At 60.4% G+C, this 57,671-nt stretch carries 45 protein-coding genes and 1 tRNA gene (2 of these 46 cut by a window edge); 16 read left to right on the top strand and 30 right to left on the bottom strand.

Annotated features, from left to right (window positions below; genetic code table 11):
* The 9 genes from DW195_RS02065 to DW195_RS02035 all read right to left on the bottom strand — a co-directional run.
* Nucleotides 1–1,236, bottom strand: partial view of a reverse transcriptase domain-containing protein gene (locus tag DW195_RS02065; protein WP_158567880.1) — the 5' portion only. The gene continues 390 nt to the left of window position 1, outside the view; 1,236 of the gene's 1,626 nt are visible here — the first part of the coding sequence; it begins with the start codon at nucleotides 1,234–1,236; its stop codon lies beyond the left edge, outside the window.
* 1,191 nt (nucleotides 1,237–2,427) lie between these two features.
* Nucleotides 2,428–2,553 (bottom strand): hypothetical protein, encoded by a 126-nt coding sequence (locus tag DW195_RS10645; protein ID WP_255413535.1) that lies wholly within the window; start codon nucleotides 2,551–2,553, stop codon nucleotides 2,428–2,430.
* 309 nt (nucleotides 2,554–2,862) lie between these two features.
* The gene (locus tag DW195_RS02060; RefSeq protein WP_118205672.1) at nucleotides 2,863–3,639 is read right to left on the bottom strand and encodes a DUF1828 domain-containing protein; all 777 of its coding nucleotides are present in this window, start codon (nucleotides 3,637–3,639) and stop codon (nucleotides 2,863–2,865) included.
* 1 nt (nucleotide 3,640) lies between these two features.
* On the bottom strand, nucleotides 3,641–4,144 hold the full coding sequence (locus DW195_RS10315; protein ID WP_147356474.1) for a hypothetical protein: 504 nt from the start codon (nucleotides 4,142–4,144) through the stop codon (nucleotides 3,641–3,643).
* Nucleotides 4,145–4,701: 557 nt separating this feature from the next.
* On the bottom strand, nucleotides 4,702–5,820 hold the full coding sequence (locus DW195_RS02055; protein WP_118205671.1) for a hypothetical protein: 1,119 nt from the start codon (nucleotides 5,818–5,820) through the stop codon (nucleotides 4,702–4,704).
* Nucleotides 5,821–6,019: 199 nt separating this feature from the next.
* Nucleotides 6,020–6,625 (bottom strand): hypothetical protein, encoded by a 606-nt coding sequence (locus DW195_RS02050; RefSeq protein ID WP_158567879.1) that lies wholly within the window; start codon nucleotides 6,623–6,625, stop codon nucleotides 6,020–6,022.
* Nucleotides 6,626–6,820: 195 nt separating this feature from the next.
* Entirely contained in the window at nucleotides 6,821–7,909 is a 1,089-nt protein-coding gene (locus tag DW195_RS02045) for a DUF4238 domain-containing protein (protein ID WP_118205669.1), read from the bottom strand.
* Nucleotides 7,910–7,954: 45 nt separating this feature from the next.
* A complete protein-coding gene (locus DW195_RS02040; RefSeq protein WP_118205668.1) occupies nucleotides 7,955–9,859 on the bottom strand; it encodes a hypothetical protein in 1,905 nt (634 codons plus the stop codon).
* Between the two features lie 331 nt (nucleotides 9,860–10,190).
* Nucleotides 10,191–10,862 (bottom strand): UDP binding domain-containing protein, encoded by a 672-nt coding sequence (locus DW195_RS02035; RefSeq protein ID WP_233540787.1) that lies wholly within the window; start codon nucleotides 10,860–10,862, stop codon nucleotides 10,191–10,193.
* Between the two features lie 197 nt (nucleotides 10,863–11,059).
* Between DW195_RS02035 and DW195_RS02030 the strand changes: the two genes are divergently transcribed.
* Nucleotides 11,060–11,983 (top strand): GIY-YIG nuclease family protein, encoded by a 924-nt coding sequence (locus tag DW195_RS02030; RefSeq protein ID WP_199576290.1) that lies wholly within the window; start codon nucleotides 11,060–11,062, stop codon nucleotides 11,981–11,983.
* Nucleotides 11,984–11,992: 9 nt separating this feature from the next.
* On the top strand, nucleotides 11,993–12,139 hold the full coding sequence (locus DW195_RS10725) for an ADP-ribosylglycohydrolase family protein (RefSeq protein ID WP_271758371.1): 147 nt from the start codon (nucleotides 11,993–11,995) through the stop codon (nucleotides 12,137–12,139).
* Between the two features lie 53 nt (nucleotides 12,140–12,192).
* On the opposite strand, the gene DW195_RS02020 is transcribed toward DW195_RS10725, so the two are convergent.
* The 3 genes from DW195_RS02020 to DW195_RS02010 form a co-directional block, all read right to left on the bottom strand.
* A tRNA-Ala gene (locus DW195_RS02020) sits at nucleotides 12,193–12,268 on the bottom strand.
* Nucleotides 12,269–12,390: 122 nt separating this feature from the next.
* Nucleotides 12,391–13,032 (bottom strand): thiamine diphosphokinase, encoded by a 642-nt coding sequence (locus DW195_RS02015; protein ID WP_118205665.1) that lies wholly within the window; start codon nucleotides 13,030–13,032, stop codon nucleotides 12,391–12,393.
* A gap of 9 nt (nucleotides 13,033–13,041) precedes the next feature.
* A complete protein-coding gene (locus DW195_RS02010) occupies nucleotides 13,042–13,731 on the bottom strand; it encodes an HAD family phosphatase (RefSeq protein ID WP_118205664.1) in 690 nt (229 codons plus the stop codon).
* Between the two features lie 331 nt (nucleotides 13,732–14,062).
* Between DW195_RS02010 and glgB the strand changes: the two genes are divergently transcribed.
* The 8 genes from glgB to DW195_RS01970 all read left to right on the top strand — a co-directional run bounded on the left by glgB (nucleotide 14,063) and on the right by DW195_RS01970 (nucleotide 28,821).
* On the top strand, nucleotides 14,063–16,330 hold the full coding sequence (gene glgB / locus DW195_RS02005) for a 1,4-alpha-glucan branching protein GlgB (protein ID WP_118205663.1): 2,268 nt from the start codon (nucleotides 14,063–14,065) through the stop codon (nucleotides 16,328–16,330).
* 94 nt (nucleotides 16,331–16,424) lie between these two features.
* Entirely contained in the window at nucleotides 16,425–18,851 is a 2,427-nt protein-coding gene (locus DW195_RS02000) for a glycogen/starch/alpha-glucan phosphorylase (protein WP_118205662.1), read from the top strand.
* Between the two features lie 108 nt (nucleotides 18,852–18,959).
* Nucleotides 18,960–20,108: a glucose-1-phosphate adenylyltransferase gene (locus DW195_RS01995; protein ID WP_118205661.1), complete on the top strand. Its 1,149-nt coding sequence runs from the start codon at nucleotides 18,960–18,962 to the stop codon at nucleotides 20,106–20,108.
* 4 nt (nucleotides 20,109–20,112) lie between these two features.
* The gene (gene glgD / locus DW195_RS01990; protein ID WP_118205660.1) at nucleotides 20,113–21,240 is read left to right on the top strand and encodes a glucose-1-phosphate adenylyltransferase subunit GlgD; all 1,128 of its coding nucleotides are present in this window, start codon (nucleotides 20,113–20,115) and stop codon (nucleotides 21,238–21,240) included.
* Nucleotides 21,241–21,330: 90 nt separating this feature from the next.
* The gene (glgA, locus tag DW195_RS01985; RefSeq protein WP_199576286.1) at nucleotides 21,331–23,649 is read left to right on the top strand and encodes a glycogen synthase GlgA; all 2,319 of its coding nucleotides are present in this window, start codon (nucleotides 21,331–21,333) and stop codon (nucleotides 23,647–23,649) included.
* 218 nt (nucleotides 23,650–23,867) lie between these two features.
* Nucleotides 23,868–27,164: a 4-alpha-glucanotransferase gene (locus tag DW195_RS01980; protein WP_118205659.1), complete on the top strand. Its 3,297-nt coding sequence runs from the start codon at nucleotides 23,868–23,870 to the stop codon at nucleotides 27,162–27,164.
* Nucleotides 27,165–27,252: 88 nt separating this feature from the next.
* Complete coding sequence (locus DW195_RS01975) at nucleotides 27,253–27,489, top strand: FmdB family zinc ribbon protein (protein ID WP_117803239.1); 237 nt, start codon at nucleotides 27,253–27,255, stop codon at nucleotides 27,487–27,489.
* Between the two features lie 114 nt (nucleotides 27,490–27,603).
* Nucleotides 27,604–28,821: an IS3 family transposase gene (locus DW195_RS01970; protein WP_118205658.1), complete on the top strand. Its 1,218-nt coding sequence runs from the start codon at nucleotides 27,604–27,606 to the stop codon at nucleotides 28,819–28,821.
* A gap of 413 nt (nucleotides 28,822–29,234) precedes the next feature.
* Here DW195_RS01970 and DW195_RS01965 read toward each other — a convergent pair whose 3' ends face one another.
* The 5 genes from DW195_RS01965 to gltX all read right to left on the bottom strand — a co-directional run bounded on the left by DW195_RS01965 (nucleotide 29,235) and on the right by gltX (nucleotide 36,450).
* Nucleotides 29,235–30,635, bottom strand: coding sequence for an RsmB/NOP family class I SAM-dependent RNA methyltransferase (locus DW195_RS01965; protein ID WP_118205657.1), 1,401 nt, complete (start codon nucleotides 30,633–30,635; stop codon nucleotides 29,235–29,237).
* Nucleotides 30,632–31,552 carry a methionyl-tRNA formyltransferase gene (fmt, locus tag DW195_RS01960; RefSeq protein WP_118205656.1) on the bottom strand — a complete coding sequence of 307 codons (921 nt, stop codon included), beginning with the start codon at nucleotides 31,550–31,552 and terminating at the stop codon, nucleotides 30,632–30,634. The genes DW195_RS01965 and fmt overlap by 4 nt, the downstream gene beginning before the upstream one ends.
* A 325-nt stretch (nucleotides 31,553–31,877) precedes the next feature.
* The gene (def, locus tag DW195_RS01955) at nucleotides 31,878–32,414 is read right to left on the bottom strand and encodes a peptide deformylase (protein ID WP_117635192.1); all 537 of its coding nucleotides are present in this window, start codon (nucleotides 32,412–32,414) and stop codon (nucleotides 31,878–31,880) included.
* Nucleotides 32,415–32,432: 18 nt separating this feature from the next.
* Entirely contained in the window at nucleotides 32,433–34,904 is a 2,472-nt protein-coding gene (gene priA, locus DW195_RS01950) for a primosomal protein N' (RefSeq protein WP_118205655.1), read from the bottom strand.
* 70 nt (nucleotides 34,905–34,974) lie between these two features.
* A complete protein-coding gene (gltX, locus tag DW195_RS01945; protein ID WP_118205654.1) occupies nucleotides 34,975–36,450 on the bottom strand; it encodes a glutamate--tRNA ligase in 1,476 nt (491 codons plus the stop codon).
* A gap of 278 nt (nucleotides 36,451–36,728) precedes the next feature.
* Here gltX and metK point away from each other — a divergent pair, with 278 nt between their 5' ends.
* The 6 genes from metK to DW195_RS01915 all read left to right on the top strand — a co-directional run bounded on the left by metK (nucleotide 36,729) and on the right by DW195_RS01915 (nucleotide 45,346).
* On the top strand, nucleotides 36,729–38,009 hold the full coding sequence (gene metK / locus DW195_RS01940; RefSeq protein WP_118205653.1) for a methionine adenosyltransferase: 1,281 nt from the start codon (nucleotides 36,729–36,731) through the stop codon (nucleotides 38,007–38,009).
* A gap of 311 nt (nucleotides 38,010–38,320) precedes the next feature.
* The gene (gene sdaAA / locus DW195_RS01935; RefSeq protein ID WP_118205652.1) at nucleotides 38,321–39,928 is read left to right on the top strand and encodes an L-serine ammonia-lyase, iron-sulfur-dependent, subunit alpha; all 1,608 of its coding nucleotides are present in this window, start codon (nucleotides 38,321–38,323) and stop codon (nucleotides 39,926–39,928) included.
* A 149-nt stretch (nucleotides 39,929–40,077) separates the two neighbouring features.
* Nucleotides 40,078–41,802: a L,D-transpeptidase gene (locus DW195_RS01930; RefSeq protein WP_158567878.1), complete on the top strand. Its 1,725-nt coding sequence runs from the start codon at nucleotides 40,078–40,080 to the stop codon at nucleotides 41,800–41,802.
* Nucleotides 41,803–41,934: 132 nt separating this feature from the next.
* Complete coding sequence (locus DW195_RS01925) at nucleotides 41,935–43,362, top strand: efflux RND transporter periplasmic adaptor subunit (protein ID WP_158567877.1); 1,428 nt, start codon at nucleotides 41,935–41,937, stop codon at nucleotides 43,360–43,362.
* Complete coding sequence (locus tag DW195_RS01920) at nucleotides 43,362–44,135, top strand: ABC transporter ATP-binding protein (protein ID WP_118205649.1); 774 nt, start codon at nucleotides 43,362–43,364, stop codon at nucleotides 44,133–44,135. The genes DW195_RS01925 and DW195_RS01920 overlap by 1 nt, the downstream gene beginning before the upstream one ends.
* Nucleotides 44,132–45,346: an ABC transporter permease gene (locus DW195_RS01915; RefSeq protein WP_118205648.1), complete on the top strand. Its 1,215-nt coding sequence runs from the start codon at nucleotides 44,132–44,134 to the stop codon at nucleotides 45,344–45,346. The genes DW195_RS01920 and DW195_RS01915 overlap by 4 nt, the downstream gene beginning before the upstream one ends.
* 211 nt (nucleotides 45,347–45,557) lie before the next feature.
* On the opposite strand, the gene cobK is transcribed toward DW195_RS01915, so the two are convergent.
* The 13 genes in view from cobK to cobJ are tightly spaced (at most 29 nt apart) and all read right to left on the bottom strand, a layout consistent with a single transcriptional unit that may run on beyond the window.
* Nucleotides 45,558–46,331: a precorrin-6A reductase gene (gene cobK, locus DW195_RS01910; RefSeq protein ID WP_118205647.1), complete on the bottom strand. Its 774-nt coding sequence runs from the start codon at nucleotides 46,329–46,331 to the stop codon at nucleotides 45,558–45,560.
* Nucleotides 46,328–46,969 (bottom strand): precorrin-8X methylmutase, encoded by a 642-nt coding sequence (locus DW195_RS01905; RefSeq protein ID WP_118205646.1) that lies wholly within the window; start codon nucleotides 46,967–46,969, stop codon nucleotides 46,328–46,330. The genes cobK and DW195_RS01905 overlap by 4 nt, the downstream gene beginning before the upstream one ends.
* On the bottom strand, nucleotides 46,970–47,485 hold the full coding sequence (locus tag DW195_RS01900; protein ID WP_118205645.1) for a cob(I)yrinic acid a,c-diamide adenosyltransferase: 516 nt from the start codon (nucleotides 47,483–47,485) through the stop codon (nucleotides 46,970–46,972).
* Nucleotides 47,482–48,981 (bottom strand): cobyric acid synthase, encoded by a 1,500-nt coding sequence (locus DW195_RS01895; RefSeq protein WP_233540786.1) that lies wholly within the window; start codon nucleotides 48,979–48,981, stop codon nucleotides 47,482–47,484. Before DW195_RS01895 ends, DW195_RS01900 begins: the two co-directional genes overlap by 4 nt.
* Nucleotides 48,974–50,197 carry a histidinol-phosphate transaminase gene (locus DW195_RS01890; protein WP_158567876.1) on the bottom strand — a complete coding sequence of 408 codons (1,224 nt, stop codon included), beginning with the start codon at nucleotides 50,195–50,197 and terminating at the stop codon, nucleotides 48,974–48,976. Before DW195_RS01890 ends, DW195_RS01895 begins: the two co-directional genes overlap by 8 nt.
* Nucleotides 50,194–51,168 carry an adenosylcobinamide-phosphate synthase CbiB gene (gene cbiB / locus DW195_RS01885; RefSeq protein WP_118205642.1) on the bottom strand — a complete coding sequence of 325 codons (975 nt, stop codon included), beginning with the start codon at nucleotides 51,166–51,168 and terminating at the stop codon, nucleotides 50,194–50,196. The genes DW195_RS01890 and cbiB overlap by 4 nt, the downstream gene beginning before the upstream one ends.
* A complete protein-coding gene (locus DW195_RS01880) occupies nucleotides 51,168–52,124 on the bottom strand; it encodes a histidine phosphatase family protein (RefSeq protein WP_233540785.1) in 957 nt (318 codons plus the stop codon). Before DW195_RS01880 ends, cbiB begins: the two co-directional genes overlap by 1 nt.
* A 29-nt stretch (nucleotides 52,125–52,153) precedes the next feature.
* Nucleotides 52,154–52,933 (bottom strand): adenosylcobinamide-GDP ribazoletransferase, encoded by a 780-nt coding sequence (cobS, locus tag DW195_RS01875; protein ID WP_118205640.1) that lies wholly within the window; start codon nucleotides 52,931–52,933, stop codon nucleotides 52,154–52,156.
* Nucleotides 52,930–53,478, bottom strand: coding sequence for a bifunctional adenosylcobinamide kinase/adenosylcobinamide-phosphate guanylyltransferase (locus DW195_RS01870; protein ID WP_118205639.1), 549 nt, complete (start codon nucleotides 53,476–53,478; stop codon nucleotides 52,930–52,932). Before DW195_RS01870 ends, cobS begins: the two co-directional genes overlap by 4 nt.
* The gene (locus tag DW195_RS01865) at nucleotides 53,475–54,617 is read right to left on the bottom strand and encodes a nicotinate-nucleotide--dimethylbenzimidazole phosphoribosyltransferase (protein WP_118205638.1); all 1,143 of its coding nucleotides are present in this window, start codon (nucleotides 54,615–54,617) and stop codon (nucleotides 53,475–53,477) included. Before DW195_RS01865 ends, DW195_RS01870 begins: the two co-directional genes overlap by 4 nt.
* A complete protein-coding gene (locus tag DW195_RS01860; protein ID WP_233540784.1) occupies nucleotides 54,610–55,992 on the bottom strand; it encodes a cobyrinate a,c-diamide synthase in 1,383 nt (460 codons plus the stop codon). Before DW195_RS01860 ends, DW195_RS01865 begins: the two co-directional genes overlap by 8 nt.
* Nucleotides 55,989–57,461: a precorrin-6y C5,15-methyltransferase (decarboxylating) subunit CbiE gene (gene cbiE / locus DW195_RS01855; protein WP_118205637.1), complete on the bottom strand. Its 1,473-nt coding sequence runs from the start codon at nucleotides 57,459–57,461 to the stop codon at nucleotides 55,989–55,991. The genes DW195_RS01860 and cbiE overlap by 4 nt, the downstream gene beginning before the upstream one ends.
* Nucleotides 57,449–57,671, bottom strand: partial view of a precorrin-3B C(17)-methyltransferase gene (gene cobJ, locus DW195_RS01850; protein WP_118205636.1) — the end only. It continues 521 nt past the right edge of the window; the window shows 223 of its 744 coding nt (coding positions 522–744); its start codon lies beyond the right edge, outside the window — the gene reads right to left on this strand; the stop codon is at nucleotides 57,449–57,451. The genes cbiE and cobJ overlap by 13 nt, the downstream gene beginning before the upstream one ends.

Raw genomic sequence — 57,671 nt, 5'->3', positions numbered from 1 at the left:
GATCGATTTGCTAAATTTAAATTTAGCAAGCGGGGTCTTATCTGAGCTGGATACTTTTATTTCCCTTCTTTCCATGTCATGAGAAACGGCATCGCATATCACGTGCCACGCCGTCACAAGGCCGTAGCCGATTAGGTAAAACCCTAAACCCTCAAACGGGGTTTCTTTGTCATCCTCTCCTTCTAGATACAAAAGCGAGTCTTGCTGAAGTGCGACTGGGAAAACAGGCGTATCTTCTGGTTTCGTTTTATTGTAGAGGCTGCCTAAACGCAGGAGCGGCCCCGATGTCCAGGGATTCTTAATAAGAGACTTATAAAAATTTAGACTTCCTCGAAGAGCTTCTTGAAACATCCCTCTCTCTGCGTCGGTGAGTTTAGCGATGGATTTACCGTAATAGCAGCCCATCGCGCCTTCAATGTCGCTAATGCTTAGTCGGTGGAGCGTTGAGCGGAGTCGCCGATATTGCTCGCGCTTTATATTTGTCTTTTGGTTACAGACAACGCCCGTGACTAGTTGTCTTGAGAAACTGCAACTGTAAAACGATTTATCTTCGTTGATCTCAAATGACTCGGTTCCATGGAAGTCAGTGATCGCGTTTCGTACTTTGTTGGGCAACCTGAGCTTTTCCTCTGAGCAAAAGTGTCGATAGAAATAGAAAGAGCTTTTAAAAGAGAACGTTAGGTCATCGGCATATCGCGTGTATTGATAATGATACTCATGCGATAGATGCATAAGCTGTTTGTCCATGCCAAGGCAAATCATGTTCGAAATTAAAGGGGATGAGGGAGCTCCCTGAGGGAGCCCTTTTGGTGTGGCGACAAGTCTAGAAATGCAGAATGCGACTTCAGGGGTGAGACCTAACTTCTTCGAAACAAGAAGGCCATATACCCGTTTAGATGAGATTGAAGGGAAGAAATCCTTAATATCAACGCCAGCAATTACTTGTGAGCCAATATGGGTCTCAGCATTTGTTTGTATTGACCGACCCTTTACAAAACCGTGCACACAAGGCAAAGGGTTGTAGCTTTTTTCTAGCTCTTTAGCGATAATTCGTTGAACCTTTTTTAAATCAGATCTTGGGATTAATAGCTCTCGATAGCCGCCATTTCTTTTTGGAATCACTTTATTTCTGTATAGGTCATACATGGAGGATGGATTGACAAAGAAATCAAGCTTTTCTATAGACAGGCCAAGAAACAATGCCAGATCGGTCTTCGACTGCAGCTCGTAGAGCATCAGATTTTCCTTAAAGTTGATAGCCGGTTCCTCCGTAGAGTCGTACTTGATAGACACGTAGCAGAATATAATGTGCAAACAACACATATCCGATTGCGATGCGCAAACGCTAATTCGAACCGGCTATGAAGGGTATTTTACCAGTCATCCATTTGATGCAAATTCAAAATTAGGCAACTGTGTCAAATCAGGAACCCTGAATACAGGAATGACCCCTAAGACCGAAGGTGCCTTCAGCATTGATAATTGAACATCATTCGCAACTATTAGACGGTAAATGCTTTTTGAGCTAATGAAGCCGAGGTGAGGCATCTCTTCATCGGTCTTTTACAGATAGTTAAAAAAGAGGGAGTGGAACTCAAGACCCGGCGGCGGAATCAATACGTATGCAATCATGGGCGGGATCGCGCTCAACGCGGTCAAGGTCGACATATGCAAGGTCGACATACGGCGGCTCCGTGGGGCGGATCGCAGGTAAAATAATTCACCGGGGACTAAGCGCAATTTTGGCGGTACCATTACACGGTCTTGTTGGTGCCTAAGCGAGAAAATTCAGAAAAGTGTTTCAGCAATAATATGCTGCACCTAGAAACACTATTCCCAGAAAAGCAGTGTAAAGGTAGCAGTAATCCAGTTGTTGTCGCTGGTTTTGAGAAGAGCTGAAGTGGTCCCGGTGGCAGTCTTGGGCATGGACGACGTGGCCACCGTGGGGCTGGTCGTTGTGATTGTCTTGGGCGCTGCGGTCGTGGGCTTCGCTACGAGGTCCGTCGACTACCCAGCACCGGGTTGCCCTGCAACATGACCGGCACCGCCAGCAGGCTAGCCCGCCCTGCCACCCACGCGTCGCATCCATCGGTCTCCACACAGCCGGTGGCGTGGCCACAACGGGCCCAATCACCACATGCGCGGCCACGGCCCCGGCAGCATCCACCCACCTCAGCACCAAAGACCCCGCCGGAAGGCGCCACAAACCGCGCAGACACAAGCGAGCCGCCCGTGCACGCAACGCTGCCATCGGCACCGGTCGTATCCAGCCACGAGGCATCGACGGTGCAACGTCCAACGCGAACGCCTGCGAAACGTTATCATGCACTGGGGGCTCGTTGCCGTCAGGGCCCCGGTACCGTGAAGTACTTGGTTGCCCCACACTTCCATGTCGCATAGCAAGATGACCGCATCGGTCGCATGCGACTATTTCACGGAGTTTTGCCCGGTAAACGTCAGCACCATGTCGCCATCTGCGCCGATGACCTCACCTGTGTAGCCGTGAAACACCAGGTGGTCGGCATCGGTCCAGGCCCATCCGGGGCCCGACACGCCCGGCACGTAGTATGCTTCCGGCAGGAAAAACGCGAATTAACCTCAGCTGCGCAGGTTAAGTCGATGTCACTTGTAAATCGATACGCCTTCAACCTAAGCAGTTGAAGGCGTCATCTTCGCGAGCATTATTTAAATTGCATTGGTCGTGCTCTGCGACCAAGATCTTCACGGTAGTCTTTCTTTTGATTTCATTGGTCGCGCCTTACGACAAAAAACTGAGTAAAGCATACAGACGAATGGAAAGAGCAGAAAGGCGTGCCTAAATGCCAATCATCAGCGTGCATGAGCATTTCAAAATCAAACCGCCTATGCAGCGAGCATGGGAACATAGGAGTCTTGATCGACGCCCCAAATGATTGGAGTAAGTCCGTAGTTTTTGCAAGCTTCGATAGACTCGGGTGAGACAACGCCATCTTTAGTGTTGGTGGAGTTGAGAAAAACGACTCCTTCGCAATCGTTGCGTGCCGACTTAATGTCTGCCCATCCAAATAATGCATTTTGAATGCCTTGCTTACCAGGATTATTTACCGTTTTAATAAGGCGCATGGGTCTTCTCTTGTTTTTACCAATTGCATAGTCAAATTTAAACGAAAGTCCGGATCGGCCCTGGAAAGACGGGCCAGGAACATAAGGGATTTCATTATCAAGCAGCCAATTGCCGACATCTTCAGTGAAGAGGTTTCTCACACTGCTTTGAGATAACAAAAACATATCATCAACAGAGGCCATAGCCTGAAGAAGCATATTCATCTTCATAGGAAGGTCAGATCCGGAAGCCGTTATACACAGTTCGCCTTTTTCTTCCTTTACCGAAAAGCCAGAAAGAATCGAATTGAGCTTATCGATTCGCTGTCCTTTCATGGAGAATCCAGACAATTCAAGATCATTGATGGTTTCACCAAGATCAGAAATGACATAGCCGCCTGCTGGGTCATCACCCAGATAAACCCGCATGCAATCGTTGTTTCGATTGAGCATGGGGGTGGAGATGCAGACGCCATTACCTTGCTGGACCGGGACCATATTTGCCTCTACGAACTTGGCGTATGCGCAGATAAAGCCTCGAGCCTGATCTACATTCATCTCACACCCCCAGAGATAGCTCTACTTTAAGCTTGTCTGTAATATTACAAGTTTCCTGAAATGACCAAAAGAGTGATGCAAAATCGTCGTTCAGAGGTTTCGAAATATTTTGACCTGGAATGCCACAAGCCCATTTGGCGCCGTATCCGTCTATATCAAAATGGACATGAGTACCAAGGATCAGCGATCCGTCTGGATTTCTGTGACGAAGGACCTCGGGATTATCACTATAATCAAGACGAATTAATGGACGATCTGATACGCGTGTCTGCATGGTGCTTTTTCTGTCAGCGGAAAGTCCAAGAATTAAGGATGAACTTCTTTTATTCTCTGTAAGATCAAGATAAAACTTAAGGGCTTTATTCTCGTTAGCAACGAGTTCGATTAGCGTTTTACCTCCAGGCGTAGGCCATTGTTTGCGATATTGCATATCACGCACATCTTTGGCCATCAAGATGTATTCGCGAGCAGTTGGATTCAAGTCGTTCCAGCTGAAGATAGTCACAACAGTTCCAATCCTTATGGCTATTGCCCAGTAATCTCATCCTATGATAGATGCTCGCTGGGACAGATATTCGAAAATGTAGCGGAAGCGTTTCCTGCAGGGGCTTTCTTCGTTATGTGTGTATCACTTTGGCATAACAAAAGGTATCGATGCGCCGGCAGTTGCAAGGCTTGAACCCAGGAGTAAATATTTCTCGGTCCCAAGAGCCTGCCCTCATTCGGGAACTGAACTAAATCCATCCCAAGCCAAACGATGCTTTGGTCGAAACTATATCATCATGAGCCTCGCGAATATCGTAGCGAGGTAGCACGCGTGAGATGGTGAATGATATGTCGGCAAGCGCAATCATGGCCAATTTTAACTAACTGACTGCATGAGATACAATCGCCGACTGTTGGTTGGCCTCTAATGGAGACAATTCCGGAAGTGCGGGATAAAACCTAGATCTGCCGACCAGCCCACGGTTTTACGCTTTCGCGACCTGTGGTTTTGTTGATAAATAGCGGGTTACGGTCGACAGGTTCTGCTTTTCCCCGCACTTCCGAAAAATTAGTGTTTCAGCAGCGGCGTACGGTGACGAGGAGCACTGTCCCAAGTAGAAAAAGGGCCGCGGAGGCGACGATCAAGCAGTTGTCGCCGGTCTTGGGGAGCGAGGCGGTTGTCGTGGAAGCGGCCTTAGGCTTAGCGGCCTTAGGCTTAGCGGCCTTAGGCTTAGCGGTCTTGGTAACCGAAGTCTTAGTCACCGTAGTGGTCGTTGTTGTCGCAGCCGCAGGCTTCACCTCTGGGCGCGCTACCGTTCCCGAATCAGACTCTCCCGCAGCAGGATCGGCGCTGGAGGCAGGCTCGCGGCCATCACTCGGCACATCGCGCGCGTCGGTCTCCCCTGCCGGGCCAGCAGCACCCTCGGGCTCGATCACCACATGCGTGGCCACAGCCCCGCCGGCATCCAACACGCCTCTGGCCCCAAAGGCCCCACCGGCGGGCGCCACAAAGCGCGCGGACGTAAGCGATCCGGCCAGGCAGCCAACACCGCCATCGGCGCCGGTCGCATCTAGCCACGAGGCATCGACGGCAAGCGTCCCGAAGGGCACGCCATCGCCGGGATCCTCGTCTAGTAGGTACGCGCCGTAAGCGCGCACGCCCGCTCCGGAGCCCGCGCCCGCGGCAACAACGCGCCCGCCGCCGCGAACGACAAGACGCCCCGCGACCAGGCCGGCCACGACCTCGTCCTCAAGGCCGGCACCGTCGGCCTGGGCATTGACGGTGCAGCCGTCCACCACCAATGCCTGAAACGCGTGAATCCCGCACTGCGATCCCGTGGCCGTCAGCGACCCGGTGCCGCGGAGCGTCAGGTTGCCCCACACCTCCAGACCGCACTGCGAAATGTCCACGATGGACGTTTGCATCTCCTTTACGGAATTTTGCCCGGTCAGGGTCACCACCAGGTCGCCATCGGCGCCGATGGCCTCGCCAGAAAAGCCGCTGAGCTCCAGGTGGTCGGCATCGGTCCAAGCCCAACCGGGGCCTGAGACGCCCGGCTCGTAGTACGTCGCGCCCGCAATGATGAGGCTCTCCGCACCCGCGGCATAAGAAGGCCCGCCCAGCAAAACGCATAGGCAGGCCATGGCGGTAAACAGGATGTAGTGACGGCTAGTGTGGAACGCGACAGTAAACATAACAGCTCCGATCTTCGCAGGAGCCAATAGAATATGCACCAGAAAATGCCCTGGTAGCAGCAGTTATTAGTTTAGCGAGATCGGACTACGGGCAAGGTTAAACCCTGCGATCGATTCCCAAAATTAGGTGTAAATCGTTTTGCCAGTCGGTGAAAGGAGGGGTCGAATGATGCTGAGTCAGATTGCAAGTTGAGCCGCCTCACGCATCGAGGCTTTCTGGAGTCATATCGTTTAGATCGGCAGCGCTGTCAGGACGAGCAGATTCCTCCGTAGCCATGCGCGTTAGGTTTTTGCGAATGGCATCAAGGATATCCGGGCTGAGACCTTTGGATTTAAGACGGCTCAGAGTGGCATCTATATCTATTAAATCGCTTGCGGCGAGCTTTACGGTTATGCATTTCCCCGTCTTCGGATCCTTATGTATCAGAGCATAAATAACGTCATCATCCGCTACGGCTTCTACCACGCTTGACCACTCCTTCAGGCTGCAATAGCACAATCGCTTTTCATAGTCGTTATCGGATACAACAAAAAAGCCAAGCGCACGATTTGCATTATCGTATGAAAACGCCACAACAACAGCGGAATGAATGAGCTGGTTCGTGAGCCGTCGTAAAGAAATGGACGAGGACGTGGGGCTAGCTAAGTCGAAGTATCGTTCGTCGATAAAGCGTTTATCCAAGGGTGAAACATTTTTCTGAGCTTCTATCTTTGCAGGATAAAAGTCGACTTTTAAGTTAAGCGAGCCAATACGGTCGCTTAACTTATTTGCATCCAAGAGCAAGCGAACGGTAAAGGCGGACAATAGAAGAGCCTTTTCCAGTCGATAATCACGGTACTCGTCTTCCAGAGTAGTGCATGTGGAAAAGTCACTTAACTCTTTTGCGTATGACCTTAAGTCATCTTTCCAATAACATGATTCGTAGACCATTTGATGAAACTCGCTCTTTTCCCGTGTGCTTGACGCAATGGAATGAAGCACACGCTTGATTGACTGTTGCTATTCAGATCCTTGCGTCCCATTTCTAGCAGCAAGCCATGCTTCGTGTTGTTCCTCTGCGGCGGCTTGAGACGATGCCCAGTTTTCTCTCAGTTTTCGATCTTCCTCTACAATGGCTCTGCTAATGACCCGTGGATAATTGCTCTTGATATTAGGTATCTTCTTTTTAGAAAAGATATGTCTATAAGCGCCCCTATATATTGCTTGGTTAATTAGTTCGCATTGCCTGACGCTGAGCTGCTCCGGAATATCAAACGGAAGAGCTCCAACTTCAGTAAATAGAGCAGCATCAGGGGTTAGAGGGAGAACCAACGTTACATTCCTTCGACCAAGCCCAATTCCATCTACTTCTATTTTGTTGTCTTTATATGCCCCAAAAGCGATGGCGGGATTGTCAGATGTGAGAAAGAAATGCTCCCTTGGCGGCCTAACTATTGTCCAATTAAAGTTTCTAACTCTGTTGCCGACGCTCCCGTTAACAAAAGAAGCAATCGAGGAAAGGAAACTAGCTCGCCCCAATACAATCGAAGACGTAATGGTGCCCGTCTCAAAATCGATATCGGCTTCAATTGGTTGAACGGGAAATGGATAAAATTGCTCGGGCTTATGAGCAACCGGGTGTGCAATCCCCAGCTCTTTTTCATAAAAATATTTCGACACGATATCTGGTATTTGATTAGTGATTTCCTCAAATACCTCTTCGGTCAGTTTGGCGTTCTTTATCAAATAAGCAGGCGTTCGAAAATGCTGAATCAGCCAGAAGTCAACCAGACAATTAATGTCATTCTTTGAGAGCGCCGCCCCAGAGCTGATCTTTCTTAGGATCGCGGATGCCGGTGCCTCGTATTCATCGCAAAAATAATTTTCGATATCGTCGACATCGGACCCTGCGGTTCGTTGTGTGTATAGGTCATTCCAAGTGCACGCCGTCTTTAATGATGTCGTACGCCAAGTCTTCTCCCTATCATCTTCTACAACCAACTTATAATCCCATAGCGAATTGCCGTTAGAAGACCAATTACGTAAGTAAAACTGTGGTACAAAATGGTTATGATGCGTAACTTGCTTATTATTGGTATTCGGGCTCATTAAAACCTCCTTTAAGCTTCACAGAGAATCTTTTGAGGGGCAGCGTTACCGTTTGCGGCAACCAGCAAGGTGCTTCCCATACATCGGCCAATCAATTAACTCTAAGTCTCCTCCATTCCCGGTGTAACGGATAAGCTCTTCGCTGATCTTTAAAGTGATTTCGATAAGCAGCGTGAGAAACAAATAGTAGTCTCTTGCGAACTGGCTGGAATTGGGGTCGTCAACAGGTGAGTTGCCATGGTCGTAAGAGTTTCGAAGGGCTAAAGCATTTGAATGGATCGCATTATTGAACATATAGTTCAAGTAAGATGCTTCGTCTGGTGAAAATAAGGCGTCGCTATATTTCAGATATCCTTGCTTTACCAGCTCGTGAGCTCCATCAATAGTTGCTTTCGAACAACGCCAAAGTGGGTATGCGCTCGAATCCCAAATCTTCTTTAAATAATGGGCTTTTTTGGAAGGCAATAAACGCCCGTCTTTATCAGATTCAGCTAAAAAGCCCTTGTTGATTAGCGATTCTATTGCCGATCGGTAATCTCCGTCGTAATCGTCGACATGGACCACATGCTTATGCAGCAGGTCCCAAAGGTTGTCTTCTGGGCTTTTGATGCGGGATGCGAAGGCAAGCAATGATTGATCCCAAAACAAGGGTTTCGCTGCTTCGTCATAGCGATCACCCCTAATTACGTATTTATTTGCATAGAATGATTTAAATTCAGAGAAGAGCTTGAAGTTTTCAAATCGAAAATAATCAGGATCGATTACATGCATTTTTGAATATAGCGAGTACGCCTTTAGTGCACGTTCAAGCTCCGGGCCCATGGCCTTGCATTTATCAAGCCACGAGCATCCGGTTGCTGGTAAAGAGATCGAGAAACCCCCAATCCCGAGTTCTTTAGCAAAATAGACGTTATATGTCCATTCAATTGCATCTTCCAAGCGTCTACCATTTCTTTCAAGAAGCTTTGCATATAGGGCCGTTTCTTCTAGTAGAAGATCCTGACGCATTTTAAAGAATATGTTGTTGTCGTATTCGTCCTTGGCACGCATACCAAAGGTTTTCATCAGGGTAGATTCATCGTGTTCGTGGGCGGGGCAAGTCAGAAGCCCCCGCTCGTCTAAATAATCAAAGACGTACGCGCAGTTGTTCATTATGGTTGGATGATCAAGGTAGCGACTTAGCCATTCTTCACCGAAGAAAGTCTTTAGAGTATTTCCATCCACATAGGAATCTTTGCATGCAATTTGGTTACCGCTAATCGAAGCTTCAATACCGTATTCAATACTCCCAGTCTCATCAAATAGCTGTTTACTTAATTCCTCATAGCGCCTTTTGGCCTTTATGCGAACTTCGATTGACGGACTATAGTCTTTTGCTGCTGCACTGGGCCAGTTCATGAGAACCTGGACATAATTAAGATTTGGATTAGTCTCTGAAAGATATCTTAGAACAATTTCATCGATATCACTTCCGGTCAATGACGGCGGTAGATATATCATCTCTTTAGAGCGTACCTCTGCGCCAAAGTTCCCGACAATTATGCTCACTGCAGCGTCAATATTTTTTGATAGGACAGCTCTGATATGTTGGTCAAACTTCTGTACTAATCCATAGTGGGACATTACATTTGAGATGCAGAGCGAGTGCCGACTCAGTAATTCTTCAAGTTCATCGGAATTTATTTTTTCATATGCTTTAGTTGAGGAGGCCAGATTCCAAAACCTGTCGATATATTGCCATTCGACACTTTCATAAACATCTAAAAGTGCATTATTTGTTAATGCTGAATGTGCAAAGGAAGAAGCTTTGCCATATAGCCTTTTTAGAATATGGTTAATTTCGAGACTCATATCATCGAAGGCCTCGGGTACGCATCCAATTACCTCCTTAATTTCACCGATCTCAATGGCATCGTTAATTGTTTCAATTGGATGGCTTTCGCCATCCATTAATATCTCTTTGCATCTTTCGATTGAGCGATACGTTCCATAGTCATTGGGTCCATAACAGGAGACTCGAGAGTGATTAATTTCTTCCAAAATGATCCCCACCTTGCTTTAGTAGAATCCGCTCTCTAGTCTATCCATTCACGCGGACATAATGATCGAAGTAAAAATGCGATGAACAGTGCTGCTATATAGCCCGTTGCTAGTTGTTCAAATTCTGTCTACCGCTTCTCCCTTGGCATATGTAATTCGAAATAGGGGGTGGTATCGACAAGCGTCGATACCACCCCAGCGCTCAATGATTTCCCGGCTACAGGCAGGCAACCGCTCTCCCCTAATCCCGCTTAAACAGATCCCTTGTGTACACCTTGTCCGCCACGTCCGCGAGCTCGTCGCTCCAGCGGTTGGCGACGATCACGTCGCAGTCGGCCTTGAAGGCCTCCAGCTCGTGGGTCACCTCGGACCCGAAGAACTCCGGCGCGTCCAGCGTGGGCTCGTAGACCACCACGGGCACGCCCTTGGCCTTCACGCGCTTCATGACGCCCTGGATGGAGCTCGCGCGGAAGTTATCAGAGTTGGACTTCATCGTCAGGCGGTAGACGCCCACGACCGGCTTCGGCTTGCCCTCGTACACGCGGTCCCACACCATCTGCAGCACCTCGTCGGCGACGAAGTCCTTGCGGGTGCGGTTGGCCTCCACGATGGCCTCGATCAGGTTATACGGCACGTCCCTGTAGTTGGCCAGCAGCTGCTTGGTGTCCTTGGGCAGGCAGTAGCCGCCGTAGCCGAAGCTGGGGTTGTTGTAGCGACTGCCGATGCGCGGCTCCAGGCACACGCCGTCGATGACGTCGCGCGTGTTGAGGCCTCGAACCTCGCAGTAGGTGTCGAGCTCGTTGAAGTAGGCCACGCGCAGCGCCAGGTAGGTGTTGGCGAAGAGCTTGACGGCCTCGGCCTCGGTGGTGCCCAGCGCGAGCTCGGGGATGCCCTTGGAGCCGTCGGCGTTCACGCGCTCGAGCTCAGCGGGGTCGGCGCTCTGCGGCCGCGACGGCGTAGGCGTCCTCCTTCGGTGCGCCCACCAATGGGCATCCCCGATCGAGAGGAAAGCATCAGGAACAGGATGGTTAGCTGAGCGCTAATATTCGCCTGGAAAGCGAGTGATATGATTCGATCTACAAGCTTTCGAATCGAAAAGGCGGAATAAGCATGGGAAATCCCGTGATAACACTCAGGGACTTGATGCCGGTGGTACACCCCGAGAAGACCAAGGTTAAGTTCAACATGAACGCTGGCGACGTGAGCCTACGCGCGTACGACCTGCTGCTAAAAGATACCTCGACCACCGAGAGGACCGATAGCGGCTCGCGATGGTACGAAATGAACGCGTGGAGGAGCGCGACGGAGCAGGCGAACAACAACCTCAACCATGCAGAGTACCTGCTCTCGTTCGCCCAGTACTACACCTACGGGCCAGAGTACTTCATCTTCGGCGGCATGCACAAAGTGGAGAAGGTGGTGCCCGAGGTGCTGGGCGGCGTGGGCTACAAGCTGACGCTTCTTCCTGACTACGAGGCCTACATCAAGCGTCTTATCATCAAGCTGAAGAAGCCGATCGGACGCGATATCTACAACAAGTTCTACGAGAACACGATGCGAGACTTTGAACCCGTTGTATACGAGTACTCGATGAGCCTGGGCAACGTGAGCCCCTTCCCCGGCTACAAGTACGTTCGCATCGACCACAAGACACTGCAGGCCATCATCGCTAGCGTGGGCTCCGACTGGTACTGGGCGTTGGACAACGTGAAGGGCGTCAACTGCATCACCGACACCGCGACGGGAAAGCTCTACGTGGGCTCGGCATCGGGCGACAGCAAGAAGGACGCAGGCGCGGACCTGGGTATCTGGCAGCGTTGGAGCGCCTATGCCAACCCCGAGGACCCTACGGGCGGCAACAAGGCATTCAAGGCCATCATGGCTGAGCACGGGGCTGGGTACATCATCGAGAACTTTACCTACTCCATCCTTGAGGTATGCGACACAAAGATGACCGCTGCCGAAGTGTGCGAGCGCGAGAGCCATTGGAAGGACGTATTGGGATCGCGCAAGTTCGGCATGAACTGGAATTAGGTGTGTGCCATGGGTTTACCGCGGACGGTGAGGGATTGCGTTTACGGCATGGCCGTGGGCGACGCGCTTGGCGTGCCCTACGAGTTTATGCCGCGCGGTAGCTTCACCCGCAATGACATGACGGGCCATTTGCAAAAATGCAGTTCAGGCCACTAAATATCGTATGTAAATAAAAAAGGCCACCCAATAGAGTGACCTTGCATTCACGATGGTGGAGACGAGGGGGATCGAACCCCTGACCTCTTGACTGCCAGTCAAGCGCTCTCCCAGCTGAGCTACGCCCCCGTGACGAGGAGATACTATAGGGGAATGTTTTACTTGATGCAAGAGGGAATTTTGGTTGTATCCATCACTTACGGGTTTTCCTACTCGCCTGCCGTCCCGATAAAGCCCTGATGCGATAACCCTTACTTGTAGAGGTAAGCGATGGCGGTTCCGCTGTGGACTTGGATCGTGGCTGTTGACCTGACGACGTTGCTGATGCCGGTGTCGGCTAACAGGCTCAGAGGGCTGTGATCGAGTTCCCACTCTAGGCCATGCTCGCTTACAACCGTCCCAGGGGCAATGGCGATGATGGAAAACGTCTTGCCTTCGGCGCCTTCAATGGTCCACGATTCGCCTGCGTGAAGGATGCGGGTCGTGGTCTCGTCCTCGGCAATCCAGACAGGAGCATCCTCGTAGTCTGCGAGCAAGCCCAGTACGGACAGGGCCATATCCGGGCGGCCGCCGGTGGCGCAGGTCGCAACCACTTCGGCACCCGGCCAACGACGGCGGACGGAATCGAGCGCCAGCGCCAGATCGGTATAGTCCTTGTAGGGGTCGTGGCGCTCAACTTCAAAGTCGGTGGCAGCATCGATCAGTGCGCGACCGGCATCGCTCACCGTATCGGCATCCCCCACATATACGTCGCAGCTCAGTCCCGCGCCCAGCAGCGCGTCGAGTCCGCGGTCCACGGCGACAACGTGATCGCACTCCCCTGCTAACCTACGCAACAGATCCGCGCTCGCCAACACGGGCGAGCCACAGACTACTAGTACTTTGCAAGCCACAAACCTCGCCTATCCTTCAAACGAAAGCACGCGAGCCAAATCCAGCTCCTCGTAGCTGTCGATAAAGATATCGCAGTTGGCGCGCACGTTGTCGCGCTTCATGCGGCCGTGCGGGTCATAAATACCCACACGCTTAAAGCCGGCGGCCCCAGAGCTCTTAAGGCCAAAAACCGCGTCCTCAAACACCCAAGCGCGCTCAAACTTATGCCCATGATGCTCCTCCAGGCGGCGCAGCGCCAGCTCGTACACATCGGGGAACTGTTTGGAGCGTCCTGCCTCGCCTGTCGTGGTAACAAACTCCATGTAAGCGTCGAGTCCGGCATCAGCGAGCGCGGGCTGCACCAGCTCGGCCGGCGTAGACGTGGCAACGCACATGGAAATGCCCGCCGCCTTCGCCTGCTCCAAAAATGCCAGGAGCCCCTCGCGCGGCGGCACCTTGGAGTAGCCATCAATCAGAATGTCGCTCAGCTCGCGATACAGCTCCTCGCCATTCTCGCCAATGCCCCACGTGTCGTGGTAGGCCTGGCACTCATCCTCGAGCGACAAATGCTCAAACTGGGCAAAATCGTCGACCGTCACGTCAACTCCGTGGCGGTGCAATAACTCGGGCTGGGCATAGGCCCAAACGGGGGTGCTATTAACCAGCGAGCCGTCGCAATCGAAAATAAAAGCGACATTGGGAGCGGCGGTCTGGGACATAAACGAACCTTTCGATGTCAAATGGTAAACAACCTGCTAAAAACGTTTTACCAAACGTCAAACCAACAATCAAAAAACCCTTATTGGTAAAACTGTCAAGAGTTTTACCATCGCAATTCTGCCAGTGGTCTAAACATGGCGCTTACCGATTAAACGCCGCCCAAAAACCACTTTCCTTCATAAAAGTAACGTACAGGTGTTATCGTAGTTTCTGCCGAAAGTTCCACCGAGCACGCGAGGTGGAACGAATCATAGAACTATCGCCGTCCCTTCGATTCGTGCAGCCTTGGACCTTTCGCATCTAGTCACCAAGGCAACACGCTGCCGCGTCATGATGGGATCAAACGTGAGCGATACAAAGCTAAAGCCAACGGCTAAAAAGCCCGCAACCCGTAAAGCCGCCCCGCACGCACCGGAGCTCACCAAGGACGATGTCTATCTATTTGGCATCGGCACGTGGGAGCGCAGCTGGGAAAAGATGGGCGCGCACCCCGACACGCAGAACCGTACGCGCGGCTGGCGCTTTTGCGTTTGGGCGCCCGATGTAAAGAGCGTGCATGTCATTGGCGAATTTAACGACTGGGATGAGCAAGCCAACCCGCTGGTGCCCGTGCATACGAGCGCTATTTGGGAAGGCTTTATTCCTGGCGCAGAACAAGGTCAGCTCTATAAGTATCTCATCGAGACCAACGAGGGCGAAAAGCTCTATAAGGCCGATCCGTATGCCTTTAAGGCCGAGTGCCCTCCGGGTACCGCCAGCGTGCTGTGGACCCTCGATGGCTACAAGTGGAACGACGCCGCATGGCTCAAGCGCCGTGCCGGCCACAACCACATGTCACAGCCCCTTAACATCTACGAGGTGCATATTGGCTCGTGGAAGCGCCACGGCGATGCGCCGCAGGGCGAGCCGGACGAGTACGGCAACTACCCCGGTCCCATGGACCCCTTCCCCGCGCAGCGCGGCGAGTTTTACACCTACGACGAACTGTCGGTGGAGCTCGTGGACTACGTGCGCGACATGGGCTATACGCATATCGAGGTCATGCCGCTCATGGAGCATCCCTTCGATGGCTCCTGGGGCTACCAGACGACCGGCTACTATGCCGCCACGTCGCGCTACGGCAACCCACAGCAGCTCATGCACTTTATCGATGCGTGCCACGAGTCTGGCATCGGCGTGATCATGGACTGGGTGCCCGGCGGTTTTTGCGCAGACTCCCACGGCCTTGCCACCTTTAACGGCCACATGCTGTTTGAGCACGAGATTCACCCTAACTGGGGCACGCACAAGTTCGACTTCGCCCGTGGCGAGGTCCGCTCCTTCCTGGTCTCCAACGTGCTGTATTGGCTCGAGAACTTCCATGTTGACGGCATTCGCATGGACGGCGTGTCCAGCATGCTGTACCTCAACTTTGGCATCGACGATCCGGGCCAAAAGAAGTTCAACAAGTACGGTACCGAGGAGGACCTGGACGCCAGCGCGTTTATCCGCCAGGTCAACTGCGCTGTTGAGGCCCACTTCCCTGACGTGATGATGATGGCCGAGGAGTCCACCGCGTGGCCGCTCGTGACCTACCCGCCGCAGGACGGCGGCCTGGGATTCCACTACAAGTGGGACATGGGCTGGATGAACGACACCCTGCACTACATGCAGACCGATTTTCCGTGGCGCCCCGGCAACCACGGGCTGCTCACGTTCTCCATTATGTATGCCTTTACCGAGAACTTTATCTGCCCGCTGAGCCATGACGAGGTCGTTCACGGCAAGTGCTCGCTCATCGGCCGCATGCCGGGCGACTGGTGGCGCCAGTTTGCCGGTCTGCGCACGCTGGCCTTCTACCAGATGACGCACCCCGGTGCCAAGCTCAACTTTATGGGCAACGAGATCGGCCAGTTTATTGAGTGGCGATACTACGAGTCCATCCAGTGGTTCCTGACCGAGGAGTACGAGACCCACCGTCATCATCAGGCGTTCATCAAGGCGCTCAACCACCTGTACACCGCCGAGCCCGCCCTGTATGAGCGCGGCTACACCGACGACGGCTTTACCTGGATCGACGCGGATAACTCCAAGCAGTCCATCGTGAGCTTTGTGCGTCAGGGCGAGGACGTCAACGACGACCTGGTGATCCTGATCAACTTTGACCCGGCGAGCTACGAGAGCTTCCGTGTGGGCGTGCCGCGCGAGGGTGACTGGGAGGTCATCTTTGATTCCGACCGTCCCGAGTTTGGCGGCAGCGGATACGCCGGCGAGGAACCCTACACCTGCTCGAGTGAGCCCTATCCCTGGAACGGGCAGATGGACTCCATTGAGATTAAGGTACCCGGCCTGGCAGGCGTGGTGCTTAAGCGCCGCGGTCCCAGCAGCTACAAACCACCCGTGGTCGAGGAGCCCAAGAAGGCGACGCGCAAGCGCACGTCCTCGGTGAAGCCCAAGCCCGCGGCTGCGAAGAAGGCTCCGGTTAAGGCCAAGGCAACCAAGACCGCCGCTAAGGCTGGCAAGGCTGCCAAGCCCGCCACGACCAAGAAGGTAACCGCCAAAAAGGCTGCTCCCAAGGCCAAGGCAGCTGCTGTTAAGGCTCCTGCCAAGAAAGCGTAACAAAGGCGTTACCACTGTAATTACCCGTCCCGCAGGGGCGTAGGATACATGTCATAACCGTTCCGGGAGAAACATCCCCGGGGGAAAGGAACGTATGAATAAGATCTTCGACAACAAGCAAGAGTTTACCGAGCTCTATCGTGATGCCGTCATGAGCATCAGCGGCAAGAGCATCGAGGCCGCCAGCGACCTCGACCGCTTTAACGCCCTGGCCAAGCTCGTAGCCGAGAAGGCCCGCACCGTTGCCACCAAGAGCGACGCCCGTGCCACCGCCGAGGGCAAGAAGCGCGTGTACTACTTCTCGATCGAGTTTTTGATCGGTCGCCTGCTCGACAACTATCTGCTCAACTTTGGCGTGCGCGACATGGTCGCCGAGGCGCTCGACGACATGGGCTTTGACCTGTCCGTCATCGAGAACCAGGAGCCCGATCCGGCGCTGGGCAACGGTGGCCTGGGCCGTCTGGCCGCGTGCTTCCTGGATTCCATGGCAGCCGAGGGCATTGCCGGCTACGGCAACGGCATGCGCTACCGCTACGGCCTGTTTAAACAGGAAATCGTTAACGGCAGCCAGGTCGAGGCCACCGACGAGTGGCTCACCCACGGCTATCCCTGGGAGGTCCGCCGTCAGGACAAGGCCGTGACCATCAAGTTTGGTGGCCGTGTTGAGGGCTTTGAGGAGAACGGCCGCACGTTCTACCGCACGGTGGACACGCAGGACATCCTGGCCGTCCCTTATGACATCCCCGTGGTGGGCTATGCCGGCGAGACCGTCAACAAGCTGCGCGTCTGGGCCGCTGAGCCGGTCGAGGAGCACTTCGATCTGGAGGCCTTCAACCGCGGTGACTACGCCCTGGCCGATGCCGAGCGCGCCGAGGCCGAGGCCATCAGCGCCATCCTCTACCCCAACGACGCCGGCGAGCACGGTCGTCTGCTGCGCCTGAAGCAGGAGTACCTGTTTGTTTCGGCCGGCATCTACAGCCTGCTCGACACCTTTGAGAAGGAGCACGGCGAGAACTGGGAGCTGCTGCCGCAGTTTGTGGCCATCCATACCAACGACACGCACCCCGCCATGTGCGGCCCCGAGCTCATGCGCATCCTCATCGACGAGAAGAAGCTCGAGTGGGATGACGCCTGGAACATCGTGACGCAGGTCGTGAGCTACACCAACCACACCATCCTGCCCGAGGCTCTGGAGAAGTGGCCCATCGGCACGTTCTCCAAGCTCCTCCCCCGCGTGTACCAGATCATCGACGAGATCAGCCGTCGTTGGCACGAGTCGTTCGACACCACGCAGGAGGGCTGGCAGGAGCGTCTGCGCCAGACCGCCATTCTGTGGGACGGCGAGATTCGCATGGCCAACCTGTCCGTGATCTGCAGCCACAGCGTCAACGGCGTGGCCAAGATCCACTCCGACATCATCAAGAACATCGTGCTCAAGGACTTCTATGCCCTGACGCCCGAGAAATTCAACAACAAGACCAACGGCATCTCGCACCGTCGCTTCTTTGCCGAGGCCAACCCCACCTATGCCAAGCTCGTGACCGAGGCCATTGGCGATGGCTGGCTTAAGGACGCCTTTGAGCTGGAGAAGCTCAAGGAGTTTAAGGACGACACCGAGTTCCTGAAGGCCGTGGGTGCCTCCAAGCGCGCCAACAAGGAGCGTCTGGCCGCCTACGTTAAGGCCGAGACCGGCTTGGTTATTGACCCCAACACCGTCTTCGATGTCCAGGTGAAGCGCTTCCATGCCTATAAGCGCCAGCTCATGAACATCATGAAGGTGATGGACATCTACAACCGTCGCATCGCGGATCCCAACTTCCACGTGACGCCGACGACCTTCATCTTTAGCGGCAAGGCTGCCTCGAGCTACACCTTTGCCAAGGAGACCATCCGCCTGATTAACTCCGTGGCCGACGTCATCAATAACGACCCGCGTGTCAACGAGGTCATGAAGGTCTGCTTTATCCCCAACTTCCGCGTGAGCAACGCCCAGCTCATCTACCCTGCCGCCGAGATCTCGGAGCAGATCTCCACCGCCGGCAAGGAGGCCTCGGGCACGTCCAACATGAAGCTCATGATGAACGGCGCCATTACGCTGGGCACCCTCGACGGCGCCAACATCGAGATCGCCGACCTGGCCGGTCGCGAGAACGAGGCCATCTTTGGCCTGACCGCTCCCGAGGTCGAGCAGCTCTGGGCATCGAACAGCTACTTTGCGTGGGATACCCTCAACGGCGACCGCGAGCGTCTTGGCCGCGTGATGGACGAGCTCAAGGACAACACCTTTGCGGGTCTTTCGGGCAACTTCGAGAGCATCTACAACGAGCTCATGAACAACAACGACCCCGACCTGGTTATGGCCGACTTCCGCAGCTACGTCGACGCCTGGGAGAAGCTCACGAACAGCTACGGCGACCAGGAGACCTGGAACCGCAAGGCCCTGCTCAACACCGCTTCGAGCGGCTGGTTCTCGAGCGACCGCACCATTCGCGAGTACCGCGACGAGATCTGGCACGCGTAAAGGCGCGCGAGCTCCCCTATGCCAGCACGGCATTACTCGACGGGCGTGACGTTGCGCCGCGCCCGTCGCTAATGGGTTTAGGAACATCGATGACAGAAGGAGAAATCGATGAGTAAGAAAGAATGCATCGCGATGCTCCTCGCAGGAGGACAGGGCAGCCGATTGGGGGCACTCACCCAAAAGATCGCTAAGCCAGCGGTTAGCTTTGGTGGTAAGTTCCGCATTATCGACTTCTCGCTCTCCAACTGCTCCAACTCGGGCATCGACACGGTGGGCGTTCTGACGCAGTATCGCCCCTACCTGCTGCATGCCTACGTGGGCTCTGGCGAGGCGTGGGATCTGGACAGCCGCGACGGCGGCGTGTCGATCCTGCCGCCGTACGAGACGCAGACCGGCGGTGCCTGGTATGCGGGCACGGCCGACGCCATTACGCAGAACCTGGATTACATCAAGGCCAACGACCCCAAGTACGTCCTGATTCTGTCTGGCGATCACCTGTATCGCATGGACTACCGTAAGATGCTCAAGACGCACATTGAGAACAACGCCGACCTCACGGTGAGCGTTATGCCCGTGCCTTGGGAGGAGGCCAGCCGCTTTGGCATCCTGACCACCGACCCCGAGGACGGCCGCATCACCAAGTTCACCGAGAAGCCCGATAAGCCCGATTCGAACCTCGCGTCCATGGGCATCTACATCTTCTCGGCCGACGTGCTGATCGAGGCGCTCGAGGAGGACGCTCTGGACCAGCGCTCGAGCCACGACTTTGGCAAGGACATCATCCCCAAGCTGCTCGGCGAGGGCAAGCGCCTGTACAGCTACGAGTTCCACGGCTTTTGGAAGGACGTCGGCACCATCGCCAGCTTCCACGAGACCTCGATGGACCTGCTGGGCAACAACCCCGAGTTCGACCTGTTTGACAAGAACTTCCCCATCATGTCCAACATCACCACGCGTCCGCCGCACTACATTGGACCGGACGGCCGCCTGGACGACTGCCTGGTCTCCAACGGGTGCAAGATCTACGGCACCGCTCGCCACTCGATCCTTTCGACCGATGTCATCATCGAAGAGCGCGCCGTGGTCGAGGACTCCGTGCTGCTGCCGGGTGCGCACGTTAAGAGCGGCGCGCACATCTGCCGCGCTATTTTGGGCGAGAACTCCACGGTCGAAGAGGGCGTGAAGCTCGGCTCTGTCGATACCACCAAGGATACGGCCGTCGTTGGAAATGACGTCGTTATCGGGAAGGGGGAATGATCCGATGATCAATCGCAAGGCCATCGGTTATATCACCGCTAACTACTCTTCGACCTACGGCAGCGTCCTGCTCAAGGATCGCCCCATCGCGTCCGTTCCGTTTTTGGGCCGCTACCGCCTGATCGACTTTCCGCTGTCCAACATGATGAATGCCGGTATCAAGACCGTCGGTGTCGTCATGCCGGGTAACTACCGCTCGCTGATCGACCACGTGGGCTCGGGCAAGGACTGGGGCCTGGACCGCAAGAAGGGCGGCCTGTTCATGGTGCCCGGCAACGCGTATGGCACCACCAAGGGCGGCATGCGCTTCCTGCTGCGCGACATCATCTCCAACAAGACGCTGTTCCAGCGCTCGGAGAATCCCTATGTCGTGATGATGGGCACCAACATCATCTTTAACATGGACCTCAACACCATCATCGAGGCGCACGAGAACTCCGGTGCCCAGATGACCGTGGTGTACTGCAAGGCCACGCGCAATGTCGAAGACGAGACCAAACTCGAGATTAACGAGAACGGCCGCCTGACGGGCGTGAGCGCCGGCGTCGCGTACGGCGACAACGCCTCCATGGACTGCTGCATCGTCAACCGCGAGACGCTCCTCGAGATCATCGACCACTACCAGGCCGCCGACTATCTGGACCTGCTCGAGGCACTCCAGGGCGACTTTGGCAACATCGACGTGTGCAGCTACGAGTACAAGGGCGAGGTCGTGGGCGTGTTTAGCGAAAAGTCGCTGTATCGCCGTAGCATGGACCTGCTCGACCAGACCGTGGCCGACCAGCTCTTTGATCCCGAGCGCCCGATCCTGACCAAGGCTCACGACGTGCCGCCTTCGCGCTATGCGACCGGCAGCCACGCGTGCAACTCGATCATCTCGGCCGGCTGCATCATCAAGGGCACCGTACGCAACTCGATCCTGTCGCGCGGCGTCGTGGTCGAGGAAGGCGCTTCGGTGACCAATTCGATCCTCAACCAGAGCTGCATCATCAAGAGCGGCGCACGCGTCGAGAACGCCATTCTGGACAAGAACAACGTGGTTCCCACCAACACCGAGCTTCGCGGCACGCCCGAGAACATCCTGGTGCTGGGCAAGGCTCCGTTAACTTCCGACACCACCATCGTACGTTAACGTTGGCACCGCAACATCGCTCGTAACATGTAGAATAGCCGCCCGGTTAGCGCCAGGCGGCTATTCTCGAATTGCAACATGGGAGACAATATGGCAGATTCCAGCAAAAAGATGCAGATCGTGTTTGCCTCGGCCGAGTGCGCACCGTTTGTAAAGACCGGTGGCCTGGGCGACGTGGCGGGCTCGCTGCCTGCGGCGCTTGTGCGCGCCGGCGCCGAAGTCATCGTGATGGTGCCCAAGTACGCCACCATCAAGGACGAGTACAAGGCCCAGATGGAGCACTTCTCCGACTTTTACGTGAGCCTGGGCTGGCGCAATGAGTACTGCGGGCTCGAGAAGCTCGAGCACGACGGCGTCACCTATATGTTTATCGACAACGAGCGCTACTTTGCGCGCGACTATCCGTACGGCTTCTTTGATGACGGCGAGCGCTTTGCATTCTTCTCCAAGGCCATCACCGAGAGCCTGCAGCACCTGCCCGAGGGCTTTGAGTGTGACATCCTGCACTGCAACGACTGGCAGACGGCACTGGCGCCCGTGTTTTTGCGCGAGTTCTACCAGGGCCTGCCGCTGTACGACCGCGTCAAGACCGTGTTCTCGATCCACAACGTGGCGTTCCAGGGCCAGTTTAGCGACACCGTAATGGAGGACATCCTGGGTGTGGCGCATATTCCCGCTGCCGCCTCGCAGCTGCGTTGCGACGCTTGCAGCATCAACTACATGCTGGGCGCGCTGCGCTATGCCGACGCCATCACCACGGTGAGCCCCACCTATGCCAACGAGATCCAGACGCCCGAGTTTGGCGAGGGCCTGGACGGCGTGCTGCGCGAGCGCTCCTATGCGCTGCAGGGCATTTTGAATGGCATTGACGTGGCGGGCTTTGACCCGGCAACCGACAAGCGCATCGCGGCAAACTACACCGTCGAGGACCGTTCTGGCAAGGCCGTGTGCAAGGCCAAGCTGCAGGAAGAGCTGGGGCTCGAGGTTCGCGACGACCGTCCGCTCATGGTGATGGTCACGCGCCTGACGCGCCAAAAGGGCATGGACCTGGTCATGTATGCGCTCGACCGCATTTTGGCCGGCGGCGTGCAGGTGGCGGTGCTGGGCACCGGCGACCGCGATTACGAGGACGGCCTGCGCTACTTCCAGGACAAGTACCCCGGCACCATGGCCGCACGCATCGAGTTCGATCCCGCGCTGTCGCAGCGTATGTATGCCGCCGCCGACATGTTCCTGATGCCTTCGAAGTTTGAGCCCTGCGGCCTGTCGCAGATCATCGCCATGCGCTACGGCACCCTGCCAATTGTTCGCGAGACCGGCGGCCTGAAGGACACGGTGATCCCGTATAACGAGTTTACCGGCGAGGGCACGGGTTTCTCGTTTAGTAACTTTAACGGCGATGAGATGGGCGACGCCGTATTCCGCGCGGCGCGCCTGTTCTGGGACAACCGCGATGCCTGGAACCAGCTGGTCACGCAGGCCATGAGCCAGGACTTTAGCTGGACGCGCTCGGCCGACAAGTACCTGGACCTGTACTTCTTTATGCATCCGGAGATTGAGAGGCCTGCGGCTGTTGTCGACGAGCCTGAGGCTGTGGCTGAGCCGGTTGCCGCTGAGGAGCCCAAGGCCGAAGAGAAGCCGGTTAAAGCTGAGACCGTTAAGGCCGATCCTGAGGTGAAGGTCGAGGCTACTCCCGAGCCCGAGCCTGAGGCGAAGCCCGCTGCAAAGCCTGTGGCAAAGAAGACCACGACTCGTAAGACGATGGCTAAAAAGGCCACGACCACGAAGGCCGCTGCGAGCAAGGCTGCGACTGCGAGCAAGGCCACCGCTGCCAAGTCAACGACCACGCGCAAGCGTACGACCGCCGCTGCCAAGAAGGCCGCCGAGGCCGAGGCTGCTCCCGAGGTAAAGGCTGAGGCTGCCGCCGAGGCAAAGCCTGCGGCAAAGGCTCCGGCCAAGACCGCTGCCAAGAAGACGACCGCGTCCAAGACCACGATCGCCAAGAAGACCACGGCTACGAAGTCGACGACCAAGAAGGCCGCCACGACCAAGGCAGCCGCAAAGCCGGCCGCCAAAGTCGAGGAGACGCCCGCTGCGCCTAAGGCTGAGGAAGCTGTCGAAGCTAAGCCGGCCGCCAAGACCACCACGCGCAAGCGCGCTACGACGACGGTCAAAAAGGCCACGGCCAAGACCGCTGCTCCAAAGGCAGAGGCTAAGGTCGAGGAAAAGCCCGCAGTAAAGGCCAAGCCGGCACCGAAGGCCGCCGAGGTCAAGACCGCTCCGAAGGCTACGACAAAGACCGAGCCCACCAAGGAGGCCCCGGTCTCCCCCGCCGCTCCCACTGAGGAAAAGGCTCCGACCAAGAAGACCTCCGTCCGCAAGGCAACGGCCACCCGCAAGCGCCGCTAGCCCACAGACGATCTAAAACCTCATCAAACCCTAAGCAAGGGGCGCTCCAACCGGGCGCCCCTTCTCTGTAGATAGTTGGTAAAACGTTTTTCTAGGACAACCGTTCGCCGATGGTAAACGGATGTTGTTTATACACCCTGTGTACAACAGATATACTTATAACCTGTGCGTAAAGCCCATGGCCAGCAGGCCATGATTCTATTGAACTGGACCGTATTATGAGATTGATTCACAACAGCCGCCTGTCGCAGTTTCGCACTCCGTTTGGCGCTGTGACCACTGGAACTACCCTTTCGCTCTCCGTGATTCTGGAGGATGCCGATCCCAATCAGGCAACGCTTACGCTGCGCACTTGGGTCGATGAGATCGGTGAGTCTCTGTATCCCATGACGCACGAGGGCGACGGAATATTTACCGTAGAGCTTGTGTGCACCGAGCCCTGTCTTATCTGGTACAGCTTTATCTGCAATATCGAGGGCCAGCCCGAGGTTCGCCTGGGCGCGCCGCAAGGCCGCACCGGCGGCGAGGGCGTAACCTACGACTACGCCGAGGTGCCGTCCTTCCAGATTACCGTCTATAAGCACCGCGAGAACCGCCCCGTCTGGTACGAGCGCGGCATGGTGTACCAGATCTTCCCCGACCGCTATGCCCGCGACGAAAACTGGCACGAGCGCACGCTGGCCGAGGTTGAAAAACCGCGCAACGGAATCCAGCGCCGCATGATCGAGGACTGGAACGAGCCGCCCGTATACGAGCGCGCCGAGGACGGCTCCATCAAGACCTGGGACTTCTATGGCGGCTCGCTCAAGGGTATCCAAAATGACCTGCCCCGCATCGCGGAGCTGGGCTTCACGGCCATCTACCTCAACCCCATCTTTGAGGCCGCGAGCAACCACCGCTACGACACGGCCGACTACACCAAGATCGACCCGATCCTGGGCACCGAGCAGGACTTTACCGAGCTGTGCCAGGCAGCCGAGAAGCTGGGCATCTCCATCATCCTGGACGGCGTCTTTAACCATACGGGCGATGACTCGATCTATTTCAACCGCTACGGCAACTACCCCGGCGTGGGCGCGTGGCAGAGTGAGGACTCGCCGTGGCGCGATGCGTTTTATTTCCACGAGGACGGCTCGTACGACTGCTGGTGGGGCGTGGGCAACATGCCCGCCATCAATGAGAGCTCCGAGCTGGTACGCGAGCGGCTCCTGGGCAAGGACGGCGTGATCCGTAAATGGCTACGTGCCGGCGCTCATGGCTGGCGCCTGGACGTCGCCGACGAGCTTTCGGACGATTTCCTAGCCGAGATCAAGAAGGCCGTACTTGCCGAAAAGCCTGATGCGCTGTTGCTCGGCGAAGTCTGGGAAGACGCCTCAAACAAAATTAGCTACGGCCATCTGCGCCGCTATCTGCAGGGATCCGAGCTGGACTCTGCTATGGATTACCCCTTCCGCGACATGGTCATCGGCTTTTTGATGGGATATAAGAACGCCTACCAGGCAGCTGAGGATATCGAAACCCTGCGCGAGAACTACCCGAGCGAGGCATTGTCCTGCGCGCTCAATTTGCTTTCGAGCCACGACCGCCCGCGCATCATCTCGGTGCTCGGCGGCGGCCCCGACGAGTCGCAGCTACCCGAGTGCGAGCGCAGCAAGTGGCGTCTGGACGAGAACTCGATGGGCCTGGCCAAGAGCCGTTTTTGGCTTGCAACGCTCATGCAGATGACCTTCCCCGGCGTGCCTTCGATCTACTACGGCGACGAATACGGCCTGGAGGGCCTTACCGATCCGGGCAACCGCCGCACCCTGCCGACCAAGGACCAACTGCACGACTTCGACACGCTGGCTATTGTCAAGAACGCCTCTGCCGTACGCCGCGCACTGCCGTTTATGATCGACGGCGAGATCAAGGCCTTCGCGCTCAACGATGAGGTGCTGGCCTACAACCGCACGGGCAAGGATGGCGAGTCCGCGACGGTTATCATCAACCGCAGCCTGCGCAATTCGCACCGCGTGACGATTCCGGCGCTCGGCGAATGCGCGAGTGACGTCATCAGCGGTCACGAGTGCGAGATCCACAACGGTACGGTCACGCTCGATCTGTATCCGCTGGGCTCGTCGATCATCTATCACCATGCCGAGCAGCGCCTGCAGGAGCCGCTCGATCACGGCGCGGGCGTCGTGTGCCACATCACCTCGGTGCCGACCGATGACGGCAAGCCCGGCACGATCGGCGCACCCACGCGTCGCTTTATCGACCATCTGTCCGCTATGGGCATGCGCTACTGGCAGGTCCTGCCTGTCAACCCGACGGACTTCTTCCGCTCCCCATACGCTGGGCCTTCGGCTTTTGCGGGCAATGTTGACCTGCTGCCCGAGAGCCAAGTGGAACTGGCGGCCGACTTTGAGACTTGGAAGGCCCGTGGCGGCGAGGATGCAGACCCGCTCTACACGGCGTTTAAACATCGCAACGCCGATTGGCTCGAGAAGTACTGCGTCTACATGGCCGTTAAGAAGTACTTTGAGGGCGAGTCGCGCCACGATTGGCCGGCCGATGTCGCGCGCTACAACGAGCATCTGATTGACGACAAGCGTTTCCACGACGAGGCCGAGCTGCAGGCGTACATGCAGTACCGCTTTGACCTGGCCTGGTGCGAGCTCATGAACTATGCGCACAAGAAGGGCATCGAGGTCATCGGCGACATTCCCATGTACGTTTCGGACGATTCGGCCGACGCGTGGAGCGAGCCCGAGAACTTCTGGTTGTCCGATACCGGTAAGGCAATCGAGATCTCCGGTGCACCGCCCGACAACTTTGCGCCCGAGGGCCAGGTGTGGGGCAACCCGACGTTCCGCTGGGATCATATGAAGAAGAACGGCTACCGCTGGTGGATGGACCGTCTGCGTCGCGCGTTCTCGCTCTACGACCGCGTGCGCCTGGACCACTTCCTAGGATTCCACAGCTACTTTAGCATTCCCGCCGGCAAGGCCTGCGCCGACGGCCGCTGGCTGGCGGGTCCGGGCAAGGATCTGTTCCAGACTGCCTATGACGAACTGGGGCCGCTCAACTTTATCGCCGAGGACCTGGGCTACCTGACGCCCGGTGTTCGCGCCATGGCTTCGACCTGCGGTTTCCCCGGCATGGACGTGCTGGAGTTTAGCGATTACGACGTCCGTAACGGCGTGCATCCCACGCCGGGTAAGATTCTATACACCTCGACGCACGACACGTCGACGCTCGCCGGTTGGTGCACGCGCTCCTTTGCGGGCGGCGACGAGCCGAGCGGTGTTGAGGTGGCGGCCAAGCTGATGGGCGACGCGCTCGCAAGCGACGCTCCCCTGGTGATGATGCCGCTGCAGGATGTCCTGCGGCTTGGCGACGACGCGCGCATGAACGTACCGGGCGTGGCCACGGGTAACTGGACCTGGCAGGCCGATGAGGCCGCCGTTGCGGCCGCCGAGGGCAAAACTGCACAGCTCCTGCGCAACACCCATAGATTCTGGGGCGAAGCGTGATAAAACCCCCGATATAGGGTACAGTTACAGCTGTTTGAATTTATGCGGGCAGAGCGATCTGCCCGCTTTGTGCTGAAAAGGAAGTATTATGGCGCGCTACGATTACAAGTGCTCGAGCTGCGGCAACGTGTTTGAGGTTGAGCATCCCATGTCCGAGACCCCCGAGGTCGTGTGCCCGAGCTGCGGCGCTCCGGCGGCCAAGACGTTCTCGGCCAGCGGCATCAAGTTTGAGGGCAGCGGCTTCTACAACACCGACCAGCGCAGCGGTGGTTCCAGCACCAGCGCCACCAGCGGCTGCTGCGCCAACTGCCCACACAACCACTAGCGACAACCGGTACCCAGATTTCCCCATGAGTTGCGGTGAAATAGTTCCTGAATCAGCCCATCGGGGGTGCGGACAGAAAGTTGGACCGCGGGGCGGTCCGGACTGGAGGTTCGCATGTACAGCAGGGAGAAGGTCGAGCTCTTCCTCCTGGCGACGGAGGACGGCATGGGGCCCACTGCCGCCGCGGAGTTCGCGGGGGTCTCGGTGGGCGCGGCCAAGAAGTGGGCGACGGGGCACCTCCCGCGCAGCTACACCGGCGGGGGCTGTAGAATCGTGGCGAGGGAACCGCCACGGAAGGAGGCCAGCTTGGGCCCCGACAAGTCGATCTACGCCCCGCCGGCGACCGGCCCGCTCGCCGGGCTCAACGAGGACCAGATAGAGAACCTGCTGCTCAGGGCGGTGTTGGCCGACCTAAAAGCGGAAGGGTGGGACCCGGCTTCGATCTCGAACAGGAGCAAGTGCGAGCTCGGCGAGAGATTGAGGCGGGCGACCGCCCTGCCCCTCCGCTCGATCACAGGTTTCTTGAGGATATCGAAGAGCTCCTATGAGTACTGGAGGCCCCGCGTCGCCGCGCCGCGCGACCGCGACGCCGACATACGCGACCGCGTGGTGCGCATCTTCCGCGAGGGCTCGGGGTGCTGGGGGTACCGCACCGTCTGGGCGCGCCTGCGCCGCGAGGGCGTCCGCGCCAGCGAGAAGCGCGTGGCCCGCGTGATGCGCGAGGAGGGCCTCGAGGTCGTCTACAACAAGAGGCGCGCCCGGGGCTACAGCTCCTACGCCGGCGAGGTCTCCAAGGCGCCGGAGAACCTCGTGAACAGGAATTTCCACGCCGACGAGCCCAACCGGCTGTGGCTCACCGACATCACCGAGTTCAGGCTCCCGGGCGGCGAGAAGGTCTACCTGAGCCCGGTCATCGACTGCTTCGACGGGATGCCCGTCGCCTGGTCGATCGGGCTGCACCCCGACAAGCGCCTCGCGAACTCGAGCCTGCTCAAGGCCTGCGCGGCGAGGCCGGCGGGCGCGCGCACGACGATCCACTCGGACCGGGGCGGCCACTACCGCTGGCCGGAGTGGATCGGGATCTGCGAGGAGAACGGCCTGGTCAGGAGCATGTCCGCGAAGGGCTGCAGCCCGGACAACTCGGCCTGCGAGGGCTTCTTCGGGCGCCTCAAGAACGAGTTCTTCCGCTACAGGGACTGGGAGGGCGTGACGGCCGAGGAGTTCATGGGGAGGCTCGAGGCCTACCTCGTGTACTATCGGGACGGGCGCATCAAGAAGTCCCTCGAGTGGCTGAGCCCGATGGAGTACCGCAGGAAGCTTGGATACGCCTAGGCGCGGTCCAAGAAATCGTCCGCACCCCCATCCAACGGCCAAACAGGAACTATTTCACCGCAACTTTTCTATATATTGGATTTCGGGCTGATGCTAAGTTTGTAACATATCAAAACTCTACCGGATTACGGGGCTGAATTGACAACCTCTATCCATTCCAGTAATTTGCAAATTTCAACAAGCCATCTACCTGCGGTTTTATTTAGGTCATTTTTGCTGTGGTCGGGCATCACCAATCTAGCCCCGTAATCCGCCCTACTTTTGATAACAGCAAGTATGAAACGGGGCTATTTTTACCACTCTTTACCTCTTTTACGATCTCCGCACGTATGACCTTCTGAGTTGCGGTGAAATAAGGACTGTTTGGCGGGCAGAAACCGATATTCAATCCCTATTTCACTGCAACTTAGTAGTTACTGGCGGACCAGGCGGGCGCAGAAGTGGCCGTCGTAGGAGTCCGCATTAACGGGCACACTTTGGAAGAGGCCGCGGTCGTTTTGGCGAACGGAGACGAGCTTCTTGGCTTGGGCGAACTCGGGCAGCTGCAAAATCTGGGCTTCGGAGAGCGGCGCCACGGTAAAGCCGGCGCCCTCGGGAGAAGCCAGGAAGGCGTCCACGACCTGCGTGTTCTCTTCATCAAAAACCGAGCAGGTGGCATAGATAAGCTCGCCGCCAGCAGCCACGCGCGCGGCTGCTTCCTTGAGCATCGTCAGCTGCAGGCGGGGCAGCTCAGTCGTAACGTCATTCTCGGTCAGGCGCCAAGGAATCTCGGGGTGGCGGCGCATAGTGCCGGTGCCAGAGCACGGCGCGTCGATAAAGACCGTGTCGAACAGGGCAGGCTCGCCAAGCATCGCGTCAAAGGACGTGAGCACCTCATTGAGCTCGCAGGCATCGCCCGACACCGTACGAACACCTGAGATACCCGCCTTATGCAGGCGCGCGAGATTCTGATCGCACTTACGATCATGCAGGTCGAGTGCGGTATGCTGACGCTCGTACCCGGCACGCTTGGCCTGACACATCATCACATAGGTCTTAGTGCCGCGACCGGCGCCGATCTCCAGGCAACGGCCGGGACGTGTCGCGGCAGTAGCGATAAGCTGTGCGTTGAGGTCCGAGGCAACCGCGGCCGCACGCTCAAACACGCCCGATGCAACCGTGACCTGCGCATCGACCGGAGCATGGCAGCCCGGGAAGACAGGCGCAACGAGCTGCGAGATATACGGGTCGTCCTTGGTCGCAAACGCATTCTCGTGCAGCGCAAGCGGCGCAGGCGCCAGATTGCCGGCAAAGTTGAGCACGCCCTCGGGCGTATCGAACGACGCCATAATGCGGGCGCACAGCCAGCGAGGGATACCCATCAAACGAGACAGGCGAACCAAACGGCGCTCGGACTCATCCACGTCGGATGCCGTGGCAAAGTCCTCAACGTTGTCCGCGACCTTGTGCAGCACCGCGTTAGCCAGGCCAGCGGCAGACTTAGCACCGCTGCGTACCAGCTCAACACCCTGGCTCACGGCAACGCGGCCCGGCGTATGCAGATAGAGCATCTCGAAGGCCGAGATACGAAGCGCCATGCGAACGCGCGGCGCGACCTTTTTGGGCTTATCCAAAAACTGATCGAGCAACTCATCCAAAATGCCCTGCGTGGCGGCAACGCCGAGCGCCAAACGAGCGGCAAAAGCAGAATCGCGCTGGTCAATAGCCTTGGCCAAAGCACGGGAAGACAACACGTCGCGTGCGTACATACCGCGGCGATCGGCCTCCATCAACACATCGAGTGCAAGCTTGCGCGCGGGAGACAACTTGCTCATGACAGTACACCCCACCTAAGTTCGACACCCTGCAGGCCGGCAGCCCAGGCAGATGCGGCCATGGCACGCTTGCCATCGGGCTTAACCTCGAGCAGTTCAACAGCGCCATCGGAAAGGCCCAGGTAAACACGCTTGCTCTTGGCGGCAACAGCGCCCTCGCCAAGCGACACATCGGCCGGCGCAGCATCGAGCACGCGAACCGTCTTGCCGGCAATCACGCAACGAGCAGGCGCGGTATCGGACGAAGCGAGCACATGACGCACACAGTCGAGCGCCGCCATCTGCGGATCAAGACGCATCTCCTGCTTGGAAATCTTTGCAGCATGCGTGACGCGCGACTCGTCCTGCTCAGTCCAAACAGCCGAGCCATCGGCAAGCGAGGGAAGCGCATCGGCAAGCAACTTACCGCCAAGCTCAGCAAGCTCCATGGTCAGCGCCTCAGCATGCTTACCGGCAACCGACGTCGAGGCCTGCGCGCAATAAGCACCAGTATCAACGCCATGCCCAATGCGCATAATAGAAACGCCAGCAACCTCATCACCAGCAAGAATGGCACGCTGAATGGGAGCAGCCCCACGCCAACGAGGCAGCAAGGACGCATGAACATTCACAATACCAAGCGGCGCCATATGCAGCACCTCATCAGGCAAAATGCAACCATAGGCAGCCACACAGAAAATATCAGCCTGCGCAGCCTGAAGCGCCTCAACAACCTCCGGCGTCATGCGATTTGCCTCAACAACCGGCAGGCCAAGCTCAAGCGCCTTGGCCTTAACAGGAGAAGGCTCAAGCTTCTTACCACGCCCACGAACAGCATCGGGACGAGTAATTACAAGCGAAATCTCGTTCCCAGCCTCAACAAGCGAAGTCAGCGAAGGCACAGCAAAATCAGGCGTACCCATAAACACAATACGCATAAAAGTAAGTCTCCTCTCAACAACGAGCCGAGACGGCTACAAAAGAAGCGTTCCAGGTCGCAAGCGCACCCAGCCGCCAGAACAGTCCAACAAAAACAAATATACCCAAAACCAAAGAAAGAGCCGCAATAAAAGCAGCTCTCTCTCAACAAAGCAATTATCAGCGAAGACGCCCCTCCCTGGCCCGACGGTACCCGGGCGAGACAAGCAGCGTCAACGTAGTCCCCGGGGCGCCCGCCTATATCGTCCCGCGCGCAGTTTCGCAGCGCAGCGAGAATGTTTGAGCACGGGATGATATAGGCGGGCGCCCCGGGGACGGACAAACCTACTCCGTCTCGCCCGGTCGAGCGCCGCGGGCCAGGGCGTCCTGGTACTCCTTGACTGCCTTGATCCTCTGCATGGGCTTAAGGCGCTCAAACATGGTATTGCCGTGCAGGTGATCAATCTCGTGCTGCAGGCACACGCAGAACAGATCGCCCGAGGCCTCGTAGCGAATCAGGTTGGCATCCAGGTCGTACGCCTCGACGACGACATGGTCGGGACGCTCGATCTCGCAGCTAATACCGGGAATGGACAGGCAGCCCTCGCTAAACGGCACCAGATGGTCGCTCTGCTCAACAATGACAGGGTTGATGAGCACGTAGGGATCGTAGTCATTCTTGTCGCTGTAGTCGCAGTCGATGGTGACGAGCTGAATAAGCTCACCGATCTGCGGGGCAGCCAGACCGCAACCGCCGTTGTCGAACATCATCTTCTTCATCTTCTCGGCAAGCGCCTCGATCGCCGGAGTGATCTCCTCGATGACGGCGCACTCCTGGCGCAGACGAGGGTCGGGCGACAGTACGATTCCGTTGGCTTCCATGGCCATCCTTTCGGGTTGTTACATCAAATCATAGGCGTCGACGTCAACGCTCACGCTCACGCCGCGCACGGAGCCAACCTCTTTGAGGCAGGCGTCGATATCATCAGAGACATGGTACCCTACCGGCGACTTTACAAGCAGATGGAAGCGGTAACGGTCCTTGGCTCTCTCGATTACACACGAAGCCGGACCAAGCACCTGGGGCACGGCGCTCCCCGCCCGCAAAAAGTCGGGCGCGGCGGCATGCCAGCGACGCTTGAGGAGCTTCGCGATGCGGCCGATGTAGTCCCGCGCGTCATCCGCATTCGTCGACCACACCAAGATGTTGGCCAAGCGCACGAACGGCGGATACAGGGCGTCGCGGCGCTGGTCCAGGTCGTAGTCGGTAAAAATCGAGCGGTCGTGCTCGGCGACGGCGCGAATGACCGGGTCCTCAGGCAGGTAGGTCTGGATGATAACCTCGCCGGGACGATCACCGCGGCCGGCGCGGCCCGCAACCTGCTCTAGCAGGTCGTAGGCGCGCTCCCCTGCGCGGAAGTCCGGCAGCTTGAGGGCGAAGTCGGCATTGACCACGCCCACGAGCGTGACCTCGGGAAAGTCGAGGCCCTTTGCGATCATTTGAGTGCCCAGCAACACCGCGCAATCGGCCGCATCGAACTGCTCGAGCAGCTTTTTGTGCGCGTCCTTGCCGCGCGTGGAATCGGCATCCATGCGAATGATGGCGACGTCGTCGGGCAGCATCTGGTGCAGCGCATCCTCGATCTGCTGCGTACCCAGGCCCATTTTAGCCAGGTAGCGGCTGCCGCACTTGGGACAGCGACTCGTGGGCGCCGGATAGGGTTGCACGCGCCAGGACGAACCGCAAGTGTGGCACTGCAGCGTATGGGTGCGCTCGTGATACGTGAGCGCGGTGGAACAGTGATTGCAGGTGGGGACGCAGCCGCACTCACGGCACATAAGGAACGGCGCAAAGCCGCGACGGTTGTGCAGCAGCACGGCCTTCTCGCGGCGCTCGACTACGCGCTCCAGGCCTTCCATCAGCGGTTTTGAGAACATGGAGCGGCTGCCGTGCGAAAACTCGCGGCGCAGGTCGGCAATGCGGACCGTGGGCAGCACGGCATTTCCCGGGCGCTCAGGCATCTCGACACGAGTCCAGGTGGCACCGTTGTACGTGCCGCGGCGGCAGCGGTCGAGGGCCTCCGCAGAAGGCGTGGCCGAGCCCAACACGAGCGGGCAGCGATACCGACACGCCATCTCGGCAGCCACCTCGCGCGCATGGTAGCGCGGGCTGGAGCCCTGCTTGTAGCTGGTCTCGTGCTCCTCGTCGATGATGATAAGACCCAAGTCGCTGAGCGGGCAAAAGAGCGCCGAGCGGGCGCCCACGACCACACGCGCGGCACCGCTGGCGACCATATCCCACTGGTCCAGGCGCTCGCCAGCAGAAAGTCGCGAATGGAACACGGCAACCGTCTCGCCAAAGCGCGAACGGAAGCGGCCGACAGTCTGGGCCGTCAGCGAAATCTCGGGCACGAGCACGCAGGCCGAACGGCCGGCCGCCAGCACGCGCTCGATAGCGGAGAGGTAGACCTCGGTTTTGCCAGATCCGGTGACGCCATCGACAAGGACTACGTCGCCGTGGGCGTCAAGGCGGGCACGCTCAATCTGCGCGAGGGCCTGCTGCTGGCCGTTGGTAAGCGAGACCGGCGCTTTGCCGCTCGCGGAGGACAGCGTGGTCTGCTCGCTACAGCCACGCCACGCCCGGCGCTCCTCCACCACCACGACGCCGCGTTTTTCGAGCGCCTTGATGGTCGCCGACATGCTGTTGTAGAGCAGGTTGAGGTCGCGCGTCGTGACCGGGCCGCATTGGAGCGCCTCAATGAGCTGACGCTGGCGGACCGCGGTCTTGGGCGGCGTGTAGTCGAAACCCTCGGGCGTGAGCATGACCCAACGGTTTTGGATGGGTTTGACGGCGGGGCGCTCAACGGTCCACACGCCGTCATCGACCTTGACCACGCGCGGGCTTCCGCCCGGGGGCAAGAACAGGCGCAGGCACTCGGAAAGCGTCGCGACGTACTCGCGGCTCATCCAACGTGCGATACGGGCGGACTCGGCGGTAAAGAGCGGCTTGCTGAGGATAGCCTCGATAGGCTTGATGCGCGCGGGATCGAGAGCGTCGTTACCTTGCAGGTTGGCAAGCTCGGGCGCAATGTCGACGATGTAGCCTGCGGCCGCACGGTTGCCAAAATGAACCAGGACCGTCGATCCGACCTGGGCCTCGTCGGCAAGGGAGTCGGGAATGCCGTAGACAAACGGCTCGGACAGCGCACGGGTCGGGATGTCGAGGACCACGCTCGCGTAGGCGACGACGGGCTCGGATACCGGCTCGGGCTGCGCCGGGGCGGCGACGGGGGCCGCGGACTTCGGAGCTTCCTCCGGTTCCGGCGAACCAAACAGTGACAGTTGCTCGGCCATGGTCTCTGTACCTCCCATCCCATACGTCTTTAGAAACAAGAGCCCCGCTCGGGTGAACGGGGCTCGGATACATACGTTTGCGCAGCGATTACAGCGCCATCGTGCGGGCGCGGTCGATGCGCGCCAGGCAGTCGTCGCGGCCGACGAGCGCCATGGTCTCGCCCAGCGGAGGGCTCACCATGTTGCCGCAGACGGCAACGCGCACGGCCTGGAACACCACGCGCTTCTTAAGGTCCATCTGCTCGGGCAGCGGTTCAAGCGCGGCGTCGATGGCCTCGGCAGTCCACTCGTCCACGCCCTCGAGAGCAGCCTTGGCGGCGTCCAGAATGGCACCCATGCCCTCCTTGGCCAGGCCCTTGTTGACGGACTTCTCGTCATACTCGAGCGTCTCGGCCGTGGCAAAGATGGGGGCGGCAACGGTCACGGCGTCGGCCGGCATCTTGGTGCGCGGCTTGACGATGGCGGCAAGCGCGTCAATCCAGTCCTCGCCGTACTCGACGTTACCCTCGATGAGACCCGCCTCGTGCAGCTCGGGAACCATGATCTCGTCGGCAAACTGAGCATCGGACATGCCGTTGATGTACTCGGCATTGACCCAGTCGAGCTTCTTGGGGTCGAAGGTCGCCGGGTTCTTGGAAATGCGGTCGAGCGAGAACTTGCTGGCCAGGACATCGCGCGGGATGATCGTAGTCTCGCCGTCGAGCGACCAGCCGAGCAACGCCAGGTAGTTGACGAACGCGTCGGGCAGGTAACCGGCATCGCGGTACTCCTCCACCGAGGTGGCGCCGTGGCGCTTGGAGAGCTTCTTGCCATCGGCGCCCAGAATCATGGAGATGTGGGCGAACGTGGGCACGGGCGCACCGAGAGCCTCATACACCATGACCTGGCGCGGGGTGTTGGAAAGGTGGTCGTCGCCGCGGATGACGTGGGTGATCTTCATCATGGCGTCGTCGACGACGGTCGCGAAGTTGTACGTGGGCGTGCCGTCGGAGCGGAAGATGACAAAGTCGTCGAGCTCCTTGGCGTCGAAGGTCACCTCGCCGTGGACGGCGTCGTGGATGACGACGTCGCCGCGGTCCTCGGGCACCTTAATACGCAGGACGTAGGACTCGCCGGCCTCGATGCGGCGGCGGGCCTCCTCGGGATCAAGATCGCGGCAACGGCGCTGATAGCCCTGGAAGGGGTCCTTGCGCTCCTGCGCGGCCTTGCGGTCGGCGTCGAGCTGCTCCTTGGTGCAGAAGCAGGGATAGGCCTTGCCCTCGTCCCAAAGCTTCTGGGCGGCCTGCTTATACAGGTCCAGGCGCTCGGTCTGGGCGTAGGGGCCAAAGTCGCCGCCCACCTCGGGGCCCTCGTCCCAGTCAAGGCCCAGCCAACGCATGGCGCGCAGGATGATCTGTGTGTTCTCGTCGGTGGAGCGGGTGGGGTCGGTGTCGTCGATGCGCAGGATGAACGTGCCGCCGTTTGCGCGGGCGAAAGCCCAGTTATAGATAGCGGTGCGGGCGCCGCCGATGTGCAGCTTGCCCGTCGGTGAGGGTGCAAAGCGGACGCGAACGTCTGATGCCATGGAAATCTCCTCGATTGCAGGATGGATGTCTAACCGTATCAGTATAAAGCAACAATGCCCACCTCCGCACAAAGGGCACCGACCCACTCATTGGGGACAGACTTAAATGACCAGTCGCTGGAGACATTCTTAGTTTGAGGCTACTCATTTAAGTCTGTCCCCAATGAGTAGGTGCGGAAAGGGTGTGAATGTTTGATTTACGCGCTATGATGTGCCCTTGCATAGAGAGCCCGGCGGAATGGTAACGGTCGCTGGGACACGTTTTTGAAAGGACAATCATGTCAGAAGAACTTCGTTCCATCCCACCCCAACACGGGTCCTTTGTTTTTACGTCGGAGTCGGTGACCGAAGGTCATCCCGATAAGATCGCTGACCAGATCAGCGACGCCGTCCTCGACGCAATCCTCGCCAAAGAAATAGAGCTCCAGGAGCAGGGCTACATCGCCCCCAACGGCGTGCCTGCCAACGTGGAGAACGTCCGCTGCGCCTGCGAGACCCTCGTGACCACCGGCACCGTCATCGTCGCCGGCGAGATTCGCACCCAGGCCTACGTCGACATACAGGAAATCGCCCGCGGCGTCATCCGCCGCATTGGCTACAACCGTGCCAAGTTCGGTTTTGACTGCGACACGTGCGGCGTTATGAGCCTCATCCACGAGCAGTCGCCCGATATCGCCCAGGGCGTCGACGAATCCTTCGAGACCCAGACCGGCGCCACCACCGACCCGATTGACCTGATCGGCGCTGGCGACCAGGGTATGATGTTCGGTTATGCCTCCAACGAGACCAAGACCCTCATGCCCATGCCGCACTACCTGGCAAGCCGCCTGGCCGAGCGCCTGGCCGCCGTGCGCCACGACGGCACCCTCGCCTATCTGCGTCCCGACGGCAAGACACAGGTCACCGTGCGCTACGAGGAAGGCAAGCCCGTCGAGGTCACAACCATCGTCATCTCCACGCAGCACGCCGCCGAGATCGAAGACATGGGCAAGATCAAGGCCGACCTCATCGAGCACGTCATCACCCCGGTCATGGCCGCCGAGAACATGCCGTGGGACAACGCGGACATCTACGTGAACCCCACCGGTCGCTTTGTCGTGGGCGGCCCCATGGGAGACACGGGCCTCACCGGCCGCAAGATCATCGTCGACACCTACGGCGGCTACGGCCGTCACGGCGGCGGCGCCTTTAGCGGCAAGGACTGCACCAAGGTTGACCGCTCTGCCGCGTATGCCGCGCGCTGGGTCGCTAAGAACGTGGTCGCCGCCGGTCTGGCCGACCGCTGCGAAGTCGAGCTTGCCTACGCCATCGGCGTTTCCAAGCCCCTCTCAATCATGGTCGACACCTTCGGTACTGCGCATGTTGCCGAGGAAAAGATCGTCGAGGCCGTCGAGAAGACCTTCGACCTGCGCCCGGGCGCGATCATCCGCGACCTAGACCTGCGTCGCCCCATCTACGAAAAGACGGCAGCCTACGGTCACTTCGGCCGCGAAGACGCCGACTTCACCTGGGAGAATACCGACCGAGTCGAAGAACTCAAAGCAGCCTGTGGCCTGTAGGCTTACGAGAAAAGCCACAGCCAAATAGAAACACGCCAAAAAGAGGTACCGGAACAACCGGTACCTCTTTTTTATTAACCGGTGGTGAAGATGAGCCGACCTGGGACGCAGAATAGGTTCCCAGCTGAAGAATTTTGCAGCAAGCGTGCCCCTACCATGTATCCTAAGTTCCGAGGGCTTTGGTATTTGGTCGATCGCGAGTTCCGCACGAGCCGGAGGCCACTTAATGTGGCCTCCGTGCGAGCCAGGACTGTAGAGCAGGCGACCAAATACCAAAGCCCTCGGAACGACGGGATAGAACAGGAGCGCATATGGCAGGCAAGCCGCAAACACTAGCTACGACCTCGGCATTCGAGATCTTGGGCCCCGTCATGGTCGGCCCCAGTTCATCGCACACCGCCGGCGCCCTGCGCTGCGCCCAAGTTGCCGCCAGCCTGCTGGAAGGCCGCATCACTAAGGTCACCTTTGGCCTGTGGAACTCCTTTGCCCACACCTACCGCGGCCACGGCACCGATCGTGCGCTCGTCGCGGGCATTCTGGGCCTCGACACCGATGACGAAAACATCAAGCAGGCCTTTGACCTCGCACGCGAGCAGGGCCTCGAATATCACTTTGACATCAAGGGCGACGACGCCTCCATCCACCCCAACACCGTCGACATCGACATGGTCGACGCCACGGGCGCCACGGCACAGGTCCGCGGCGAAAGCCTCGGCGGCGGCAAGATGCGCATCAGCCGTATCAACGGCGTCGGCGTCGACATCTCAGGCATGTATTCCACGCTCTTCGTGGCGCATCAGGATGTTCCCGGCGTGCTCGCAGCGCTCACCAACCTGCTCGCCTACGCCCATGTGAACATCGCCTTCTGCCGCACCTACCGCACCGAAGTGGGCGGCCAGGCCTACTCCGTCTTTGAGACCGACGGCGCGCCCGACGACACCGTTATCCCCATGCTACGCAAGCTCGACAATGTCGATTACGCGACCTTTATCGAGCTCCCCGGTTCTGCCTCCTCGCTCTCCCCCGGCGTCTCGGCCAAGGAAATCTTCGACGACGGCGAGCAGCTGCTCGGTGCGTGCGAGGAACTGGGGCTCAGCATCGGCGCCGTCATGGCTGTACGCGAGGCGCGTCTGACCGGCGAGGCCCACGCCGTCGCCGCCATGCGCCGCGTACTCGAGGTTATGCGCGAAGAGACCACAGCCCCCATCGTCAATCCGCAGCGCTCGCTTGGCGGCCTCATCGGCGGCGAGGCAAAACTTGTCGATGCCACCGGCAGCAACGACCTGAGCTCCAACTTAATGGGCGCCGTCCAGACCGACGCCGTGGCTCGCGCCATGGCCGTGCTAGAGCGCTCAGCCACGATGGGTGTGATCGTCGCTGCCCCCACGGCAGGCTCCGCGGGTGTCGTGCCCGGCTGCGTGCTGGCGCTCGCCGATCACCTTCAGCTCGACGACGAGCAGGTCATGGACGCGCTCTACTGCGCAGCCGCCATCGGCCTCAACCTCACCACGAGCGCCTGCGTCGCCGGTGCCGAGGGCGGCTGCCAGGCTGAGGTAGGAAGTGCGGCCGCCATGGCAGCCGCCGCGCTGGTGCAGATGCTCGGCGGCACGCCCGGGCAGGCGCTCGACGCCAGTTCCATCGCGCTGAGTAACTTGCTGGGCCTCGTTTGTGACCCCGTCGGTGGCCTCGTGGAGGTGCCCTGCCAAAACCGCAACGCCATCGGCGTGGCAGCCGCCTTTAGCTCGGCGCAGCTTGCACTTGCCGGTATCAAGAGCCTGGTGCCGTTTGACCAGATGGCGCACGTCATGCTCTCCGTGGGCCACGCGTTGCCGGCCACGCTGCGCGAGACGGCAAAGGGTGGCATCGCGCAGGCTCCGGCCGCACTTTCGGCCTGTGCAAAATGCGGTGTGTGCGGATAGCGACAAAGAAAGACTCGAAGGTGGGACAAATGTCCCACCTCTTTTGAATGCCACCGTTTCCATACCACAAACAACTAGGTAATCGCTATAATGCAAGCCCAGTAAAAACACGATGAGCCGCAAGGCGAAATTCGAAGGATATGCACACGATGTCGCAAAACGATCGAACTCAACTGATTCCCGATCCGCAGCAGCCGAGCAGGCACACCGGCGGCGTTCAGTCGCCGCGTCCTATCGCGCCGAGCCACGGTCAGCAGCGTGGTGCGGCAAACGCTTCGCAACGCCCGAACCAGCAGCGCCAGCAACGTCAGCAGCGCCAGGCAAACGGCAATGCGCCCAAGCAGCCCCCCACGCACGCTCGAGGCGATCGCGGCCCCGCACGCAAACCCGCCGAGAACAATAAGTCGGGCAAAAAGACGACGCTCTTTGTCGTTCTGGGTCTTATCGTCATTGTCTATATCGTAGGCGTCGTAGCGTTTTCGCAGGTAGCCTACCCCAACACCACTATCGCCGGCGTCGATGTCTCGTTCTCCAACGCTTCGTCTGCCGCCACCAAGGTCAACTCGGCTTGGAAGCACTATAAGCTCACCGTGACAGGCGATGACTTTAGCTGGACCTATCAGCCCGAGTCCGATGAGCCCATTGTCGACGGCGAAGCTGCCGCAAAAGAGATTATCAGCCGCAACGAAGCCATTGTATGGCCGGTTCGCCTTGTAGAATCCTTAAGCGGCAAGACCAAAACAACCGCTAGCTCCAACGAAGTCGATCTTGATCAAGACGTCGACCTGTCCATGCTCTCCGACACCTTTGACCAAAAGCAGTTTGAGAAGGATCTGGGCGCCGCCATCGACGAGTTTAACGAGGGGCGTTCGGGCGCGTTCGAGGCCAATAGCTCCTATGACGAGCAGGCCGGCAAGTTTACCGTCGAGAAGGCGCGCTCCAACGAAAAACTCAACCGCGAGCATGTCATTAAGTATGCCGAGCTCGAGCTTGCCTCGCTGGCCGAGACCGTAGATCTTTCCAAGCTCGGCAACGATGCCTATGAGCCGCTCAATGGAACGCTGACCGATGATCAGATTCAGTCTGCATGCGATGCCGCCAACAACTTCTTGGGCGTCAACGTGACCCTCAAGCTCAACGGCGAGGATGCCGGCAAGGTTGATGGCAGCTCCGTGTTGCAGTGGATCAGCTTTGCCGATCCGGCCAACCCCACGCTCGATACGTCGCAGATCAGCAGCTGGGCAGCCGAGCTCGCCAACGGCTTTAATACCGTGGGCTCCACTCGCTGGTGGACGCGCGCCGATGGCAAGCAGTGCGCCGTCGAAGGCGGCGACTTTGGTTGGTCCATCGACAGCAGCTCGCTCGCCAAGCAGGTCGAGGACGCCATCAACAACAAGCAGACCGGCGAAATCGAGATCAAGTACTCCCAGAAGGCCGACACATTTACCGCCAAGGGCGAGCCCGACTGGAAGGCCTATATCGACGTCGACCTGTCCGAGCAGCATGCGCGCTACTACGACGAGAGCGGCAACATCGTGTGGGAGGCCAACTTTATTTCTGGCAAACCGGGCGAAGACGCCACCCCCGAGGGCGTATGGCAGATCAACAGCAACGATGGCGCCAGCAAACTCATCGGTGCCAAGGACCCCGAGACCGGCAAGCCCAAATACGAGAGCCCGGTAAGCTACTGGATGCCGTTCGAGGGCAATATGGTCGGATTCCACGACGCCACCTGGCAAAACGACAAGAGCTTCGATAATGCCGAGTCGTACAAGTGGTGCGGCAGCCACGGTTGCATCAACCTGCGCCTGGCCGACGCCAAGGCACTTCACGACTGCATCAAAGTCGGCCTGTGCGTGGTTGTCCACTCGTAGTGCAACGCGCGCATTCCTACAACGTGGAACCGCTGCGACCAATCTAACAGTTCCGAAAGAAAACGTCCTATGCGCCCGCCCCAACCGGTGGGCGCATATAATTATCGAGGTTCTTTCTATAAAGGAGACGCTATGCCGAATGTCCCCAGGATCACCCCGGGCCCAAATGATACCGAGCGCACGCCCGAAGGTGCCACCGAAACGCTTCCTCTGATCACAGACGTACATGCCGACGAGGAGAGCGGACGCACGAACGATACGGCCGAGATTTCCGATGAAGAGGCGTATGCCAAGCTCAAGGCAAAGCGTGCCGAACGTCGACGCAAAAAGCTGATTCGACGCGGTATTACCGCCGGCGTCGTTGTTGCCATCGCGCTCATTGTCATCATCGCAACGCTGGTCATCAACGCGCAACCCGCAGGCACCAACGGACCGGTGACCGACATGGTCACCGAAGGCACGTTTACCACCACAGTCGAAGCCAAGGGGCAGCTTAAGCCCATCTCGGCATCGGTCGTCTCCCCTTCTGTCGACGGTACGGTTGAAAAGATCAACGTGCAGGCCGGACAGAGCGTCAACGAGGGCGACGTGCTCATGACCATTAAGAACGACGCGCTCGATAGCGCTGTTTCCGAGGCGCAGCGCGCGGTCGCGGCCGCCCAGGAAGACCTGAACAATGCAAAGGTGGCACTCGCGGCCGCACAGGCCGCACCGACAACGGACAGTGACGGATCGACCGGCCCATCGGACGCAAACGCCAACGCAAATGCCGTCTCGACCGCCCAGCGCAACCTCGCCTCGGCCCAGGCAACGCTGGAGCAGGCAACTGCAAAGGCGGCCGAGCGCACCGTAAAGGCCCCCAGTTCGGGCAACATCGTCGAGCTCAACGCCAAAGTCGGTGCCACGGTGACCGGAGGCACGATCATGGGCGAAGGCGACACGAGCGGCGGCAAGCAGTGCATGCAAATCGCCGACCTGTCCAAGATGAAGGTGACGGTTCAGGTGGGCGAAAAGGATATCGCCAAAATTGCCGTGGGCCAAAGCGCCAACGTGACCTATCCCGCGTTTCCCGATATCGTGAGTCAGGGCACCGTCACGGCTATCGCCTCGGTGGCAAACTCTGACTCCGGCTCCGGTAGCGGCGGCAGCGTGACCTTTAACGTCGACATCCTCATCGAAGCACCCGACAGTCGCCTTAAGCCGGGTATGACTGCCGAGGTCTCGGTAGTGACCGAGAAGCTCGACGACGTGGTTATGGTGCCGACGATGGCGCTCATGACCGAAGACGGCGAACACTATTACGTCAACGTGGCAACCGATGACGAGGGCAAGCAAACCCATCGCGTGAAGGTGACCGTCGTGACGCAAAACGACAACGAGGCTGTAGTCGGTAAGACGCAGGTCAAGCGCGACGACCAGGGCAACGAAATCAACCCCAACGTGCCGGTTACCAAGCTGCGCGATGGCGACACCCTCGTCATGGACACCGGAGCGGAAGTAACGGCTGACGGCGGCAACAGCGCGGATTCGGGCAGCATGTCTGCCGACGAGGGCAAGTAATGCGTCCCGTCATCGACATCCGCAACGTGCACCGCATCTTTGAGAGCGAGGCCGGTTGCGCCCACATCCTGCATAACGTGAGCCTGGCAGTAGATCCCGGTGAGTTCGTTGCCATCACCGGCCCCTCGGGATCGGGCAAGTCGACGCTCATGAACATCCTGGGCTGCCTGGATAAGCCGACGGCGGGCGACTACTACCTGCAAGGGCTCAACGTGGCCGAGCTCGATGATGACGAGCTCACCGAAGTTCGCGCCCTGAGCATTGGCTTTGTCTTTCAGAGCTTCAACCTGCTGCCGCGCCTGTCGGTTATCGAAAACGTCATGCTGCCGCTGGCCTACACCAATGTGCCCCGTAGCCAGCGCGAAATGCGCGCCGTGCACGCGCTACAGGCCGTCACGCTGCCGGTCGACCACTGGGACCACCGCATATCAGAGCTCTCGGGCGGACAGATGCAGCGCGTCGCAATCGCGCGCGCCCTCGTCAATGACCCGCCCATCATTCTGGCCGACGAGCCGACGGGAAACCTGGACTCCGCTACCGGAGCGCTTGTGATGGAGACCTTCCATAAGCTCCAGAAGCGCGGCAAAACCATCGTTCTTATCACACACGACCCCGGCATCGCCGCCGAGGCCGACCGCGCCGTGACCATCCGCGACGGTCGCATTCACGACGGCGCGTATATTCCACATGCACCGCGGACCCTGCGCAGCGCCGTAGATAGCCTGCCCATGATTTCCGCCTCCGCCAACCCGCCGAAAGGAGTGGTGGCATGAGCGCCCGCGATCTCATCCAGGAAGCCCTTCACTCGCTCGAGGCCAACAAGGGGCGCAGCCTGCTCACCATCCTGGGCATTGTCATCGGCATCGCCTCGGTTATCGCCATGACTTCGCTCATCGGCGGCATCCAAAACAGCCTGGTCAACAGTCTGGGCCTCAATGCGGCGCGCATGGTGCAAATCTATTCGTCGCAAGAACTCACCGAGTCGGACATCGAGAAGCTTCAAAAACTGGTGCCGCAGATAGAGCAGATCGGCATTGTCGACAGCGCGTATACCGAGTACAAGACCGGCGATAAAAGCTATACCGTCATGGCACAGGGTGTCGATAGCGACATGCTCGACGCCGTGGGTGCCAGTAAGCTCGTTGCGGGGCGCACCTACACCGATGTCGAGTCAAAGGCAGGCTCGCGCGTGGCGCTCATCAGCCGCGGCGGTGCCGATCAGCTTTACGGCAACGAACAGGATGCGCTGGGGAAAACCATCAAGGTGTCCAACGGCGAGGTGCAGATTGTAGGCGTGATTGATGGCGGCAGCGACTCCATGGGCTCGCTCACGCTGTATATGCCACGCGAAACCATCGCCGGGCTGTTTGGCGACGAGAATCCTTCATTCCCCAGCGTGACGGCACTTGCCGCCGAGGGCACGGACATGGATGAGCTTTGTAAGACCATCGAGTCCAAGGTGCGCGCGATGAAGGGCATCGAGGAGGAGGATGAGTACGACAGTGTATCGGCGACATCCATGAAAAGCGCCATCGATGCACTCAACTCCTTTATGAGCGCGTTCTCGCTCATCATGGGTGCTGTCGCCAGCATCTCGCTGCTTGTCGGCGGTATCGGCATTATGAATATGATGCTTACCAACGTAACGGAGCGCATTCGCGAGATCGGAATCCGCCGCGCTCTGGGCGCAAGTCGTCGCGATATCACCGCGCAGTTTTTGGCCGAATCCTCGGCGCTGTGCGTCACCGGCGGACTGTTGGGTGTCCTGATTGGCTATCTGCTGGCCTGGGGCCTCGCGATGTTTGCCTCCGGATCCGGGATTCTTGGCGAGCTCGGTGCCAGTGGGCAAATCACACCGAGTTTCTCAATCGCCACGGTGCTGCTGGCCTTCGCCGTCTCCGTCGGCATCGGCGTAATCTTTGGCTTCTACCCCGCTCGCCGCGCGGCAAAGCTCAACCCGGTGGAGTGCCTTCGCTACCAGTAAGCCACCACCAAAAAGTTGCGGTGAATTAGGAACCGAATATGCTTTCTAGCAGCAAAAACAGACACTATTTCACCGAAACTTATTGAAGGGCCGCTTGCGCCAGTTCCGGGCGTCGTCCTCTAGCTATTGGCGGATGACGGGCTTGTAAGGGTCAAGCTTGCTCGAGGCGATCCTCCTCGCGGGCGGAAGGGCGCGCAGGGGCGGTGAGCGCCTAGCGCGCGAACTCACGTAAGAGCGCGTCTTCCACTTCCCGAAGCGAAAGGGCCCCGCTTCCCTCGGCGGGACGGGTGACCACGATGCAGCGCGCTCCCACGTCGCGCGCGGCGGCGAGCTTCTCGGCCGTGCCGCCTACGGTTCCCGAGTCCTTGGTCACAAGCCACTGGGCGCCCACCTGCCGAAGCATCGCCTCGTTGAGCTCGCGGGTGAAGGGCCCCTGCATGCCGATGACGTGCGACGGCGAAAACCCCGCGTCGATGCACTTCGTTATAGCACCGGGCAGCGGGAGCACACGCACGAAGAAGCGCTCCGCGAAATCGGCGACGCGCGTGTAGGGAGCAAGCTCCTTGCTCCCCGTCGTGAGAAGCGCGCGACCCGGGTTCTCGGAGAGAAAGCGCGCCGCGCAGGCGATCGACGCGACCGGCACGACGCCTTTGGGCAGCGCCTCGACCGGGCGCGCAAGGCGCAGGCATCGTGCACCCACGGTGAGCGAAGCGGCTCGGATGTTGCCGCTTGCGAGCGTAGCGAAGGGGTGCGTGGCGTCGACGACGATGCGCGCGCCGGAAAGCTCGCGCTCCATGTCGGCATCGTCGAGCCTGCCCGCATGCACCTCGATGCCCGGAAGCTCGCCCAAAAGCTCGCCTCCGTACTCGGTTGCCGCGTAGGCACGGGCGGGGATGCCCGCCTCGCTCGCCCATTCGCACAGAAGGCGGCCCTCGGTGGTGCCGGCGAAGATGCGCAGCGCCGGCGCGGATGCGGGCGCCGTCACTTCGGGCCGCCTGGGCGCGTGATCTGGTAGAGCAGCGCGTTCATAATGGCGGCCGCCACGGTCGAACCGCCCTTGCGACCCCTCGCGACGATGGCCGGCACGCGTCGCGCGAGTAGCTCCTCTTTCGCCTCGACCACGCTCACAAACCCGACCGGCACCCCAACGACGAGCGCGGGTGCGATCTTCCCCGCGTCCATGAGCTCGGCGAGGCGCAGAAGTGCTGTGGGAGCGTTGCCGACGACCACGATGAGCGGACCCTCGATGCCGCAAGCTTTGTCCATGCTCGCAACGGCGCGAGTCGTGCCCGCGACACGCGCAGCAGCGGCGACATCAGGGTCGGCCATGTAGCATACGGCCTTGCAGCCGAGCTTCGCGAGCGCGGGCTTGCTTATGCCTGCAAGCGCCATGTTCGTGTCGGTGAGCACCGTGGCCCCTGCGCGCAGTACGTCGAGCGCACAGTGCGCGGCGTCATGGGTGAACACGAGGGAATCGGCGTACGAGAAGTCGGCAGTGGTGTGGATGACGCGCTTCACGACGGGCTCTTCAAGCGGCGGGAACGTGCGGCCGCCGAGCTCTTCGGTGATGATCTCGAAGCTGCGCCGCTCGATGTCGCCGGGCGCCATCTCCTTGGAATCCATCTAGTACTCCACTCCTTCCCTTGCACATATCCCCTGAGAGTAGGGGTGTTTCTCGCACCGCATCTCGGTTATGTAGTCGGCCTTCTCCACGATCTTGCGGGAAGGCGCGCGCCCGGTGAGCGCTACTTCGACGCCGCGCGCGGACATATCGAGCGCGCGGTCCATGAGCGCCTCGTCGACAAGCCCCTTCGAAAGCGCGTCGAGCGCCTCGTCGAGCACGAGCAGCCCCTCCTGAGCGCCCTCGAACTCGGCGAGCGCGGAAGCGAGGTTCCCATCGTGCAGCTCGCACGTCGCGGCAAGTTCTTCCGACGTCATCGACCAGGTAAACTTGTCCGACACCTTCCCCGCGAACACGGGCACGCCGAAATGCTCGGCGAGCAGGCGCGCCTCCCCGCTTTCGCCGTCTTTCAGGAACTGCACGACGACGACGCGGCGGCCTGCGGCGAGCATGCGAAGGGCGAGGCCCATCGCCGCCGTGGTCTTGCCTTTGCCGTCGCCATGATACACGTGGATCATACACCCTCCTCGATAATGCGGTAGACATACTCCATGTCGAGCGCCCCGCGCACGACGTCGGCCAGGCGGTCGAACTCGCGCGCACGGTGATCGGCTGCGGACGCTGCGCCCGCAGCACCCACGACGCTCTCGGGCAGGCCGCGCATGCGCGCGAGCGAGCGCGCGAGGGCGAGCGCCAACCCCGGTTCGTCGAACAGGCCGTGGAGATAGGTTCCGAACACGTTTCCGCAGGCCGCGCCTTCTGGTTTGCCGCCAATCGTGCCTGCAGGGGCGCAGGAGACGGTCGTTTCGCCGTCGTGAATCTCGTACCCGCGCGCCGTCATGCCGTTCCACACCGAGAACGCGCCTTGGGCGCCCGTGATGCGCAGCTCCGACTGGGCGAGGCGCTTCTCCTCCTTGAACACTGTACTTGCAGGGATGAGCCCGAGCCCGCGCGCGGTGCCAGCGCCTTCCCTGCCGTGCGGGTCGGAAAGCTCGTCTCCCAAAAGCTGGTAGCCTCCGCATATGCCGAGCACCGGTGTGCCCGCGCCCGAAAGCGCGCGTACACAGGCTCCGATGCCGCTAGCCGCAAGCCAGCGCGCGTCGTCGAGCGTGGTCTTCGAGCCGGGAAGCACCACCAGGTCGGGTCGGCCCAGATCGGTCGTCGAGGAAACGTAGCGCACGCCCATGCCGGGCACGCGCGAAAGCGGGTCGAAGTCGGTGAAGTTCGACAGATGCGGAAGGCGCACGACGGCGACATCGATGACGCCGCGCGCCTCGCGGGCAGATAGGCGCGGCGCGAGCGAGTCCTCGTCGTCCAGGTCGAGCGTAAGATACGGCACGACCCCCACGACGGGAACCCCGCACATCTTCTCGAGCGGGGCCAAACCCGGGCGCAGGATTTCCACATCGCCGCGGAACTTGTTCACCACAAGCCCCCGCAAAAGCGCGCGATCCTCGGGCGCAAAGAGCGCGACCGTACCGTAGAGCTGGGCAAACACCCCGCCTGGGTCGATGTCGCCCACGAGCAGCACGGGGGAGGACACGGCGCGCGCGAGCCCCATGTTGACGATGTCGTTTTCGGAAAGGTTGATTTCGGCGGGGCTGCCGGCGCCCTCGATGACGATGACGTCGTTTTCCTCCGCGAGAGAATCGAACGCCTCCAAAATCTGCGGCATGAGCGCTTTCTTTCGCGCGAAGTAGTCCCTCGCAGCGAAGGCTCCCTTCGCCTTGCCGGCCACGATGAGCTGGCTTCGGTGGTCGCTTTCGGGCTTGAGAAGGATGGGGTTCATGCGCACGTCGGGCGCGATGCCGCACGCCTCGGCCTGCATGATCTGGGCGCGCCCCATCTCGAGCCCGTCGGCCGTGACACCGCTGTTGAGCGCCATGTTCTGGCTCTTGAAGGGAGTCACGCGCAGGCCGTCCTGCGAAAGCACACGGCACAGCCCCGCCGCAAGCAGGCTCTTCCCCGCGTTCGACATGGTGCCCTGGATCATGATGGGCTTCGCCCTACCCACGGGTATCGACCTCCTTCGCCGAGCCTCGGCCATCCGCGCCCGCCATAGCGCCGCTACAAGAAGCGCCGCCCCGTTCGTCGGGTTCGCCTTCGCCCGATGCACCTTCCGCCCGAAGTGCGCGGCTGAACGCCATCGCAAGCCGGGCATTCTCCTTGCGCGTGCGCACCGCGACGCGGCACCAGAAACGGGACAGTACCGAAAACGAGTCGCACGTGCGGACCAAAACCCCCTGTTTATACAGGCGCTCGGGGATGTCTTTCGCCGGCGTGCGGACTAAAAGGAAATTCGCATCCGACGGCACGACGGAAAGCCCGAGCGAGGAGAGCTCGTGGGAAAGCCACGCTCGCTCGCCCGCCAATACGTCGCGCGTGCGCGAGACGTATTCAACGTCTTCCAGGGCGGCGATACCCGCGGCCTCGGCGACCGAGGAGACGGGCCACGCCTGCCCCGCCCGGCGAATCCCCTCGATGAGATGGGCGTTTCCGCTGATCAGATATCCCAACCGCAACCCCGCCATTCCGTAGAGCTTGGTGAACGCGGAGAGCACGGCCACATGGCGCGAACACGCGGCGCGTGCGGCCACGCTCCTTTCGCGGGCGTCGGGCGCAAATCCGAGGAAGCACTCGTCCACGACGAGCAGCGCGCCCACCTGCTCGCAGCGGCAAGCCGCGGCATCGATCACGCTGGGGTCGACGAGTCGCCCCGTCGGGTTGTTCGGATTGCAGAGGTACGCCACGTCTCCCGGCCCCTCGATCGCGCGGGCAAAGGAGGCGGGCACGTCGAAGTCGTCCGCTTCGGAGAGCGGGAACTCCTGCACGCATGCGCCGTAGTACGATGCCGCCTCCGCATATTCAGAGAACGTCGGCGCACACACGACGATGCGTTTCGGGCGCACCGCCGCGGCGAGCCGCCAGATGATGTCGGCCGCGCCCGCGCCGCAGACGATAGTATCTTCGGGAATGCCCTGGGCGCGCGCTAGGGCACGAACGAGGGCGAGGCTTTCCCTATCGGGGTAGGCGTCGATTCGAGAAAGCGCCTTGCAAGCTGCGGCGACGGCGCGCGGCGAGGGGCCTGCCGGATTCACGTTCACCGAGAAGTCAATGAGGTCGGAGGCGCCCCCTTCGCAAGCGATGCCGAGCGATTGCGTGCTACCCCCATGCGCACGGGCACGCAGGATTCCCCCGGCAGCCCGGGGCGCGACGTGGTCTTCCCTCATGCCATCGCCCCCACGGCGAGCACGACCGCCGCACGCGCGGCACCGAAGACGACGAGCGCGCATACGGACGCGGCGAGCATGAGCCTTGTCGCCCGGGCGATGTCGCCCCACTCGATTTCGCGGGACGCGTCGCCTATCGTCGGTTTCTCAACGAGCTTGCCGAAATACACCGCGGGTCCTGCCAGACGCAGCCCGAGCGCGCCCGCGCACGCTGACTCGGTCTGCGCCGCGTTCGGGCTCGCATGGCGACGCCTGTCGCGGCGCCAGATGCGCGCCGCCCCGCGCGCGTCGAGACCGACGATCGGGCACACGGCGATCATGAGCAAGGCCGATAAGCGCGAGGGAATCCAGTTCGCCGCATCGTCGAGGCGCGCCGAGGCGCAGCCGAAGTCGATGTAGCGCTCGTTTTTGTAGCCCACCATGCTATCGAGCGTATTCACCGCCTTGTACGCCATGCCCAAGGACGCACCCCCGATCATAAGGTAGAAAAGCGGCGCGATGACGCCGTCGCTCGCGTTCTCCGCCACCGTTTCCACAGCGGCGCGCGCGACGCCCCGCTCGTCGAGAACAGACGTATCGCGTCCCACGATGAGCCCGACGGCTTCGCGCGCCGCGACAAGGCCGCCCTTCGAGAACGCGCGGGCCACGGCCAGGCTCTGGCGGCGCAGCTCGCATGCCGCGAGAATCTGATAGCTCGCCCATGCCTCGGCAACGAAGCGCAAGACGGGGTGAACCATGCCGCAAAGATGCAGGATTCCCCAGGTCAAAAGCCCACACGCAAGCGGAAGCGCCACGGCGAGCACAAGCCCTGCGGCGCGCGTGCCCGCGGACGTTTGCGGGAATGCGCCCCGCAGGCGGCCTTCGGCCCACGTGATCGCGCGCCCCATGGCGACAACGGGATGGGGAAGCCAGCGCGGGTCGCCGAAGGCAAGGTCGGCCGCGAACCCGGCGGCGACGGCAAGAATCGTCATCACCGGGCATCGCCCCCCGAAGCGGGGCGAACGTCGCGAAGGCAGCGCCCATCCCAGGTGGCGGCCCATGCGCCGCCCGGCTCAGTATGCACGTCGAAGTATCCCATTGTCGGGACAGCTAGCTCGGAGAGCAGCGCTTTCACGGTACCCGCATGAACGACGAAGACGGCGCGCCAACTCCCCTGGGAGCGCTCCGATTCGCACGCCTCCCGAAACGCCGCGACGACGCGGCGGGTGAAATCGCTCTTGCCCTCGCCATGCGGGCAGCGCGTCTCGCACCAGGAGTCTACCCAGGCGCGGTAGCGCGCATCCTCTTTAAGCTCGGCGGCGCTTCGCCCCTCGAAGTCGCCGAAATCCATCTCGCGCAGACCGGGGCACGCCACAAGCTCCGCGTTCGGGAAGAGGATGCGCGCCGTCTGGTCGGTTCGGGCCATGCCGCTCGTGATAACACGGAACACGTCACGATCGCACGCGAGGTCGCGCAAAGCGAGCTCGCCCGCGCTCGACAGGGGCTCGTCGGTGCCCGCCCCGCTGTAGCGATGGTCTTCCGTGCCCGCCGTGGCACCATGGCGCACGAAGACGACTTCCAAAGGCGCGCCCGCGCCCTGCGTCCCTCGAGGCGCATCGGCAAGGTTTCCTTTGATGACCTGGGGAATCCCGCACGTCATGCGCACGACGACGTCGGCGCGCGCAGCGAGCGCACATCCCAGGCGCCCCGCGCGCTCGCGCCATTGGGCGTCTTCCGCACGCATGGGGACGACCCCCGAGCCGACCAAGGACAGAATCACTGCGTCGAAGCCGATCAGCCGCTCGAGCGCCCGGTCAGCGTCGAGCGCGCATACGAGTTCCTCAGCACGGTATGCGACGCGGCCGACAAAAGCAGCGGGCACGCCGCCCTCCGCAAGCTGCGCCGCGTCGACGAAATCGTCCGCCGCGAACCCGAGCTTTTCGCGCACGAAAGTCCTCTTCCCCGAATGCGCGCCACCTACCACGAGCACCATAGGAGCATGCCCCCCGCCACCAGCATGGCAAGCATCGCGAGCTCGGCCCATTGCAGAAACCATCCGGCCAAATCCCCCGTCACCCCGCCGAAGCGGGACAGGGCAACATGGCGGTACCACGCGAGCGCCAAAAGCCCCGCCACCGCCATAAGGGCGCCGACGGCCTGAGCGCACGCGACCATCCCTGCAGCCGAAGCCGCAGCGAAAGCGCAAAGCGGCACGACGATCGCCGCGCGCTTCTTCGCAGGCGAGAGCCCCGCGGCCATGCCGTCCGCCCGCGCGGCAGGCCAGCATTCAACGGCGAGCCCCGAAAGCGAGCGGGAGAACACGAGCGAGCACAGAAGCGCGAGGAACGCCCCCGCCGTAAGCGGCAGCGCGGTGAACAGGGAAAACTGCAGAATAAGGTACACAACAACACCGATGACCCCAAAGGCGCCCGCCCGCGGGTCGTGCATGATCTCGAGCTTTCGCTCGCGCGGCGCCCAACTTGCAAGCGCATCGGAGGTGTCGCAGAGCCCGTCTAGGTGGATGCCTCCCGTCACCGCCACAGGCAGCGCCACGAGCACGGCCGCGACGATGGTCGCGGGCACGCCGAGCAGGTTCGCAACGTGTCCCCATGCCGTCATGAGGAAGCCTTCCGCAAGGCCCACCAGGGGAAACGCGGCAAGCGCATGGGTTGACCCGAAATCGGTCCAGGCCGATTTCGGAACGGGGATGCGCGAGAACGTTCCGAACGCCGCGCCGATTGCCTCTGCTATCTTCACCTTGTAGGTCCTTCACCTTTCATCCACACGGGAATCCCGCATACCACTTCGACTGCGCGGTCGGCCAGCGCCGCCACGCCCGCGTTCACGCGCGCGAGCGCGCGCCTCCATGCCTCGGTCCCTTCATCGTAGCGCATCCCATCGGCGAACACGTCGACGGTGACCACCACCGTATACGCAGCGGCCTGAGCGAGACGTTCGATGCCTCCGAGCACCTCGCGCGCCGCAGCGTCGGGGTCTCGTGGGGACAAGCCGCCTTCCGCGAAGAGCTCGTTCGCAACCAGGTTGCCCACGTCCTCCAAAAGAAGCGTGCAGCCGCGCGGGAGCCCGGGCGCTGCGGCGCCCACGTCACGCGTGCGCTCGAGAGTGGAAAACCCCTTGCCCTCGCGCAGCGCCCGATGGCGCGCGATGCGGCGGGCGCCCTCTTCCCCGAAGGGCTCCATCGTTGCCAGGTACACGCGAGGGCCGTCGTGCCCGAGGCACAGGGACTCGGCATAGGCGCTCTTGCCGCTCGCGGCGGCGCCGATGACGAGCGTCACCGTCATTTCCCGGCCTCGAAATGCTCGTAAGCAGCCATGCCAGTCGCCGTGAACGTCTTCCCATCCCGGTACACGCGCAGCGCCGAATCCAGAAGAGGCAGATACGCCATGGCGCCCGCGCCCTCGCCCAAGTGCATGCCTGCGTCGAGGGGTGCCTTTATGCCGAGCTCGCGAAGGAGCTCCTGGCTTGCTGGTTCGCTTGATGCGTGGGTGCCCACGAGGTAGCCCAAGGCGTTGGGGCACAGGCGCGCCGCGCACAGGGCCGCCGTGCAGGATATGACCCCGTCGAGGAGCGCCGGCGCCTTCGAGGCCGCGGCCCCCAGGTAGAAGCCGCACATCGCCGCGATGTCGAAGCCGCCCACCTTCGAGAGAACGTCGATCGGGTCGGCGGGATCGGGCGAGTTCGCATCGATAGCGCGCTCGACCACGTCGCGCTTGCGCGCGAGCGAGGCGTCCGAGAGCCCCGCGCCGCGCCCGACGAGGCTCCGCGCGTCCGCCCGGATGAGCACTGCGGCCACCGCCGCCGAGGTAGTCGTGTTGCCGATGCCCATCTCGCCCGCGGCGAGAAGGCGCACGCCGGCGCGGGCAAGCCCGCACGCGACGGCGATTCCGACCTCGATCGCGCGCACGGCCCCATCGCGAGACATGGCGGAGCCGTGCGCGATGTTGCCGCTCCCCCGCCGCACGTTCGCGCGCACCATGCGCGTGTCTTCTATGCCCCGGGCCATACCCACGTCGACGGGCACGACCTCGGCACCCGCGAACGCCGCCATGCGGCAGGCGCTCGTGGCCCCCTCGCACATGTTGCGCGCGACGGCTCGCGTCACGTCTTGTCCGCTTTGCGACACGCCTTCGGCAACGACCCCGTTGTCGGAGAAGAATACCGCGAGCGCACGGGGAAACTCGGCAACCTCGGCGCTCCCCTGAGCTGCGGCGATACACGCGACGGCGTCTTCAAAGTCGCCCAATCCCCCCAAGGGGTGCGCGATGGAGTCCCACGCGGCGTACGCGGCGGCGCGGGCGCACTCGTCTGCGGGCGCGATCCGGGAGAGCGCGGCTTCGAGCACGGCGCCCGGCGCCGACGAGAACGCGCGCCCGACTTCCTCGCGGATGCAGGCAAGCGCGGTTTCGGTTGCCTCAGCCATGCTGTCTCCTCTCTGCGAACGACGCTGCGGCAGACGCGAACGCGCGCGCAGCGTCGGGGTTAGCAGGATAGTACACATGCGGGAAGCCCGCCACCAGGGACGGGATAGTCGTCATGCACGGCCAGCCCTTGTCGCGCCGGGGCTTCTGCGCCCAGAAGTCGCCGCCCGGGCAGGTGGACTGCCAGTAGTGGAACTCGTGCGCGCGGATGCGTGTGCCGCACGGCCCGTAGAGCCCGTCGCGTTGGGAAGTGAGCTCCACGTACCCGAAATGGGACAGCCTTCCCCCGTTCTCGCTTGCGCCCTCAAGGGCGCCCGCAACAGGCCAGCGACGCCCCTCGCTATCGGCGATTTCGCGCTGCAGGTACAGAAACCCACCGCATTCGGCGACCGTCGGCATGCCGGATTCCACCGCGCGCCGCACCGCCTCGCGCATCGGCGCGTTCTCGGAGAGCTGCCGCGCATGGAGCTCCGGGTAGCCGCCCCCCAGATAGAGGGCGCTTGTCCCCCGGGGCAACTCGCTATCACACAGGGGGCTGAAAAAGGCCAGCTCGCAACCAAGGTCCTCGAGCGCGCGCAGGTTCTCCTCGTAGTAGAACAAGAACGCCTCGTCACGCGCGACGCCGACGATGGGCCGCGCTCCCGCGATCGGCTCCAACCGGTAAGGTTCCTCGCGGATATCGGGGGCCGTCGCAGCTATTTCGAGCAAGCGGTCGACGTCGACGCTCTTTTCCACCAGCTCGGCCATCTTGTCGATGCGCGCGGAGAGCTGCTCGACCTCGTCGGCGGTCACAAGCCCCAGATGCCGGCTTTCGAGCGAGAACGCCTCGTCGGCGGGGATATTCCCCAAAACCGCGACGCCCGTGTGCTTCTCGATCGCAGGCGCCGCGTAGGCGCAGGCAGCGGCGCTCGTCTTGTTCAGCACGACGCCGCGCACGTTCGCACAAGGCAGGAACTCGGCGATGCCGTGGATTACGGCGGCGAGCGATAAAGACGCCCCGCGCCCGTTCACCACTAAAACGACCGGCGTTTCCGTGTCGCGCGCAACCTGGTAGCTACTCGCGTCGGCCACGCCGGGCGCCATGCCGTCGTAGAAGCCCATAACCCCCTCGAGTACCGCGACATCCGCGCCCGCGGCGCCGCGTGCGAGCAGGGCGCGCAGCGTCGGGGCGTCGGTGAAGAAGCCGTCTAAGTTGCCCGAGCGCGCACCCACGACGCGGCGATGAAAGAGCGGGTCGATGTAGTCGGGGCCGCATTTGAAGGCCGCGCATGCGAGGCCGCGGCGCGCGAGCGCGCGCAGGAGCGCGCACGTAACGACCGTCTTGCCGCTCCCGCTCGAGGGCGCAGCGACCATGAAGCGCGGGATGGACGTGCTCACCGGGCACCGCCTTCCCCACCTGCGGCGTTGCAGTTAGCAAGCGAGACCACCTCAACGGATGGTTTCCCCTCGGTAGAGGGGTCCTCCCCAACAGGCGACTCAACAAGCGCCCCGACATCGGCAAGCTCCTCGGCATCCGCGCCCGCACCACGCGCGCTGACGAGGAACACGGGGTTTTGCGCCTTCATAAGATGGTGCGAGCCTACAGCCTCGGCGCGGGCGGCCGACACCTGGCACGCCTCGAACCCCTTAAAGCGCGAATCCGAGAGGAGCGCGCACGCCTCGGTGAGCGTCTCAACGGTGACGCATGGCACGCACAGGCGAACCTGCGAGTTCTTCTCGAGCGCCGCCTCCACGATGGAGGGAAGCTCGCCCGCGCTCCCGCCGACGAACACGGCGTCGGGGACGGGCAGTTTCGCGAGCGCATCGGGGGCGACACCGGAGACCGCATGCACGTTGTCGCACCCGAATGCATCCGCGTTCTCTCGGATGAGCCGCACGCCGGCCGCGTTGCGCTCGACCGCCCATACCGACCCCACTCGCGCGACGAGCGCCGCCTCGATCGACACGCTCCCCGTGCCGGCGCCGACATCCCACACGGTGTCGGTCGCGGTAAGGCGCAGCTTCGCGAGTGCGACGGCGCGCACCTCCTGCTTGGTCATGGGAACGTCGCCGCGGATGAAGAGCTCGTCGGGAATGCCCGAGGAAGCGTACGGCCAGCGGGAGCTCGCGGCGCGGGATGCGCCCGCAGAGTCCGCCGCGAAAGAAGCCGCCGCGGGCGCAGACGCGCCGGCCGGCGTCTCGGAGGCTGCGCTAGAGCCCGCAGGCGAACCGGCGCAGCCTGCGAACTCGATAAGCATCACGTTCAAGTCGTCGAACGTCTGACCTGCGATTTCACTTGCGGTCGCGCAGGTGATGCGCTCGTCGGGGTACGACAGGCGCTCGGCCACCGTCACGCGCGCGTCCCCGAAGCCAGCCTGCACAAGCTCGCCCGAAAGCCGCGAGGGGTCTTCCCCGCCCGACGTGGCGAGGAAGAGCTCACCTGCGCGCTCGGCCTCGGCCACGATGTCGCACGCCACGCCGTGAGCGCTCGCGAAGCGCCAATCCTGCCATGGACGCGCGAGGCGCGCGGCGAGATACGACGCTGAGCTTATGCCGGGAATGACGCGCACGTCCACCTGCGCGTCGCCGGAGAGCGCCTCCACCAGGCGGCGCGCGCCGCTGAACAGCCCCACATCGCCCGTCATCACGACCACGGCGCGCTGCCACGACGCCGCATCGGTGAGCGCGGCGACGATGTCCGCCGTCTTAACGAGCTCGCATCTCACCACGTCGGGCGGCACGTCGATGCCGACGAGCGCGCGATGAGCGCCGATGACCACGTCGGCGATGTCGATCGCGTCGAGCGCCGCGCGCGAGAGCAAGTCGGGGTTTCCGGGCCCCGCCCCGATGATCGTTACCTTTCGCATGGAATCTCCCGATACCCGCGCGGCGTGACCATACGGCCGCCTACGCGCTTCGTGTCCGCGTTGCCGACGAACACGGTAGTGAACATGTCGGCGTCGAACTCCCCCAGCTCGGAGAGCCTGCACATGCCCGATTGCTGCCCCTCGCGCCCGATGTTGCGTACCCAACCGCAGAGCGTGTCGGGGGCCTTCCATTCGAGCATAATCTTCGCC

The organism is Collinsella sp. AM17-1 (genome assembly GCF_003470665.1).
Lineage (GTDB): Bacteria > Actinomycetota > Coriobacteriia > Coriobacteriales > Coriobacteriaceae > Collinsella.
Note: the sequence above shows the minus strand (reverse complement) of the source record. Positions and strands in the feature narration are given on the sequence as shown.

Coding starts and splice junctions, on each gene's coding strand:
- DW195_RS01865 (WP_118205638.1), bottom strand. CDS start 54,617: ATGGCTGAGGCAACCGAAACCGCGCTTGCCTGCATCCGCGAGGAAGTC.
- DW195_RS02045 (WP_118205669.1), bottom strand. CDS start 7,909: ATGAGCCCGAATACCAATAATAAGCAAGTTACGCATCATAACCATTTT.
- def (WP_117635192.1), bottom strand. CDS start 32,414: ATGGAAGCCAACGGAATCGTACTGTCGCCCGACCCTCGTCTGCGCCAG.
- DW195_RS01900 (WP_118205645.1), bottom strand. CDS start 47,485: ATGATCCACGTGTATCATGGCGACGGCAAAGGCAAGACCACGGCGGCG.
- glgB (WP_118205663.1), top strand. CDS start 14,063: ATGATGGGATCAAACGTGAGCGATACAAAGCTAAAGCCAACGGCTAAA.
- DW195_RS01980 (WP_118205659.1), top strand. CDS start 23,868: ATGAGATTGATTCACAACAGCCGCCTGTCGCAGTTTCGCACTCCGTTT.
- DW195_RS02060 (WP_118205672.1), bottom strand. CDS start 3,639: ATGAATGTAGATCAGGCTCGAGGCTTTATCTGCGCATACGCCAAGTTC.
- priA (WP_118205655.1), bottom strand. CDS start 34,904: ATGGGAGGTACAGAGACCATGGCCGAGCAACTGTCACTGTTTGGTTCG.
- metK (WP_118205653.1), top strand. CDS start 36,729: ATGTCAGAAGAACTTCGTTCCATCCCACCCCAACACGGGTCCTTTGTT.
- DW195_RS01975 (WP_117803239.1), top strand. CDS start 27,253: ATGGCGCGCTACGATTACAAGTGCTCGAGCTGCGGCAACGTGTTTGAG.
- DW195_RS02030 (WP_199576290.1), top strand. CDS start 11,060: ATGGGAAATCCCGTGATAACACTCAGGGACTTGATGCCGGTGGTACAC.
- DW195_RS01970 (WP_118205658.1), top strand. CDS start 27,604: ATGTACAGCAGGGAGAAGGTCGAGCTCTTCCTCCTGGCGACGGAGGAC.
- DW195_RS01920 (WP_118205649.1), top strand. CDS start 43,362: ATGCGTCCCGTCATCGACATCCGCAACGTGCACCGCATCTTTGAGAGC.
- DW195_RS01905 (WP_118205646.1), bottom strand. CDS start 46,969: ATGGATTCCAAGGAGATGGCGCCCGGCGACATCGAGCGGCGCAGCTTC.
- DW195_RS01965 (WP_118205657.1), bottom strand. CDS start 30,635: ATGAGCAAGTTGTCTCCCGCGCGCAAGCTTGCACTCGATGTGTTGATG.
- DW195_RS01930 (WP_158567878.1), top strand. CDS start 40,078: ATGTCGCAAAACGATCGAACTCAACTGATTCCCGATCCGCAGCAGCCG.
- DW195_RS01870 (WP_118205639.1), bottom strand. CDS start 53,478: ATGACGGTGACGCTCGTCATCGGCGCCGCCGCGAGCGGCAAGAGCGCC.
- DW195_RS10725 (WP_271758371.1), top strand. CDS start 11,993: ATGGGTTTACCGCGGACGGTGAGGGATTGCGTTTACGGCATGGCCGTG.
- DW195_RS01995 (WP_118205661.1), top strand. CDS start 18,960: ATGAGTAAGAAAGAATGCATCGCGATGCTCCTCGCAGGAGGACAGGGC.
- DW195_RS01925 (WP_158567877.1), top strand. CDS start 41,935: ATGCCGAATGTCCCCAGGATCACCCCGGGCCCAAATGATACCGAGCGC.
- cbiB (WP_118205642.1), bottom strand. CDS start 51,168: ATGACGATTCTTGCCGTCGCCGCCGGGTTCGCGGCCGACCTTGCCTTC.
- glgA (WP_199576286.1), top strand. CDS start 21,331: ATGGCAGATTCCAGCAAAAAGATGCAGATCGTGTTTGCCTCGGCCGAG.
- DW195_RS02040 (WP_118205668.1), bottom strand. CDS start 9,859: ATGGATGGCGAAAGCCATCCAATTGAAACAATTAACGATGCCATTGAG.
- sdaAA (WP_118205652.1), top strand. CDS start 38,321: ATGGCAGGCAAGCCGCAAACACTAGCTACGACCTCGGCATTCGAGATC.
- cbiE (WP_118205637.1), bottom strand. CDS start 57,461: ATGCGAAAGGTAACGATCATCGGGGCGGGGCCCGGAAACCCCGACTTG.
- glgD (WP_118205660.1), top strand. CDS start 20,113: ATGATCAATCGCAAGGCCATCGGTTATATCACCGCTAACTACTCTTCG.
- gltX (WP_118205654.1), bottom strand. CDS start 36,450: ATGGCATCAGACGTTCGCGTCCGCTTTGCACCCTCACCGACGGGCAAG.
- fmt (WP_118205656.1), bottom strand. CDS start 31,552: ATGCGTATTGTGTTTATGGGTACGCCTGATTTTGCTGTGCCTTCGCTG.
- DW195_RS02010 (WP_118205664.1), bottom strand. CDS start 13,731: ATGTCCCAGACCGCCGCTCCCAATGTCGCTTTTATTTTCGATTGCGAC.
- DW195_RS01915 (WP_118205648.1), top strand. CDS start 44,132: ATGAGCGCCCGCGATCTCATCCAGGAAGCCCTTCACTCGCTCGAGGCC.
- DW195_RS02055 (WP_118205671.1), bottom strand. CDS start 5,820: ATGTTTACTGTCGCGTTCCACACTAGCCGTCACTACATCCTGTTTACC.
- DW195_RS01890 (WP_158567876.1), bottom strand. CDS start 50,197: ATGAGGGAAGACCACGTCGCGCCCCGGGCTGCCGGGGGAATCCTGCGT.
- DW195_RS02000 (WP_118205662.1), top strand. CDS start 16,425: ATGAATAAGATCTTCGACAACAAGCAAGAGTTTACCGAGCTCTATCGT.